This window comes from Polaribacter sp. KT25b (genome assembly GCF_900105145.1).
Lineage (GTDB): Bacteria > Bacteroidota > Bacteroidia > Flavobacteriales > Flavobacteriaceae > Polaribacter.
Genome location: NZ_LT629752.1, coordinates 2,783,701 through 2,841,371, shown reverse-complemented (window position 1 = coordinate 2,841,371; position 57,671 = coordinate 2,783,701). Strand labels below are relative to the sequence as shown.

The following is a 57,671-nucleotide window of genomic DNA, read 5'->3' as shown; positions in this document are numbered from 1 at the left end:
TGCTTACGAAAAAGGGAAAGCTGGTGTTGTTGCAGATATAGCTTTTGGACCAAGAGCAGATGATGCTAATATGGCAGGTGCTATTAATCAATTATATGCTTACTACAATGTAAGTGATAAATTAACGCTTACTGCAGGACAGTTTAATACATTTTTAGGATATGAAGTTATCAACCCTTCAGCTAACTTTAACTATACAGTTTCTTACTTATTTAATGCAGGGCCATTTTCTCATACTGGTATTAAGGCAGATTATGCTGTTTCTGATGATTTATCTTTTATGTTAGCTTTGACAAATGCACATGGTATTGCTAGTGATGATGGTAATTTTACTGATGATACTCAATTTGGAGCTCAAATAGGATATAAAGGTCAATATTTAAACTTTATTACAGGAGCTGTTAGTGCAGGTGGTGCAACAGATTGGATGTTTTTAGATTATACAGGTGGTTTTGATTTATCAGATACTTTCTTTTTAGGAATAAATGCTGCTTACGCAGATTCAAGTGATGAAGATGCTGGTTATTCTGGTGTAGCTTTATACTTACAAAACACTTTTTCTGATAAATTTGCTTTAGGATTAAGACCTGAATTGTTTACAAGTACTACAGCTGGTGTAGATAGTAGTGTAACTGCGTTTACTTTAACATCTAATATGAACTTAACAAGTAACTTAAAGCTTATAACAGATTTAAGATTTGATTCTTCTGACGATTATATTATTGAAGCTTTTCCTGCTGAAAAAAGTACTTCTACTTTAACTATTGCTGCAGTATATTCTTTCTAAGAAAAAGACTAACAAAACAATTACTAACTAAAATTTTATAAATATGAGTTTATTCTTAACACTATTACAAGACACTCCAACAGAAGAAGTAGCGAAAGCTGTTGAACAAATAAACGCAGATATGGGAATGCTTTGGATGCTAATTGCAGGTATCTTAGTATTCTTAATGCAAGCTGGTTTTACATTAGTAGAATCTGGTATGACAAGATCTAAAAATGCGGTAAACATCGCAATGAAAAACTTACTAGACATTTGTGTAGGATCATTAACATTTTGGTTAGTTGGTTACTCTTTAATGTATGGTGATACTTCTAACGGATGGTTCTTCTGGAGTGGTTTATTTCAAGGTGAGGGGGCAGATTTATTCTTCCAAACTATGTTTGCTGCAACAACTGCAACTATCGTATCTGGTGCAATTGCAGGTAGAACAAAATATTCAACATATATAATCTTCTCTATCGTAATGACTGCTGTAATTTATCCAATTTCTGGTGGGTGGCAATGGCAAGGTAGTGGTTGGTTAACAGAAATGGGCTTCATCGATTTTGCAGGTTCTTCAATTGTACACTCTGTTGGTGGATGGGCTGCTTTAGTTGCTGCTTTCATGGTAGGACCAAGAATTGGGAAATTTGTAGATGGAAAAGTATTACCTATTGCAGGTCATAATCAAATATTAGCAACTTTAGGTGTATTTATCTTATGGTTTGGTTGGTTTGGTTTTAATGGTGGATCTCAATTAGCTTGGGGTGGCGCTGATTCTACTGCAGCTTCAAATGTAGTATTAATTACAAACTTATCTGCTGCTGCAGGTGGTTTAGGAGCATTAATTACTACATGGATTTGGTACGGTAAACCAAACTTATCTCAAACATTAAACGGTTGTTTAGCTGGTTTAGTAAGTATTACTGCTGGTTGTGGAAACATGACTGCTGGAGGTGCTGTACTTGCAGGTTTAATTGGTGGTATTCTTGTAGTATTTGCAATTGAATTTATCGAAAAGAAATTAAAAATTGATGATGCTATTGGTGCAGCTTCAGTTCACGGTGTTGCTGGTGCTTGGGGTACTTTAGTTATCGGTCTTTGGGGGGTTGATGGCGATACAGCTATTGGATTATTCAATGGTGGTGGAGCTTCTCAATTAGGTGTACAAGCAACAGGAGTTTTAGCTTATGCTGCTTGGGCAGTTGGGTTATCTTTTATTGTTCTTGGAATCTTAAAAGCTACTATGGGATTACGTGTAACTAAAGAAGTTGAAATAGAAGGATTAGATATTTCAGAGCATGGTTCTATTGCTTATCCAGGTGTAAGACAAAGAGAGCTTGAAGACAAATAATAGTATTAAAGAAATAGTTTAGTTATTATTTATTTTAAATCACACAACTTTTAGTGAGTTGTGTGATTTTCTTGCGTAAAATAAATTTTTATTATTTTACAGAAATTTTAAAACTAACAAACAAATTTTTATCATGAAAAAAATTGAAGCAATTATCAGAAAATCAAAATTTAGAGCTGTAAAAGACGCTTTGCATAGTATAGGTGTTAACTTCTTTTCCTATTGGGATGTTACCGGTATTGGAAATGAAAAAGAAGGGCATGTTTATAGAGGTGTAAGTTACAGTACAAGCGATATTCAAAGAAGGCATCTTGCAATTGTTGTTAATGATGATTACGAAGAAATTACAGTAAAAACTATTATTGATGCAGCTTCTACAGGAGAAGTTGGTGATGGGAAAATCTTTGTAAGTGATGTAAATGAAGCTTATAGAATTAGGACTGGTGAAAAAGGTGGAGCAACTTTAAATTAAACGATTACAAAATTAAATTATGGAATTACTTACAATAAATAATGTATGGATGATGATCTGTACAGCTTTGGTTTTCTTTATGCATTTAGGTTTTGCATTTTTAGAGATAGGATTAACAAGGCAAAAAAACACATTAAACATATTATTTAAAAACATATTTATTATTACTATTGGTTTACTATTGTATTGTTTAGTAGGCTTTAATTTAATGTATCCTGGTTTTGGAGAAGGATCTTCAGGGTTTTTTGGATTTGCTGGTTTTGGGTTGTCTTCTCCGCTTACAGATACTGGTGCTTTAGATTTAGCATACAATGAAGGGTATACATATTGGACAGATTTCTTGTTTCAAGGGATGTTTGCTGCAACTGCTGCAACAATAGTTTCTGGTGCGGTTGCAGAAAGAATGAAAATTTTACCTTTTATGATTTTTGCAATTGTTTATGTTGGATTTGTGTATCCAATAGCAGGATCTTGGAAATGGGGTGGTGGTTTTTTAGATCAATTATCTACACCATTTTACGATTTTGCAGGTTCTACATTGGTGCATTCTGTTGGTGGATGGGCAGCTGTAGTAGCGGTTTGTTTGTTAGGTGCTCGTATTGGTAAATTTAAAGATGGCAAGCCGCAGGCAATTCCTGGTCATAATATTCCGTTAGCAACCGCAGGTGTTTTAATACTTTGGTTAGGTTGGTTTGGTTTTAATGGTGGATCTGTTTTATCTGCAGATCCAACGCTTACTTCTTTAACATTGGTTACTACTTGTTTAGCAGCAGCAGCAGGTGGGGTTTTGGCTGCATTGGTGTCAACAATAATGTATAAAAATCTAGATTTAACCATGTTCTTAAATGGTATACTTGGTGGATTGGTTGGTATTACAGCTGGAGCAGATCAAATGTCGCCAACGGATGCAATTTTAATTGGTGGTATTGCCGGAACTTTAATTGTTTTTGCAATTAGTTTGGTTGATAAATTAAAATTAGACGATCCTGTTGGTGCAATTGCTGTTCATTTAATTTGTGGAATTTGGGGAACTTTAGCAGTTGGTATTTTTGGAAATTTAGCAAGTGTAGATCAATTTATAAGTCAGTTAATTGGTGTTGGTTCTTATGCAATATTTTGTGTAACAACTTCTTTCATTATTATTTTTACTCTTAAGAAAACAATGGGGATAAGAGTTGATGAAAAAGAAGAGCTAGAAGGATTAGATGCTCATGAGCATGGAATGGATGCGTATCCAGACTTTAGATTAAACGAACATTAGTCGTTAAGTTACTATTTTAAACAAAATACACCTTTAAAGTTATTATTTTAAAGGTGTATTTCTTCTTTTTATGAATATCACAATTAAATCTCAATAAATTGTCATAAATAAGTTTTTAGTACAATAATTTTATTTTCATCGTAAAAGTTATATTAAAGAACTGTAAATATTGAATTATATTCAACAAAAAACATAGATTTGTAAATATAATTGAATATCATATGGAGAAACAAGGATTGTATTTACCAGAGTTCGAACACGAGAATTGTGGGGCAGGTTTTATTTGTAATTTGAATGGTGAAAAAACAAATCAAATTATACACGACGCACTAGAAATTTTAGTAAAACTAGAGCATAGAGGTGGTGTTAGTGCCGATGGAAAGACAGGAGATGGAGCTGGTATTTTAATAGATATTCCTCATGATTATTTTAAAAGAGTTTGTGATTTTCCTATTCCAGAACAAAGAGAATATGCGGTAGGAATGGTTTTTCTTCCAAAAGTTTCTAATCAATATGATTATTGTAAAAAAACTTTTGAAAATGAAATAAAAGAACAAGGACTTGCTGTTTTAGGATGGCGAGAAGTGCCTGTTGATTCGTATCAATTAGGTGAAATTGCTTTAGCTTCAGAACCAAATATAGAGCAGTTATTTATTGGTAAAACTTCAGAAATTAGTGAGGCTACTTTTAAAGCGAAACTTTATGCTGCAAGAAAAATAGCAGAACATACCATCAGAAAATCTAAGATTTCTGAATCTATGTATTTTTATGTTCCAAGTTTATCAATAACAACCATTATATATAAAGGTATTATTATGCCTGAAGATATTGGTCCTTATTATAAAGATTTACAAGAAATAGATTTAGTTACACGTTTGGCTTTAGTGCATCAACGTTTTTCTACCAATACAATGCCAACTTGGGAGTTAGCACAACCGTTTAGACACATGTGTCAGAATGGAGAAATTAACACATTAAGAGGTAATGTAAGTAGAATGCGTGTACGTGAAGAAATCATGAAAAGTGATGTTTTTGGTCCGCAAATAGATAAATTATTTCCAATTATTTTACCAGGAAAATCAGATTCAGCTTCCATGGACATGGTTGTTGAATTATTGACGCATACAGGTCGTTCATTACCAGAAATTATGATGATGATGATACCTGAAGCTTGGGAAAAACATAAAACGATGTCTGCATCTCGTAAAGCATTTTACGAATATAATGGTTGTATTATGGAGCCTTGGGATGGTCCTGCTTCTGTACCTTTTACAGATGGAGACTACATTGGTGCTTTATTAGATAGAAATGGTTTAAGACCATCAAGATATACTGTTACCAAGAGTGGGAAGTTAATCATGTCATCAGAAATTGGTGTTGTAGATATTGATCCTGCGGATATAAAAGAGCATGGAAGATTAGAGCCAGGAAAAATGTTCTTGGTTGATATGAATAAAGGAAGAATTATTGAGGATGAAGAAATAAAAAGTAAAATTGTTTCAGAAAGACCTTATCAAGAATGGTTAAGTAAATCTCGTTTACATTTAAAAGATGTTCCTTATACCGGCGAAACTTGTCCTATAGAAACGATTGATGTAAAAACACGTCAACGTTTATTTAATTATACTTTTGAAGATATTCAAGAGGTAATTACACCAATGGCAATAGTGGGTAAAGAAGCTTTAGGTTCTATGGGAATTGATACTCCTTTAGCAGTTTTATCAGACAGACCTCAATTAATCTCAAATTATTTTAAGCAATTATTTGCACAAGTTACCAACCCGCCTTTAGATGGAATTCGTGAAGAAATTGTAACTGACATCAGCTTAAATTTAGGAAAAGATAGAAATATTTTTAGCATTACAGATCGACAATGTAGAAAATTAAGGATTCAGAATCCTGTAATTTCTAATGCAGATTTAGAAAAAATTAGATCGATAGATATTGAAAGTTTTAAAGCAGAAACGATTCAAATTTTATATCCAAAAGCAAAAGGATTAAATGGTCTTGAAGATGCTTTAGACGCTATTGTTTTACAAGTAGAAAAAGCACTAGAACAAAAGAATAACATTATTATTCTTTCGGATAGAGGTGTAAACCAAGAGCTTGCCCCTATCCCTGCTTTACTTGCATGTTCTTTTGTAAATCATCAGTTAAATCGTTTACGTAAGCGTTCTCATTTCGATATTATTATAGAATCTGCAGAACCACGAGAACCACATCATTTTGCAACTTTATTTGGTTATGGCGCAAGTGCTGTTAATCCATATATGGTAAACGAAATTATCAGAATGCAAGTTAAAGAAGGCTTCATTACAGGTATGGATGAGCAAGGAGCGGTTGATAACTTTAACAAAGCAATTGGAAAAGGAATCTTAAAAGTAATGAATAAAATAGGAATCTCTACATTACACTCTTATAGGGGTTCACAAATATTCGAAATTGTTGGATTCAACTCACAATTTGTAGAAAAATATTTTCCATATACAGCTTCTAGAATTGAAGGTATTGGTTTGTATGAAATTGAAAAAGAAATCGATCAACGATACAAGCAAGCATATCCAGATAAACATATAGATCAAAATTTAGCATTAAATATTGGAGGAGATTATAGATGGAGAAGAAATGCAGAGCGTCATTTATTTAATCCAACTACGGTTGCAAAATTACAGCAAGCAGTAAGATTAAGCGATCAAGCTAGTTATGATGTGTATTCGAAAGCAATAAACGAACAGTCAGAAAGTTTAATGACCATTCGTGGGTTGTTTCAGTTTGATAATTTAGATCCAATTCCTATAGAAGAAGTAGAACCTTGGACGGATATTGTAAAACGTTTTAAAACAGGTGCAATGTCTTATGGGTCAATTTCTAGAGAAGCACATGAAAACTTAGCAATTGCCATGAACAGAATTGGTGGTAAATCTAATTCTGGAGAAGGTGGTGAAGATAGAAAACGTTTTCAAAAAGATATCAATGGAGATAGTAGAAACTCTGCTATTAAACAAGTAGCATCTGGTCGTTTTGGGGTAACTTCTCATTATTTAACAAATGCTCAAGAAATTCAAATAAAAATGGCACAAGGTGCTAAGCCTGGAGAAGGTGGTCAATTACCTGGTGCTAAAGTTTTACCTTGGATTGCTTCTGCAAGAAACTCAACGCCTTTTGTAGGATTGATTTCTCCGCCGCCTCATCATGATATTTATTCTATTGAAGATTTAGCACAATTAATTTTCGATTTAAAAAATGCTAACCGAGAAGCAAGAATTAATGTAAAATTAGTTTCAGAAGTTGGTGTAGGTACAATTGCAGCTGGTGTTGCCAAAGCAAAAGCAGATGTTGTTTTAATTGCGGGTTATGATGGTGGAACAGGAGCTTCTCCTTTAACATCATTAAAACATGCAGGTTTACCTTGGGAACTTGGTTTGGCAGAAGCGCAACAAACTTTGGTTTTAAATAACTTAAGAAGTAGAATTGTTGTAGAATGTGATGGTCAATTAAAAACGGGTAGAGATGTTGCAATAGCAGCTTTATTAGGTGCAGAAGAGTTTGGTTTTGCAACAGCTCCTTTAGTAGCTTCTGGTTGTATTATGATGCGTAAATGTCATTTAAATACGTGTCCGGTTGGTATTGCTACGCAAGATAAAGAGTTGCGTAAAAACTTTAAAGGAACACCAGAACATGTTATTAACTTTTTCTACTATATAGCAGAAGAATTAAGGCAGATTATGGCGCAACTAGGTTTTAGAACATTAGCAGAAATGGTGGGGCAAACGCATAAAATTAATGCAAATCATGCTATTAAACATTATAAAGCCAAAGGTTTAGATTTATCTAGTATTTTACATAGACCAACTGCTTATAAGAGCATGACTGTTAAAAATACTGAAAAACAAGATCATAATTTAGAAAACGTAATAGACTTTACTATATTAAAAGATTCACATAGAGCTTTATATAGAAAAGAGAAAATGAATTTAGTGTACCCTATAAAAAACACAAATAGAACTGTTGGTGCAATTGTTAGTAATGAAATTTCTAAGATTTACGGTCATTTAGGTTTACCAGAAGATACTTTAAATATCAACTTTACAGGTTCTGCAGGGCAAAGTTTTGGAGCTTTTGGTGCACATGGATTAACTTTTACGCTTGAAGGAAATACGAATGATTATTTAGGAAAAGGTTTATCAGGAGCAAAATTAATCATTAAAAAACCAGCTAAAGCAGACTTTTTAGCAGAAAATAATATCATTGTTGGTAATGTTTGTATGTTTGGAGCTGTAGCGGGGCAAGCTTATATAAACGGAATTGCAGGTGAACGTTTTGCGGTTCGTAATTCTGGTGCAACAGCAGTTGTAGAAGGTGTAGGAGATCATTGTTGCGAATATATGACAGGTGGTAAAGTTGTTGTTTTAGGAAAAACAGGAAGAAATTTTGCAGCTGGTATGAGTGGAGGAATTGCGTATGTATATGATCCAGATAACAAATTTGTAAATGGACTGTGTAATACAGAAACTATTGAATTTGAACCTATTTCTGATGAAGTTGCTGCCGAATTAAAATCAACAATACAAAAACACGTTTTATATACGGATAGTAAAAAAGGTGCTGCATTGTTGGCGGATTGGGACGCAAGTTTAAAAAACTTTGTAAAAGTGATGCCAACTGAATACAAAAAAGCACTAAAACGTTTAGAAACAGAAGAACCAATGTTTGAAGAATTAACAATAGCATAATGTCATGGGAAAAGTAACAGGATTTAAAGAATTTGAAAGACAAGATGAAACATACACTTCTGTAAAAGACCGTGTAAAAGATTATAAAGAATTTACAGTTCCTCTTTCAGAAAAAGAAATAACGAAACAGGGTTCTCGTTGCATGGATTGTGGAATTCCGTTTTGTCATAGTGGTTGCCCGTTAGGAAATCTAATTCCAGATTTCAATCACATGGTGCATCAAGGTGAATGGCAAAAGGCATCATGGTTATTGCATTCAACAAATAATTTTCCAGAATTTACAGGTCGTTTATGTCCTGCACCATGTGAAAAATCATGTGTATTAGGTATAATAGAAGACCCAGTTTCTATAGAAAACATCGAAAAAAATATTGTTGAACGTGCTTTTAAAGAAGGTTGGATTAAACCACAGCCTCCAAAAAATAGAACAGGAAAAACTATTGCCGTAGTTGGTTCTGGTCCGGCAGGTCTGGCAGCTGCTCAGCAATTAAATAGAGCAGGTCATACAGTAACGGTTTTTGAAAGAGATGATGAGGTTGGTGGTTTGTTGCGTTACGGAATTCCTAATTTTAAAATGGAAAAAGGAATTATTGACCGTAGAGTAGCAATATTAAAAGCAGAAGGAATTGTATTTAAGACCAATATTAACGTTGGTGTAAATTATGACGTTAAAGAGTTAAAAGCTTTTGATAGTATTGTTTTATGTGGTGGTGCAACAGAGAGACGTAGTTTGCCAACTCCTGGTATTGATGCTGATGGAGTAGTGCAGGCAATGGATTTCTTAACCCAGCAAACAAAAGTAGTATTTGGTAAAGAAGTTAAAGATCAAGTTTTAGCGACTGATAAAGATGTAATCGTAATTGGTGGTGGAGATACAGGTTCAGATTGTATTGGTACTTCAAACAGACACGGTGCAAAATCTGTGGTAAATTTTGAGATTATGCCAAAACCTCCAGGCCATCGTTCGCCAACAACTCCTTGGCCTTTTTGGCCGTTGCAATTAAAAACTTCATCATCTCATAAAGAAGGAGTAGAACGTAATTGGTTAATTAATACCAAAGAGTTTGTGAAAGATGAAAACGGAAAATTAACTGCTTTAAAAACCGTTAATGTAGAGTGGAAAATGGTTCCTGGTGAAAGACCACAATTAATAGAAATTGCGGGTACAGAAAAAACGTGGCCTTGTAATTTAGCTTTATTGGCTTTAGGTTTTACAGGTCCTGAAAGCAATTTAGCAGATAAATTAGGTATAAAAACAGATGCTCGTTCTAATTATAAAGCAGATTACGGCAAATATCAAACCAATGTAAAAAATATATTTACTGCTGGTGATATGCGCAGAGGACAATCTTTAATTGTTTGGGCAATTTCAGAAGGTAGAGAAGCGGCGCGTCAAGTAGATCTATACTTAATGGGTAAATCAGAATTACCAACCAAAGATGTTACAGGCGATTTAGTTGCTATGTAAACACATTTAAAACTATATATAAAACTCATCAATTTACATATTGATGAGTTTTTTGTTTTTAAATAATCGCTGAAATGTTTTTTGGGCGTGCCCATTTTTAAATAAGTACGTTTTCTAAAACAAACATTTAGAGTAAAAATGGTCAGGCTATCCATTGCAAGTCCTCGTTCGTACCTCACTGTGGGCTTTTCATTGCTATCCTTCACGTAAATAGCAGTCAACCTTATCACTCAATAGTAAAGAATACTCTCGTGGCTGACAAGAATAAAATAATCCATCAATATAACTGTCTTTGCGAGGAGCGAAGCAATCTTTTTATTTTTGGTATAAATAATGTTGTGAAATTACTATAATGAGATTGCTTCAATCGTGCCTCTTTCGCAAAGTAGCCTTAATCGTTCTTTGTTACCGTTATTCTATGTACGAAAACAAATAACGAAGAACGAGCAATGATGGACGAAAAACGAAAAACGATGGACAAGAAAGTGTAATGTATTGTTTAAAAAGTACCAACAATTTGAATTCCGGTGAATTCGGATGAGAATCGAGGTGTATAGTTAAAAGAAATTCTCCCTTGTTTAGATCTGTCTATAATACCTCTTGCTTTCCAGCTACTTCTTACAATAGAGCGACCAATTAATGTACCTAAAAGTCCGCCAACAACCATATCGCTTACCCAATGCTCATGAGATTTTATATCAGATAAAAAAGTAATTCCCATAATACTATAAGGAATCCAATAATTATCAAACTCCATTTGAATTACTTTGGCGATTGCAAAGTATCCTGTGGCGTGCATAGAAGGTAAGCTAGTTCCTCTTGCGCTACCATATAAGTATTCGTCTCTACCATTAAAAAAGTCCCAATTATTATTTGTAAAAGGTTTGTTTGCTGGTTCTGTACCTAAAGGTCTATTGGGTCTGTTTCTACCAAAAATCGTTTTTAAGGTAAATTGTGTTATAATGGTAGAATAGGCAATTGCTTTTAAGGAATTGATGGCCGCAAACTGTCCTTTTTCTTGGTTCGCAAATAAAGAGCCCACATAGATCCCTATGATTGGGTAAGTGAGGTAGGAGTTTTCGCCATTAATCCAGACATTTTTTGAACTTCTTAGAAAATTAGGAGTGATGGTTGGTAAGCTGTAATCTATATTAGGTTCAATATGCTTGTGATAGGCTTTTGTGGTAATTTTATCCGTGGCAAACAATCCTAAAATACCCGCGGCATAATAACCTGTTTTTTTCCAATCATCAGAAAATTCCTTTCCTAAAAAAGCAAAATCACTGGGAATGGTATTGAAACTTGTTTTAATCACATAGCCAGCAGTTTGAAAATGATTCTTTGTATTCTGTTGATTTTGAGAAAAAACAGCTACAGAGATACACAGTAAAATGGATATTAAAAACAGTTTCATTGTAAGTAGTTTATAAATTTAAGCCAAAAATACAATTAAAAATCAAAATGATGCACCTGTTAAAACTACTTGCAGAACTCTTGTAAAGTGTTAGTGTAGTAATGTTAAATTATTAACAAGGCAATTTAAAGCATTTTAAGACATTTCTTTTAAAAAAATGAAATACACATCAATAGTCTAAAGTTATTAACGCAATACACGTGTAAACTGTTGATAACTTCATATAAAATGCTTGTTTTAAATATAAAAGAAGGTTGTATCTTTGTAATAATAAAAAAAGCCTTAAAGTTGGTGCTTTAAGACCTTTTTATAAAACGGTAACACTTTAAGAAGTGTTTGTTTTGATTTCAGACTTCAAAATTACAATACTTCTTAAAACTTACCAAAAAAAAATGTATAATTTTTTATCGCAGTCCACCAAGACTGCCAAGGTAGGGTTATGACTTAATTTTATGTTTATGAGCTCCGTTAAGCACTTGTTGCTTACTGTTTAACTATTCGAAATCGTGAATGGCTGGGTGTTTTTGATACATAGAGCAATAAAAGCGTTGGTAGAGATGTTGTATAACCGTCTCATTAAACAAAGGTTATAATTTTTTTTTTTAAATTTTTAAAACACACCATTATGGTTAAAGTTAAAACAACTGAACGTCCAAATCCGCAGGACCGATTAGCGGATAATAAATTTTATGCACAAGCAATTGCAACAGGTACAACCGATTTAGAAAGATTGGCATATTTGGTTTCACATCAAAGTACGGTACGAGAGGCAGATTGTTATGCAGTTTTAATCTCGCTCATGCACAATGTTATAGACGAACTTGAGCAAGGCAAAATTGTAAAGTTAGATAAATTGGGAGCTTTTCAAATTGGCGTACGTTCGGAAGGGGTGGCAACTCCAGAAGAAGTTACTGTTAATTTGGTGAAAAAATCACATATTAACTTTAGGCCAGACAAGCTTTTGCGTAAGATGTTGCAGAATGTAGAGTTTACACATAGTTCGTTGTAAACAAGTATAATGGGGAGTTTAACAATAGTTAGACTCTCCATTTTTTTCTTTTTTTTAGCAAATTTTCTAAAAACTCGCCCTATTGAGTTTTTAAAAGTAACGATACTTTTCATGAAAAGTATCGTTACTTTTTATAAAAAGTATTTAGCGCGTTGCAAAAGACTTTTGATACTTTTAAAAAGGTGCTCCTTTCTTTTTTTTAACCCTTTTTTATTTTTTTTCATTACTTTTTAAAGCAAAAAAGTCCAAATTTGAGCTCTTTTTTTATCAAAAAAACCTGTTTTTCACCTAGTTTTTCATGTAATTATTGCTTTTTTTTGCTAAAAATCAACCAAAAACCTTCAAAAAATAGTTAATTTAGGCTCTTTTTTTAAGAAATATCAAGTAGATTTTCGTGTTTTTAATGAATACATCACAAGTATTTTTTCTATTGAAAAGAATGGATTTTATAGGAACATCATAATGAGATTGCTTCAATCAAGTTTGCTTCTTTTATCGCAACAAGCTTTCGCAATGATAATCAGATTTAATTTACAAACTAAAGCGTCATTCCCAAATGAGCTTTTTAGCGATTGCGGAATCTCATTATCATTAAAACTAAATTATTAGATTTTTCGTCGCTCATATCTTCACTTTGTCGAAATGACATCGGGAGTTGTTAACGTGTTAGCAGATCATTCCGAAATGAGCTTTTTAGGGATTGCCGAATCTCATTATCATTATAACTAAATTATTAGATTTCTCGTCGCTAGTGCCTCGCTCTGTCGAAATGACATTGGGACTTGTTAGCGTGTTAGTATGTTAGCGTGTCATTCCGAAATGAGCTTTTTAGCGATTGCGGAATCTCATTATCATTAAAACTAAATTATTAGATTTCTCGTCGCTCGTACCTTGCTCTTTCTCAATGACAATTGGGATTTAATTTAAAAATAAAAGTATGTTGGGGTTGAATTCTTGTTATTGAATTAAATCTACAAGTATTTGCGAGGAGTTGCGTGGAACGAAGCATAGCAATCTTTTTACTTTTGTTGTATTATAATGTTATGAAAATACAATAATGAGATTGCTTCAATCGTGCCTCTTTCGCAATGACGAGTAGCTTCAATCGTTGTTTGTTTTTGCTGTTACAGAAGTTTTTTAATCATTTATAAACAAACTTGTTTACCGTCTTTGCGAGGAGTTGCGAGGAACGAAGCAAAGCAATTTTTTTACTTTTATTATATTATAATGTTGTGAAAATACAGTAATGAGATTGCTTCAATCGTGCCTCTTTCGCAATGACGAGTAGTTTTAATTGTTGTTTGTTGTTAAGATGAGTGGATTCTAGTTTCTTGTCGTGATTCATTTTAAAAAATGAATTATTACACTTCATAAAAAACCTTTTTTGTAACTTCGCTCACTGTAAATATTTCGTATTCATGAGTACTGTAAAAATTGCGATTATCGGTCTTGGTTATGTGGGTTTGCCATTGGCGAGGCTTTTTGCAACCAAGTATGCTGTTGTTGGTTTTGATATCAATATCCATAGAGTTGCTGACTTAAAAAAAGGAATAGATGCTACACAGGAAGTAGCAAATGAGTTGCTACAAGAAGTGATTTCTGATACCTACAGCAAAGAAAAAGGACTGTTTATTACGGCGGATCCTACTTATTTAAAAGACTGTAATTATTATATTGTTACCGTGCCTACATCCGTAGATAAAAATAATCAACCAGTTTTAAAACCTTTATTAAGTGCTAGTAAAACCATTGCTACTTATTTAAAAAAAGAGGATATCGTTATTTACGAATCAACGGTGTATCCAGGAGCTACAGAAGAAGATTGTATTCCGGTTTTAGAAAAGGAGTCAGGACTTGTGTTTAACAAAGATTTTTTTGTGGGCTATTCTCCAGAAAGAATTAGTCCCGGAGATAAAATAAGAACTGTTGAAAATATTTTAAAAGTAACCTCTGGTTCTACGGATGAAACGGCAAAAAAAGTAGATGCATTGTATCAATCAGTGATTAAAGCCGGCACGCATTTAGCGCCTTCTATTAAAGTTGCTGAAGCCTCAAAAATCATCGAAAACTGTCAGAGAGATATCAATATTGCTTTTGTAAATGAATTGGCTAAGATTTTTAGTTTGATGAATATTAATACCAATGAAGTTTTAGAAGCAGCAGCTACAAAATGGAATTTCCTTCCTTTTAAACCTGGTTTAGTAGGTGGACATTGTATTGGTGTAGATCCTTTTTATTTGGCACAAAAAGCACAACAATTTGGCTATTATCCAGAAATTATTCTTTCGGGAAGGCGATTAAATGATAGTATGGGGGCGCATATTGCATCCGAAGTGGTAAAGCTGATGATTGATAAAGAGGTAAAAGTAAAAGGTGCCAATGTGTTAATTTTAGGCATCACTTTTAAAGAAAACTGTCCGGATATCAGAAATACAAAAGTGATTGATTTATATCGCTCTTTAAAAAGTTATGGAGTTCAAGTAGATATTTATGACTCTTGGGCTAAAAAGGAAGAGGTAAAAGCTGAGTATGAAATCGATTTAATCGAAGATATGTATGCTAAAAAATATGAAGCTGTTGTATTAGCCGTTGCGCACAAAGATTTTAAAGATATTGATGTAGTACGATTAAAGAAAGAGGCTGCTGTAGTATATGATATCAAGAATTTTTTAGCGATTAAGGATAAAAGTTTGTAGGCGATTTTCGTTTACCGTTTTTCGATTCTCGTCCAACGAGCAACGAGCCGCGAACAATGAAATTCGTTCATCGATTACCGTTCATCGTTTTTCGTCTATTGCGAATTAATTAATGGCCCTCGGACAATGAATAACGAGCAACAAACAACGAAAATCGACCATCGAATAACGAATATCGAATAAAACATGGAATGCAAACTTGAGGTATGGAAATTGGCGCATCAGTTAACTTTAGAGGTCTATGTGGTTTCTAAAAAGTTTCCATCTTCAGAACTATATGGTTTAACAAGTCAAGTAAGAAGAAGTTCAAGTAGTGTTCCGACAAATATAATTGAAGGACAAGGAAGACAATATAAAAAAGAATTTATTCAGTTTTTATATATTGCAAAAGGATCTTTAGAAGAAGCAAATTATCAATTGTTCTTAGCTAGAGATTTAAGCTATATTTCAAATGAAGAGTATAATGAATTGAATACTTTATGTACAAGAATTAAAATGATGTTGTATAAATTAATAAAATCGTTGAAGTAGGATTTTCGTTTGCCGATTTTCGTCCATCGATTATCGTTCAACGTTTTTCGTTCACCGAACAACGAATATCGGAAATCGAGTAACGAACAACGAAACACGAGCAATGACCAGCGACTATCGAATATCGGAAATCGATCAACGAAACACGAACAACGAAACACGAGAAACGACAATCGTCCACCGTTTATCGTTCATCGAACAACGACTATCGAATATCGGAAATCGAGTAACGAACAACGAAAAACGATCAACGATCATCGAATAACGAATAAAAAAAAACAAAGAATGAAAAATTTTGCTTTAATAGGAGCTGCAGGTTATATCGCTCCTAGACATTTAAAAGCCATCAAAGACACCAATAATACTTTAATTGCGGCACTTGATAAATTTGACAGTGTTGGGATTATGGATAGTTATTTTCCGAAAGCAGATTTCTTTGTAGAATTTGAGCGTTTTGATCGGCATATCGAAAAGTTACGACGCAACGGAACGCAGTTAGATTATGTAAGTATTTGTACGCCTAATTATTTGCATGATGCCCATATTAGAATGGCGCTAAGAAGTGGTGCAGATGCCATTTGCGAGAAACCATTGGTTTTGAATCCGTGGAACGTAGATGCCTTGATGGATATTGAAAAAGAATCCGGAAAAAAAATACATACTATATTGCAATTAAGATTGCATCCAAGTATTATTGCTTTAAAGAAAAAAATTGAAGCCGATACCTCTCATACAAAATATGATGTAGATTTAACGTATATAACTTCCCGAGGGAAATGGTATGATATTTCATGGAAAGGAGACCTTAGTAAATCTGGCGGAATTGCTACGAATATAGGGATTCATTTTTTTGATATGTTAGCATGGTTATTTGGTGATATACAAGAAAATAAGGTGCATTTAAGAGAAAAAGATAAGTCGGCTGGATATTTAGAATTTGAAAAAGCGCGTGTACGTTGGTTTTTATCTATTGATGAAAATTCTTTGCCTGTTAGGATTCAAGAACTAGGGCAAAGAACCTTTAGATCTATCACCATAAATGGCGAAGAATTGGAGTTTAGTACAGGGTTTACAGAATTACATACCAAGAGCTATTTACAAATCCTTAAAGGCGAGGGTTTTGGATTGGTCGATGCTAAGGAATCAATAAAAATAGCTCAAAATATTAGAAATAACACAATAATAACAAAAGGGGAAAAACATCCTTTTTGTAGTTAAATAATAAATTCTATATTTGTAAAAATAAAAATTGAATCCCCATTATGAAAAGAAAAGCGATTATTGTATCAGGATACTTCAATCCAATCCACAAAGGGCATTTAGAATACTTTAATAATGCCAAAGCATTAGCAGACGAATTATTTGTGATTGTGAATAACGATTTACAAAGAGGACTAAAAGGCTCTAAAGAATTCCAGAAAGAAGAAGAACGTTTGTTTATTGTACAGAATATTAAGGCTGTAGACAAGGCTATTATTTCTGTAGATAAAGATAGGACTGTACGCGAGTCTATTCGTACTATTTTTGAAACCTATGGAGAAGAATTCGACTTAGGTTTTGCAAACGGTGGTGATCAGGATAACAACTCAATTCCAGAAGCACCTATTTGTAAAGAATTAAACATTGAATTAATCGATGGTTTAGGAGATAAGATACAATCTTCTTCTTGGCTATTAAATAAACAATAAATTTTATGAAAGTAGGAATCACTTTTAGTGCCTTTGATTTGTTTCATGCAGGGCATGTAAAAATGTTAGAAGATGCGAAAGCAGAGTGCGATTATTTAATTTGCGGTTTACAAACAGACCCAACTTTAGATCGCCCAGAAAAAAATAGACCTATTCAATCGGTAGTAGAGCGATACATTCAACTAAAAGGGTGTAAGTATGTAGATGAGATTGTACCCTATGCAACAGAGCAAGATTTAGAAGATGTATTGCGTTCTTTTAAAATTGATGTTCGTATTGTTGGAGATGAATATGCACACAAACCTTTTACTGGTCGTGAATATTGTGAGCAATCGGGCATTGAGCTTTTTTACAATAAGAGAGAACATCGTTTTTCTAGTAGCGGTTTACGTAAAGAAGTACAAGAAAAAGAAAACGCAAATAGTAAAAAAAGCAAGTAGTACTTTTTATGGATACCAATACCAAAATTTATATAGCAGGTCACAGAGGTATGGTGGGGTCTGCCGTATGGAGAGTGTTAGAAAAAAAAGGATATACCAATTTAGTAGGTAAAACTAGTAAAGAGTTAGATTTAAAAGATCAAGTAGCAGTGGTTGCTTTTTTAGAAAAAGAAAAACCAGCAGTTGTTATTGATGCTGCGGCTAGAGTTGGCGGAATCTTAGCAAATAATGATTTTCCATATCAATTTTTGATGGAAAATATGCAAATCCAAAATAATTTAATTGATAGTTCTTTAAAAGCAGGGATTGAAAAATTTATCTTTCTTGGAAGTTCTTGCATCTATCCTAAGTTTGCACCACAACCTCTAAAAGAAGAATATTTATTAACAGATTCTTTAGAGCCTACCAATGAGTGGTATGCGCTTGCAAAAATAACGGGTGTAAAAGCATGCCAGGCCATTAGAAAACAATTTAATAAAGATTATGTAAGCTTAATGCCTACCAATTTGTATGGGCATTTTGATAATTTTGACTTACAAACTTCACATGTTTTACCGGCAATGATTCGCAAATTTCATGAAGCAAAAGAGAATAATAACTCGGATGTTGTTTTGTGGGGTAGCGGTACGCCAATGCGGGAGTTTCTGTTTGTAGACGACATGGCAGAAGCCGTAGTGTATGCGTTAGAAAACGAATTGCCAGAGTATTTATACAATGTAGGTTCTGGTAAAGATATTACCATTAAAGAATTGGCAGAAACCATCCAGAAAGTAACAGGCCATCAAGGACAAATTGTTTGGGATGCCGAAAAACCAGACGGAACTCCAAGAAAATTAATGGATGTTTCTAAAATGAAAGATATCGGTTGGCAGTATTCCACTGAATTAAAAGAAGGAATTGAGCAGACGTATGCTTGGTTTTTGGAGAATATAGAGAATTTTAAAGAAGTGAAGATGTAGGATGTGATGTGTTTAGGGTTTATGTGTTTAGAGGTTTAAGTGCTTAGGATTTAGGGGGTAGGAGTTTAGATGTTTTATTTTAACCAACTAACCAACTAACCGGTTAAACAATTAACCAACTAACCAATTAACCAGCTAACCAAGCAAGTAATCAATAAAAAAAATAAGTTTGAGCTATAAAATATATTCATTTGAGAAACTAGATGTATATCAAGCGGCACGCAAATTTAAAATAGACATAAAGAAAATGAGTTCATTATTTCCAAAAGAGGAACGTTTTGATTTAATAAGTCAAATGAATAGGGCATCTGCGAGTATTTCAGCTAATTTAGCTGAGGGCTCTGGTAGATCTTCAAATTTTGACCAAGCGCATTTTACAAATATCTCTTATGCTTCTGGTTTGGAAATTATAGATCATCTAAATACTGCATTAGACTTGCACTATATACAAAAAGATGAATATGAACAAACGAGAATCAAATTAGATGGTATTTTAAGTAAGTTAAATGCATTATATAAATACCAACTGAGAAATACAAATACATTAAAGAAGAAATTGAATTAATTAAAAGGTATCTGTTATGGGGTGCTACTAAGTTTTTTAACAATTAAACTTTTAACCACCTAAACAATTAACCGTTTAACAACGAACAACTATGAAAGTAGCATTAATTACAGGAATTACAGGACAAGACGGATCTTATTTAGCTGAATTGTTATTAGAAAAAGGGTATGAAGTACATGGTGTAAAAAGAAGATCATCATTGTTTAATACCAATAGAATCGATCATTTATACCAAGATCCTCACGATCCAAACCAACGATTAAAATTGCATTATGGAGACTTAACAGATTCAATGAATCTAACAAGAATTATCCAAGAATGTCAGCCTGATGAGATTTATAATTTAGGAGCAATGAGCCACGTGGCGGTTTCTTTTGATACACCTGAGTATGTAGGTAATGTAGATGGTTTAGGAACGTTACGTATCTTAGAAGCTGTTCGTATCTTAGGTTTAGAAAAGAAAACAAGAATTTACCAAGCTTCTACTTCAGAGTTATTTGGAGGGATGCCAGAAAATAAAAATGAAAGAGGTTTTTACGATGAGAATTCTCCATTGTACCCACGTTCTCCTTATGGGGTAGCAAAGATATACGGATTTTGGATTACCAAAAATTATCGTGAAGCTTATAATATGTTTGCATGTAATGGTTTGTTATTTAATCATGAATCACCAAGAAGAGGGGAGACTTTTGTAACCCGTAAAATTACACGTGCTGTAGCTAAAATTGCCTTAGGATTGCAAGAAAAAGTATTTTTAGGAAACCTAGAAGCAAAACGTGACTGGGGGCATGCTAAGGATTATGTACGTATGATGTGGATGATTTTACAAGCGGACGTTGCAGAAGATTGGGTAATTGCCACAGGAGTAACGACTACTGTAAGAGACTTTGTACGTATGGCTTTTAGTGAAGTAGGGATCGAAGTAGAGTTTAAAGGAGAGGGCGTTGATGAAAAAGCATACATTAAGAGTATCAATCACGAAATATACACGGCTGCTACGAACATCGATCAACGAACATCGAATATCGATTTAGTCATAGGAAAAGAAGTGTTGTCTGTAGATCCTACCTATTTCCGCCCAACAGAAGTAGATTTATTAATTGGAGACCCAACAAAAGCTAAAGAAAAATTAGGCTGGGTGCCAGAACATGATTTGGCTTCTTTGGTAAAAGATATGATGCAGGGTGATGTTGCGATTATGAAAAAAGATGTTGATTTGTTAAAAGCGGGTCATGAGATTTTGAAACAAGCAGAGTAAAAGATTGGTTAGTACAATACATTATTTTCAAATAAAAAGACAAAGATTATGAAAATTACAAATATTTGTTGCATAGGTGCAGGATATGTTGGTGGTCCAACCATGGCAGTGCTTGCTCAAAAATGCCCACATATAAAAGTAACCGTTGTTGATTTAAACAAACAACGAATTGCTGATTGGAATGATGCAGATTTAAATAAGTTGCCTATTTACGAACCAGGTTTAGCAGATGTCGTCGCAGAAGCTCGTAATAGAAATTTATTTTTTTCTACAGAGGTTGATACGGCTATAGATGAAGCACAAATGATTTTTATATCTGTGAATACACCTACAAAAACATTTGGTATTGGAAAAGGGATGGCAGCAGATTTAAAATATATTGAATTATGTGCGCGTCAAATTGCAAAAGTTTCTAAAGATGATAAAATCATCGTAGAGAAGTCAACATTACCTGTGAGAACAGCAGAAGCGCTTAAAACTATTTTGAATTTCACCGGAAACGGAGTGAAATTTCAGGTGTTATCGAATCCAGAGTTTTTGGCGGAAGGCACCGCGGTTACTGATTTACATGCACCAGATCGTGTGTTGATTGGTGGAGGTGAAGATGCTGAAGGGCAAGAAGCTATTGCTGCCTTGGTAGAGGTATATAACAACTGGGTGCCTTTAGAAAATATTTTAACGACCAGAGTCTGGTCTTCGGAATTGTCTAAATTAACAGCTAATGCTTTTTTAGCACAACGAGTATCTTCTATCAATGCCATATCTGCCTTATGTGAACAAACCGGTGCAGATGTAGATGAGGTAGCAAAAGCGATAGGAATGGATAGCCGAATAGGTTCTAAGTTTTTAAAAGCATCAGTAGGTTTTGGGGGGTCTTGTTTTCAGAAAGATATTTTAAATTTGGTCTATATTTGCCAGCATTATAATTTGCAAGAAGCTGCAGAATATTGGTTGCAGGTGGTTAAAATGAATGACTATCAAGAACATCGTTTTGCCAATAATATCATGAAAAGCTTATTTAATACCGTTTCAAGTAAGAAAATTGCTTTTTTAGGTTGGGCCTTTAAAAAAGATACGAACGATACCCGTGAGTCTGCAGCCATCTATGTAGCGGATGAACTGTTACAAGATAGAGCAGAAATTCATGTATACGATCCAAAAGTAAGTGCAGCACAGGTGTATGCAGATTTAGAATACTTGCAATCCAATAGAATTGGCGAATTTGTAGAAAAAGGTGCTTTTTTAAGCTCAGAAGAAATTAGAAAATTGGTGACGGTGCATACAGAGCCTTATGCAGCATTAGAAAACGCGCATGCCATTGCTGTTTTAACGGAATGGGATGAATTTAAAACCTACGACTGGCAAAAGATTTACGATGCCATGTTAAAACCTGCCTTTGTTTTTGATGGTCGAAACGTTTTAGATGTTTCAGAATTAGAAGCAATTGGTTTTCAAGTAAAAAGTATTGGGAAGGGGTAATTATCTATTTTGGATAGTTATTGCTTGAATTTTAATAATAAATAATTCATATACAGATTGATTTTAAACTAAAAAAAAGATGTTTTTTTAGTTGTATTTAGAAATTTAAAAACTAGATATATTGAACATAATAAAATTTAAAGGTAATTTTAGAATAAAAATGGAATTAGCGGATGCATTTATAAAACATATTTTTTTTAAAAAAAGTTTTCTTATAATTAATGCTGTAGGTTTATATTATCAATTCTAGGTAAATTTATGGAAACTTAACGATTACCAATTGGAAACAGTTAAAAGGGAGTTTTAGTGAGACATCTTTTTTTTAGATAGAAGTGGATTTATAGTTTGGAGGTCAATAAAAGTAGAATGAAAATTAGTTTTTAGCTTAAAAAGTTGGCATAATAAAATATGGTGGGTGGTGTGAAATTAATTATATAAAATATATGCTTTATTAAAATTGAGCTTAAAAATTTAAAGCTCTTTTAGTTTGTGTTAAAACGTATTAATTTTCGAAAATTAAGGTAGTTAATTTTAAACTTTCGTCTAATTAAATATTTTCTTATTAAAAAAAAAATCAATGAATTCTGTAAAAAGAGTAGTAAAAAACACTTTATTTTTGTATATCAAAATGTTGGTTACAATATGTATTGCCCTTTTTTCAACGAGATTAGTTCTGGAAGCTTTAGGAGTTGTAGATTATGGAGTATATAATTTAGTTGGTGGGGTTATAGCACTATTAGCATTCTTAAATTCAGCCATGACTGTGTCAACTCAGAGGTATTTGTCAGTAAATATAGGTACTGGAAATTCAAGTAAAATAAGTCAAGTTTTTAAAACTAGTATTAGGTTGCATTTAATTATTGGAATTTTTATAGTTATTTTGCTTGAATTAGTGGGACTTTTTATTTTTGATGGATTTTTGAATATACCTAGTGATAGGTTAGAGACTGCTAAGATAATTTATCACTTAATGGTTGTTAGTACTTTTTTTACTATTAACGCTGTTCCTTATGATGCTTCAATAAATGCCAATGAACATTTGGTTTTCGATTCAATCCTAGGTATTATTGAATCTTTTGTTAAATTAGTTATTGCTGTATATTTAATTACCTATGAAAAAGATAGGCTTCTTCTTTATGTTATACTTTTGACTTTATTAATTATTCTAGTGCGTGTAATTAAAAGTATATATTGTTTTATGAAATTCGAAGAATGCAGTTTTCGTGCTAGGGGAACCGGAGTTAGTCGGGTTCTTTTTAAGGAGATGTTTTCTTTTGCTAGATGGAATATGTTTGGATCTTTAGCTGCTATTGGAAGAAATCAAGGTATTGCTGTGATACTAAATATTTTCTTTGGTGCAGCAATTAATGCATCTTTTGCAATAGCAAATCAAGTTTCAGCTCAATTGAGTTCTTTTTCAGCTATGATGTTGAAAGCCGTAAACCCACAAATAATGAAAAAGGAAGGAGCTAATGCAAGAAGTTCCATGTTAAATTTAGCTATGACTTCAAGTAAAATAAGTTTTTTTCTACTTGCTTTTTTTGCTATTCCTTTATTGTTTTTGATGCCTGATGTTTTAAAATTATGGCTTAAGGATGTACCCGATGGTACTGTAATCTTTTGTAATTTAATATTAATTTCAACTATGATTAATCAATTGACTATTGGCCTTCAATCAGCTTTTCAAGCAGTTGGTAAAATTAAATTGTACCAATTTACTGTGGGCTCTTTGTTAATTTTAAATTTACCGATTAGTTATTTGTTATTAAACTATGGACTTCCTGCATATTCAGTTTTCTTTAGTTTTATTAGCATTGATATTTTGGCGGGTTGTTTTAGAGTGATTTTATCAATAAAAATATCTGGGTTATTAATTTCGGAATACCTACATAAAGTTCTAATACCTTCTTTAGTTTCTATTGTGCCAACAATTGCTTTAAGTTCGTTAGTTTTTTGTTTTATAGAAAAATCTTTTATTTTTTACATTTTAATATTTTTATCAATCATTATATTTATAGTTTCAATAATTATATTTGGATTAAATAAATATGAAAAATATAAAATAATTAGTTTATATAGTTCAATAATAAATAAAAAGTAGGAAATAGATGGAAGTTTGTAAAAGTGAAGTTAATGAACTTTTTGAAAAAGTTGTGGATAATGGGTTTTGTATTGGATGTGGTGCTTGTGCATTAGTAAATAATTCTCCTATTGAAATTAAGTTTGATGAGTTTTCAAAGCTTCAAGCAACTATAAAAGATGATGATAATTTAAATACAGAAAGTGCTGTACTTTCTGTCTGTCCTTTTTCTGATGAGAGTTCAAACGAAGATGAACTAGGAGAGAATTTATTTCGTAATGTCGAGAATATAAAGCATGATGAGAAAATAGGATACTATAAACAAAGTTATGCTGGGTATGCTTTAGATGAAGGTTTTAGAGAAAATGGTAGTTCAGGAGGGATGGGTACTTGGATTATCAGTGAGTTGTTTAAGAATAATATTGTTGATGGGGTAATTCATGTTCATGAAGTAGATTCTAATAAGACAAATGAAGATAATTCAAAGTTATTTAAATATAAAATATCTAGAACGATTAATGAAATTCAAAAAGGTTCAAAATCAAGATACTACCCTATTGAACTGTCTGAGGTATTAACCCTAGTTAAAGATACTCCAGGAAAATATGCTGTTGTAGGTCTGCCTTGTTTTATAAAGTCTATTCGCCTTTTAATGAAGCAAGACGAAATTTTAAAAAATAGGATAAAAATTTGCGTCGGTTTAGTCTGTGGTCATTTGAAGAGTGCTAATTTTGCTAAAATGTGGGGTTGGCAAGTAGGAATACATCCAGATAATTTAAAATCGGTTAATTTTCGACATAAATTAAATGGTGAAGGAGCAAACAATTATGCAATTTCTGCTACTCAAAATGTTAACGGCATTGACAAAGAATATATAAGTAAACCTCTAAAAGAAATGTATGGTAGTAATTGGGGATGGGGATTGTTTAAATATAAAGCATGTGACTTTTGTGATGATGTGGTTGCTGAGACCGCTGATGTAACAATTGGAGATGCTTGGTTGCCACAATATATTAATGATGACAAAGGTACAAATATTGTCATTGTAAGAAATGAATTGATTTATAAAATTATTGAGAATGGCATAAAAAATAATAATCTAAAATTAGATTTTTTAAGTTCTGGTGATGTAATAAAATCACAAAGTTCTGGCTTTAATCATAGACGAGAAGGATTATCTTATAGACTAGCTTTAGTTGATAAAACTAAACAATGGAGACCAATAAAAAGGAGTTTTACAAAGTTAAAATCGATAAGTAATAAGAGTAAAAAAATTCAAAAATTAAGAATAAAAATTTATGAAAAAAGTCATGTTTCTTTTGAAAAAGCAATAAGAAAAAATTCTTTTCTTTTTTTTAAAGATGAGTTAGATTTATTAATTACGAGGTATAATGAGCTTTATAAACCATCTTTTATTGAAAAACTCATCAAATTTGTTAAGATACCTTTTAGACCAATTATCAAGATAATAAAAAAAAATAGAATATGAAAATAGGGATATTAACTTTGCCAATCCATATTAATTATGGAGGAATATTACAAGCTTACGCTTTGATGCAGGTTTTAAAAAATATGGGTCATGACCCTATATTGATAGATGAGTATAAATCTTTCTATCTTCCAATTAAAAAGAGACCAAAAGAATACAGTAAAAGGTTTATTAAAAAATATTTATTGCAAAATAAAGATGTAAACGTTTTTCAAGAAAGGAATAGACGCCGCGAACTTTTAATTACTGGAAGGAACATTAAATATTTTAATGATATTTATTTACAACCCAAAATACCTGTTAAAAAGTTAAAAGAATTAAAAGATAAAGATTTTGATGCTTTTGTTGTTGGTAGCGATCAGATATGGAGATCAAAATATTATCCAAGAATAGAAGATGCTTTTTTTAATTTTGCAAAGAATTGGAATGTTAAGAGACTATCCTATGCACCATCTTTCGGAGCAGGTAGTTGGGAATATTCGGATGAACAGACCAAAAAATGTAAAAAATTATTAGGTAAATTTGATGCAATCTCTGTCAGAGAAGACATAGGTGTTGAACTTGTTAGTAAATTTTTAGATAATACTGCTACACATGTTTTAGATCCCACTATGCTGTTATCTAAATCAAACTATATTGAAATATTAAAACAAAGAAAATCTGAAGTTAAAGCAAAGGATATTTTTGTTTATGTTTTGGATCCTAATGAAATTACAGATAAAGTAATAGACAAACTGTCTGATAAATATGGGTATAAGCCTTTTTTTACAAGTACTGATAATCAAAAAGTTTCTATAGAAAATAGAAAAGCCTCTTCTGTTGAGGATTGGTTGAGAAGTTTTTATGAAGCTAAATATGTAGTTACAGATTCATTTCACGCAACAGCTTTTTCAATTATATTTAATAAACCATTTGTTTCTTATTGTAACAAAGAAAGGGGTGCTGCTCGCTTTAAATCTTTATTAAAAGAATTTAATTTGGAACATCGTATGGTTGTAGATAAAAAAGATTTAGACAATTCAGAATTACTTAATAAAGAGGTTGACTGGGATAGTGTAAATAATATTTTGGAGAAAAGGATATTTCAATGTAAAAAATTTATTGAAGAAGGTTTAAATGATGAATGATCCAATAATATCTGTAATAGTGCCTGTTTATAATGCTAAAAAGTATTTAGAATGTTGTTTGATTAGTATTATAAGACAAAGTATACATAATATTCAAATTATTATTATAAATGATGGTAGTACCGATGGTTCTGATGTTTTATGTGATAAATTTAAAAGTATAGATTCTCGCATAGAAGTAATTCATAAAAAAAATGAAGGAGTTGGTATTGCTCGAAAAATTGGGGTTGAGAATGCTACTGGTAAATATGTGGCTTTTGTCGATTCCGATGATTTTCTTGTAGACAATGCGTTTTCAATTCTTTTACAAAATAATAATAATTTCACAGATGTCATTATAGGAGATTATAATTTGATAGATGAAAAATTAAGTATAAAAAAAATTTCAAGATCTATTGATTCTAAAGAAGAATATATAAAAAAACTTTTAGAATGGGGTAGTATTGAAACGGTGCTTTGGGCTAAATTAATTAAAAGAGATTTGTTTGAAAAATCGACAATCAGCTTTAGTAATGGTTTAGATTTTGGTGAAGATTATGCTATAATGCCTAGGTTATTTTATTTTGCAGATAATATTGTTAAAATTGATAAAGCTGTTTATAATTATAGGAAAGGTGTGGAGGGTTCCTATACAAGTAGTTTAGATAATAAGAAAATTGAAGATTTGATTAAAGCAAACTTATTGGTGTCTAGTTTTTATGAGAAAGTTTCAAATTATAAATTTTATTATAAATCAATAGGTATTGGGAAATTAAACATAAGAAAGTATCTATGTTTAAGAGATAAAAAAAACTTTCAATTTAAAGGACTTCAAGAATTTTATCAATATTATCCTAAAGGTGATAGAGTATTCTTTAAATTGTTAGATTATGGTTTGATTAATCTCGCTGTTTTATATAAAAAAATTTATAGTAGAATTAAATAAAAAAATTAGAATGGTAACTTTATATAATTTGGCACGTTTATTAAAAAGATATAAGTTTAGCCTCCTTAGATTAAGTAAATTGAATAGAGTTAGATTTTTATATCCAAATGTAAATATAAGTTCTAATTGTATAATTTCGTTACAAGATTTAGATCAAATAAGCATCGGTAGTGGTTCATCAATTCACGATTATACTTATATTGTAGTTTGTAATGACCCCAATAATACGATTAGAAATTCAAAATTAGTTATAGGTGAAAATACTTATATTGGTGAGTTTAATAATATTAGGGCAGCTGGAGGAACCATTGAAATTGGTGATAATTGTAGTATTTCACAGCATATTACAATGGTAGCATCTAACCATGGGCATGATAAAGGAAAATTAATTAGAACACAAAAATGGATATTAAAAGAAAATTATATAATTATTGGTGATGACGTTTGGATTGGTGCTAATGTTGTTATATTACCAGGGGTAACTATTGGGGAGGGTGCAATTATAGCAGCATCTAGTGTCGTAACAAAAGATGTTAAAAAAAATTCTATTGTTGCAGGGAATCCAGCTAAGTTAATAAAATTCAGAAAATAGATGTTTTTAAAAAAAATACCTTTTTATCAATTTATAATTGCATTGAATAAATTTATATTTATGCGGTTTTATCTTTTGTTTAATTTATTTAAAATAAGAAGTTTTGGACCTTGTATGCGAGTCGGTAAACATCCTAGATTAAATAATAAATTATACCTAAGAATTGCTAGAAATAGTAGTGTGCAAATTGGTGATAATTTCGTTTTGTCTAGCGGTGATAATTTGAACCCTTTAAGTCGTAACTTAAGATCTTCTATTGCAACTTCTAATAATGCTAAAATTATTATAGGTAATAATGTGAAAGCTAGTTCTCCAAGTATTTGGAGTCACAAAGAAATAGTTATAGGGAATAATGTTCAATTAGGTGCTGATTGTATAATACTTGATAGTGATTGTCACTCTCTTGATTTTATGGATAGAAGGAATAGTTCAATTGATAATTTAAATAAATTATCAAAACCAATTATTATCATGGATGACGTTTTGATTGGAGCTAAAACAATCATTTTGAAAGGAGTAAAAATTGGTGCAAGATCTGTAATAGGTGCAGGTTCAGTTGTAGTTAAAGATATTCCTATGGATTGTATAGCCGCAGGAAATCCTTGTAAAGTAATTAAAAATATAAAAAAGGATTAATATAATGAATATAGTATTAGCTACCGACGATAATTTTGTGCAACATTGTTCTGTAACCATAGTTTCTGTTGCTAAAAATAATCCAAACGTTACATTTTATATTTTAACAGAAGGATTAAATTCAGAAAATCAAATTTTATTAAATAACCTTGGAGTAATTTTAAATATTATTAAAATAAATCGAAATGTTTTAAATAAATTTCCAATGCCTGATGATGATAAACTGAGTCATATTAGTTTAGCTACTTATTATAGATTGTTAATATCAAGTTTGTTGCCTATTGATGTCCATAAGATAATTTATTTAGATTGTGATATTGTTGTTAGAAAAAATATTTATGAATTATGGAATGAAGATATATCCAAATTTGCAATGGCTGCTGTTTTTCAAATTGCAAGAGAAAATATTGAATCAATTTCACGTTTGGGTTATTCGATAGAAAACGGTTACTTTAATGCAGGTGTTTTATTAATTAATTTAGACTATTGGAGGAATAATAATGTTGAAAGCCAATTGATTGATTTTATTTCAAATTATCATTCAAGGATTGTCTTTCATGATCAAGATACACTTAACGCTGTTTTACATTCAAAGGTAAAGGAGTTATCATGTAGGTGGAATATGTTATCTTCATATTTTAAACTTGATGTACATAAGATCATAAATATGAAAGTAAATGGAAATATGAAGAATATTTCATATAACTATTCAAAAGAAATATTATCAGAAATTTTAGATCCAACAATAATTCATTTTGTTTCTAGACCTAAGCCTTGGTCTAGAAAATGTTACCATCCATATATGTATGAATATTATGTGTATTTATCTAAAATTAAAAATAAATTATGTTTTCCAAATTCTTTTGATTATTTTATATCTCGTTTTATATATATCGCTATAAAATCTAGGGTATTTGTTTTATTGGTAAAAAAAAATAATGGATAAGAAATATCAAAACACAGTACTTTACCTGATTATTAATTTGCTTATAGCTTTGCCTATATTAAGTTTTACAGACTTAAATTATAATTATATTTCTGTAGTTTCAATTATTAATTTAATGTTATCTATTTTTTTTTAAGAATTTTAGATATAAAATATTTGTCTTTTGCTATAATTTTTATCGTTTTATCTACAGTTTTTCATTTTGGTGAGCCATTTATATACTTAATAGGTAAAGAAGATTTCATCAGTGTTAAAAACATAGAATTAGCTAGATATTCTATAGAAATTTATAACCAAGCCAATTTTTTCGCATTATTTATTCAGAGTTGTGTGGTTACTGGTTTTTTATTAAGTTCTAATAAAATAAGTTGTAGTTATAATGAATTCGTTCTATATGATCGTGAGAAAAAAGAGTTGAAATTTCTAATAGGTTTAGGGAAGATTTTATTAATATTAGGTCTATTTTCTTATTATTATTATTATTCAATTCAAATTCAATCCATTTTAAATGGTGGTGTTTATAGTGGGATTCGTGATCAAAATTATGGCCCAGAAATTGTTTTTAAACCTTTTTATCATCCAGGTCTTTTTATGTTGATAATAGGTTATAAGAAAAATTTAAGAATAGTCAAATCATTAATTGTATTCGGTATTGTAATAGAATTATTAACTATGTTGTCTGGTAATCGTTCAAGTCAGATTTTAACAATTATAGTATTGTTTTTTATTTATTACCGTATTATATCAAATCTCTCTAAGAAGAAAGTATTTATTTTTGCAGCGATATTGTTTGTTTTCTCTAATGTTCTTTATTTGATATCTTCAATTAGAAATTATGGAATTGTTAAAGAAAGTGAAAATATTTCCATTTCTACTTTATTAAATATCGATGGATTTATTTCTTTGCTTGCACAATTAGGTTCAAACTTAAATGTTGTTATACTATCAATTAGGGATGTGCCATTATACACTTCTTTTAATTATGGCTGGACCTATATTGTAAGTTTAGTGAGTTTTGTTCCAAATGTAGGTGGTATTTTAGGTGAAATGCCTAACCAATATGCTTTTTTAAATTATTTAAATACAGATTATCCTCTAGGGGGCTCTTATATAGCAGAGTTGTTTTTTAATTTTGGGTGGTTTTCTTTCCCTTTTGCAATATTAATTGGGTTCGTTTTAGGAAAATTTAACAATTTGATAGAGTATACAATCATAAATAGATTGTGGATATCTTTTTCATTATATATTTCAGTTTTATCTTCACTTCTTTGGTGGATTAGAGATTATTTTTCTAGTTGGATTCTGGTGTATGTATGGATATCTATTGCAATTTATTCATACAAAAAGTTAAAAGTAATTAATAAAAATATATAATGAATAAACCAGATATTTTAATTGTAACAGCAACTTTAGGTAATAGAAGTACTTTAAAGCGTACTATAAATTCAGTTTCTAATATTGGTAAAGATAGAACATACCATGTTATAATTGCGCCACCAGTGCATTGCTTTAGATTAAGAAATGAGTTTCCTAATGTAAATGTTATTGAAGAACCTGAAACATGCAAAGGGATATACTCTGCGTTAAATTATGGCTTAAAAAAATATGCTAAAGATTTCAAATATTTGACTTATATAAACGATGATGATTATTGGCTTGACAATTTTGTAAAACTTTTTGAAATAATGGATAGTAATCCTAATGTGGACGTTGCTTATGGGAAGACTTGTTATGTTGATGAAAATAATGAAGTAATTGGAGAGCAGACATCATCTTCCCGGTATAAAGCATTTAAACCATTACTTCTAAATAGAATAGTGCTTTTTACACAGCAAGCTACAATAATGAAAAGTGATTTATTTCTTAGAATAGGTGGGTATGATGAAAGTTATAAACTAATTGCAGACACTAATTTTTGGATAAAATCAATAGAGTCTAAAGCTGTTTTTTATTATGTAAATTCGATATGTGCTGCATACACTATACAGAGTGGACAACTTTCATCAGATGGAACTCTTCAAAATGAAGAACATGTTCGCCTGGGTTTAGCTTATAATTATAGATATTCTCTAATTCCTTTTTTCGAGAAATTAATTTTTAGAATAACAAACTTTAGAATATACGTTAGGCGTATTTTAAAATATAAAAAAATTTCAAGGATGGGAGGTTTTTTTCACAATAGCTAGAAGAGTTATAAAATTTGTATTAAGAATAAAAGTATATAAATTAGTAATTATGGATAACAAAAAAATAAAGAAAGTTTTACATATTGTTGGTTCATTAGATGAAAGTGCTGGTGGTCCTTCCAGAAGTGTACCGCAAACTTGTGAACAGGTCTCTAAATTAGGTTTGAAAATAGAACTAATTTCAAGACCAAGCGATAAACCTGTAAAAATAAATACATCAAAACTTTTTCAAGTAAACTTTTATTCTACTATAAATATTTTTGCATATTGCATGAAACTTTCAAAAAAAGAAATTTCACTAATTCATTTACAACATGTTTGGGATCCATATATTCATATAGTCGCTTTTTTTGCTCGATTAAAAGGGATTCCATATATAATTACACCTCGAGGCATGTTAGAACCATGGATTATGAAACAGCGTTCATGGAAAAAGAAGTTGGGCCTATTTTTATATCAAAAAAAGGATTTAAAAAAAGCAGCTGTCATACATGCTACTTGTAAATTAGAAGAAACAAATGTTAGAAATTTAGGCTTTACAAATCCAATTACCATTATTCCCAATGGGGTTGATATTTCTAAATTTCCAACAGAAGAACCGATTAAAACTGATCAACCAAGAAAAATTTTGTTTTTATCACGAATTCACCCTAAAAAAGGGATTGAGCTGTTAATAGAGGCTTGGTCACAATTAACATCAGATATTAGAAAAGATTGGGTACTTGAAATTGTAGGAAATGGGGATGCTAATTATATTAAAAGTTTACAAGAAAAAATAGCGAAACAACAATTAGAGCAGCAATTATTTATAAAAGAACCTGTTTTTGGAGAAAAAAAAATGACGTTGTTTAGAGAGTCTACCTTATTTGTATTGCCAACCTATAGTGAAAATTTTGGTATTGTAGTTGCCGAAGCATTGGCTAGCTTTACTCCAGTAATTACAACTACAGGTACGCCTTGGGAGGAGTTAAATACCCATAAATGTGGATGGTGGATAGATTTAAGTGTAGAAAACTTAAGAGTAACATTACAAGCAGCTATGCAAAAAAGTCCAGAAGAAATGCTATTAATGGGATTAAATGGAAGAAAGTTAGTTGAAGAAAATTACGATGTAAAGGTTGTTGCACAGAATATGTTAAAATTGTATCATAACATACTTGATAAATAAAGAAGAAATGTCTAAAAAAGTAGATTTATCGCAGTACAACCATAGCTTTAGTGTAAAAAATAAAATAGGCAGGTTACTTTGGAGTATTTGTTATATATTTTTATTTAAACCTTTTATTTCCCGTTTTTTTAGGTCTTGGAGAAATTTTGTTTTGAGAGTTTTTGGAGCCAAATTGCATAACAAAGCGAATATCTATGCTAGTGTAAAAATTTGGGCACCTTGGAATTTAGAAATGGGAGCTTATGCTACTTTAGGTCCTAACGTAGATTGTTACAACCAAGGAATGATTACTATTGGAGCCAATACAACTATTTCTCAAAAAGCCTATTTATGTGCCTCAACCCATGATTTTACAGATGTTAATAATAATTTGGTTTTAAAACCCATTGTTGTTGAAGAAGAATCATGGGTGGCTGCTGGTGCTTTTGTTGGGCCTGGTGTAACCATAAAACAAGGTGCTGTAGTTGGCGCAAGAGCTGGTGTTTTTAAAGATGTAGATGCATGGACAGTTGTTGGAGGTAATCCTGCCAAATTTATAAAGAAAAGAAATTTACAATAATGAAGTCATCAAATACCATATCAGCCATAATACTTACTTACAATGAAGAGCAGCACATTTCGCGTTGTATTGCTTCTTTAAAAAATACCGTTGATGAAATTTTTATCATAGATTCTTATAGTAAAGACAATACGGTTGCAATTGCTGAGAATTTAGGAGCAAAGGTTTATCAAAATGCTTGGGTTAATTATGCAACCCAATTTAATTGGGCATTAGAGCATTGTGATATCCAATCAGAATGGGTATGGCGAATAGATGCAGATGAATATTATGAGTCTAAAAAAAAGATCTATTTAAAAGAATCCTTAGCTAATTTAGAAAATGATGTTACAGGAGTCTATATAAAAAGAAAAATTATTTTTATGGGTAAGGAGTTGCTATATGGTGGTTGGTACCCTGTATGGCATTTAAAAATTTGGAGAAATGGTAAAGGCTTTTGTGAAAATAGATGGATGGATGAGCATATTAAGCTAACAGAGGGTACAACAAAACAGATTGACCTTGTTCAAGTTGATGAAAATTTAAATGATTTATCTTGGTGGACTGATAAACATAATGGATATGCTTCTAGAGAAATGGTAGATTTGTTAGATACACAATATCAAATATTTTCTACCAGTTCTGTAACGCCAAAATTATTTGGAACCGGAGAACAACGTAAAAGGTACTTAAAATTAAAATATTTAAAATTGCCTTTGTTTGTGAGGCCTTTTATGTATTTTTTCTATGTCTATGTCATAAAATTAGGTTTTTTAGATGGTAAGTCAGGTTTTGTTTGGTATATATTGCAAGCCTTTTGGTATCGCTTTTTAGTAGATGCTAAGATTTATGAATTAAAAAAGGAGTTTAATAATGATGAGAAGAAAATAATTGCGCATATAAAGGAAAAATATCAAACTAAATAACTATGAAGGTTTCAATTATAACGATAGTATATAATAATGCAGCATTTATCGAGAGTTGTATCAAATCAGTACTAAGCCAGTCGTATACAAACATAGAACATATCGTCATAGATGGCGGGTCTACTGATGGAACTCTTGATATTATAAAGCCTTTTATTCCTCAATTAGGCTATTTTCTTTCCGAAAAAGACAAGGGTTTGTACAATGCCTTGAATAAAGGGATTAAAGCAGCCACGGGTGATGTGATTGGTATTTTACATTCTGATGATTTATTTTATGAAACCACTACCGTTGAAAAAATAGCCAATTCTTTTAAAACCTCAAATACCGATTTGTTGTATGCCAACGGAATGTATGTAGAACGAGAAAATATCAAAAAAGTCAAAAGAATATATAAGTCAAAACCTTTTAAAAAAAAGTATTTAAATTTTGGTTGGATACCTTTGCACACCACTATTTATGTGAAAAAAGAAGTTTTCTCCACCTACGGTTTGTATGATGAATCCTACCATATTGCCAGTGACTATGAAATTTCTTTGCGATGGTTTCAAGAGGAAAGCATTAAAAAATACTTTTTAAAGGATTGGCTCGTAAAAATGCGCTTAGGAGGAAAAAGTACCACCCTGAAATTGCAAAAGAAAAAATCCTCGGAAGATTTGGATATTATTAAAAAAAAGCAGCTGTTAGGGGTGTTTACGCTCTTTTTTAAGATTTTACGAAAAGTAAAACAATATTTAATTACGAAAATAAAGAATTATTAAGGGCTTGTGAATTTAACTTCCAGTTTATGAGCATGAAGCATCGCAAATTTTGTGGATGTGAAAGTTCTCACTAGGCGTACAAGATAAAAAAATCTATTTATAAATTGCTAAAAAAAAAATATGATAAAAGTAAAGTCTAAATTTATACCCGTATTATTTTCCTTTGTGGATGTTTTACTACTATTCGGCTCTTTTTTGCTGGCAAAGTATATGGTGTTTCATGGTGAAATTCCGAATGTTCTTTTTTACAATAGCTTGGTTCTAGGATGGTCGGTTCTATGGGTAGCCATTTGTTTAAAATTTGATTTGTATGAAATTCCGAGAATTTTGTTTACCTATAAAATTTTAGCAAAAAATGTCTATGCCATTTTCACTTTTATTTTTTTAAGTGCAGGTTTTATTTTTTTTGTAACAGACTATAAGTTTTCAAGGCTTTTTTTTGGGTATTCCATGCTCTTTTTCAGTTTGTTTCTGTTGCTTTGGCGGTTTATTTCATTTTCTAAGGTAAAATCTTTTCGAAAAAAAGGCTACAATTCAAGGAGTATACTTTTAGTAGGGATGAATAAAAATATAATCTCCTTGCTGCATCAAATCTATTTAAACCCCAAGTATGGTTTTAAAATAGTAGGTTTATATACAGATGCCGAGGTAAGTACAGAGATTAAAAATTATTACAAAGGAAAATTGTCTGAAATCAATTCTTTTTTAGAAGCGAATACGGTGGATGAAATTATTATCTCGTTGCCTTATCACCAAAGTAAACTCATCAATGATTTATTTAGATATGCAGATAACCATATGATGCGTGTACGTGTGATTCCTGAATTTTCTGAGTATTTATCACAAACCTTCTCTATTGATTATATTCAAAATATCCCCATTATGAAATTGCGTAGTGAACCTTTAAATAGTTTTACGAATCGGATTTTAAAAAGAATGTTTGATGTCGTCTTTTCAAGTGTTATCGTTATTGTATTATTTTCTTGGTTATTTCCAATTATTGCACTCATTATTAAATTAACGAGCAAGGGACCTGTGTTTTTTGTGCAAGAAAGAACGGGTAAAGACGGTAAAGCCTTCAATTGCTTTAAATTTAGAAGTATGACGGTAAATGCGACTTCCGATGTGCAACAAGCTACAAAAAATGATACCAGAGTAACATCCTTTGGGGCTTTTATGCGGAAAACAAGCATTGATGAGCTACCCCAGATTTTTAACGTGCTTTTAAATAATATGTCGCTGGTAGGCCCAAGACCACACATGTTGAAACATACAGAAGAGTACCGGGTATTGGTAGATAAATTTATGGTGCGACACTTTGCCAAACCAGGAGTTACAGGGTGGGCGCAAATCAATGGCTTTCGAGGAGAAACCAAATACATTCGGGATATGGAAAATAGAGCTATTGCAGATATCTGGTATATTGAAAACTGGAGTTTCTTTTTGGATATAAAAATTGTGGTGAATACCGCTTGGTCGATGTTTTTTAAGAAAGATGAAAATGCCTTTTAGTTGTTTTGAAAGTAGTATTGTCACATCGAGTAGAGTTTTTTTTCGAAAGCTAAAGGTTTTTTGTCAAGATGTTATGGTGATTTTTAACTAATAATGGTTCTCGATACAAATTTCACTCATTATCATTCGTTAAATTCACTCGAACGGACAGCTTGGGTTGTTGTCACATCGAGTGAATTTATGACGTAGGAATAAATTTGTATCGAGATGATTGGTTACTTTACAGTCAAAAAATGTTCTCGATACAATTTTGATAAAAAATCAAAATTAATCGAACTGAGATTCGATATACTAACGCTTAAAGTAGATAAAATTAGCAAGTATTTTAAAATTTATGTTATTTTAGCAAAAAAAATAAGTATGAGTAAAAAAAGTAATAATATCCTTTTTGTTTTTGCCATTGTTTTGATTTCGTCATGTGTGTCTAAAAAAGACATTGTCTATTTTCAAAATGATGCAATAGATCAATCTAAAGTGTCTAACAGTTATAAAACCATCATCAAACCCGATGATGTATTGCAGATTACCATTACTGCCTTAGATACAGAAGCCGTAAGGCCTTTTAATTTGGCAGCGGTCAATTATGCTACAACTTCAAATACAGCAACTGGTACCCCTCAACTGCAGACCTATTTGGTAGATACCAAAGGAGAGATTGATTTTCCGGTGTTGGGGAAGTTAAAAATAGGAGGCTTAACCAGAGATGAGCTTATTGCATTTTTAAAACATAAATTAGCCCCAGATTATATTTTAAATCCAAATATCAATGTTCGGATTACCAATTACAAAGTGACGGTGTTAGGAGCTGTTCGTAATCCAGGTAGTTATACCATACCCAATGAACGGATCACCATCTTAGAAGCGCTTGGTTTGGCAGGCGATTTAAACATCTCTGCTTTACGAAATAACATTTTAGTGCAACGAGAAGAAAATGGTAAAAAAACACAATATCGAGTAGATTTGTTGTCTAAAAACATATTTACTTCACCAGTATACTATTTACAACAAAATGATGTGGTCTATGTAGAACAAAATTATGCCTCTATTCAATCGGCATCCTCCAATTCAAACACGAGCTTAATTATTTCTGTCACAAGTCTGCTTATTGGAATCATAACGCTAATCATAAGATAACAATGCAAGAAAATAACGAAAAAGAGTTTTCCAACCGATTAGAAACTTCTGAGACCTTAAATATTAGAGAAGAATTAGAAAAATATCTCACCCATTGGAAATGGTTTCTAATTGGAAGTATTTTGGCACTATCATTGGCTTTTATATATTTACGGTATACTACTCCTCAGTACAATGCTACTACTTCTATTATGATAAAGGATAATAATAAGTCAGGAGTTTCTGCAGAATTGGCTGCTTTTGAAGATCTAGGGATTATTGGTGGGGGGTCTGCTAACAATACGGACAATGAAATTGAAATTTTAAAATCGCGTAAAATTATCGGAAATGTAGTTGATTCTTTAAAATTAACAATTTCATATTTTAAAGAGGGTAGAGTGAAATTAAGTGAACTTTATGATCAAACACCTATTGAGATAAATATTATAAAAAAAAATAAAGATTTTAGAGATAAAGACACTATTTTTAAGCTTATTTTCAAAGATTCCAAAGATATAGAATTACAAGATTTAGAAGGTAATTTGATTTTAACAACGAAACTTGATGAATTGATAAATTCTGAAATTGGTCAGTTTAAATTGATGCCGTCGGAGTTATTTGATAAATACTCAAAAGAAGATTTAAGAGAATTAAACTTATTAATTAAACTTTCTAATAGAAACAATGTTATTGATACTTATAGAGGTAAAATAAGTATTAGCAGTGTGGATAAGAATTCTAGCGTTTTAATTATGAGTTTACAAGGAGCTTTAAAACCTAAGATTGAAGATATACTTGATGAATTAGTGATACAATATAATATAGATGCCATTAAAGATAAAAATATTGTTTCTACCAAAACCAAAGTGTTTATTGAAGATCGTTTATTAAGTGTAGGGAATGATTTGGCATTGATACAGGATAATGTAAAATCCTATAAAACAAAGTTTGGTATTACTGGGTTGTCTGCAGAAGGAGAACTTGCATTAGAGGCGGTTTCCATGAACAATCAACAAATAGTTACGCTTAAAAGTGAATTGAGTTTGGCGGATTGGATTCAAAAGAAATTAATCAAGCAATCTGAAGAGTATGATGTCTTACCTACCAATTTGGGCTTTACGGATGCTAGTATTTCTACAGCTATCATGAGTTATAATGAATTGGTGATGCAAAGAAATAAATTATTGGTCACTGCAGGAGAAAAGAACCCCCAATTGATTGAAATTCAAAGTCAAATTTCAACCCTCAATAAAAACTTATTAGCCAGTTTAGACAATTTAAAAAAGTCCTTAGAAATTCAGTTGCAGCAGTTAAATACAGAAGCATCAAAGGTTGGTGCAAAAACAGCAAGTATCCCTTTGATAGAGCGAGGAATGATTGATATTGAAAGACAGAAACAAATTTATGCAGAGTTGTATTCGTATTTGTTAAAGAAAAAAGAAGAAACCGCCATTTCATTGGCAGTTACCGTGCCTAATGCGAAAATTATAGATTATGCCTACAGTAATGGGGTGCCTGTTTCACCAAAAAAGAAAATAGTGTATTTAGCCGCATTAGTTATTGGCTTGCTAATTCCTTTTCTTTTTGTGTATGTAAAAAATGTTTTAGACACGAAGATTCATTCAAGAAAAGATATCGAGCAATTGACCAGCATCCCTTTTATTGGTGATGTGCCGCACTCTGAAACGGATGCTAAGGTAGTGATCGGTAATGATTCAAGGACGAGTACAGCAGAATCCTTTCGTTTAATTCGTACCAATCTTGATTTTATGTTGTCATCGAAAACGGATGGTTTAGGGCAAACTGTTTTTGTAACTTCTACCACCAGTGGAGAAGGGAAATCTTTTATTTCTATCAATTTAGCTGCCGCTTTGTCTTTATCTAATAAAAAGGTACTGTTAGTAGGATTAGATTTAAGAGCTCCTAAGGTTACCGAATATTTGGGTATCGCAGAAAGAAAAGGTATTACCAATTATATCACCAATGATAAGATATCTATAGATGAGATTAAGTTTTCCATTCCAGAAATTAAAGGCTTAGATATTTTATCATCTGGTGTGATTCCACCGAATCCGGCGGAGTTATTGTTAAGTGATAGAGTGAAAGATTTATTTGAGCAGGTTAAAAAAGATTATGATTATATCATTATCGATACAGCTCCTGTTAATTTAGTAACAGATACGCTATTGGTGGCGAAATATGCAGATATGTTTTTATATGTTACAAGAGCCAATTATTTAGATAAGCGTATGTTAAACATAGCGCAAACTCTATACAGAGAGCAGAAATTGCCAAACATGGCCATTGTGCTAAACGATACCGATATGACAAGAGGTTATGGTTATGGTTATGGTTATGGTTATGGTTATGGTTATGGTAACGCGTATGTAGAACGGGTTAAAAAACCGTGGTATAAAAGGATTTTAAGTTAAAATTATAGGAAAGGGAGCAAATTGCTTCCTTTTTTTATTTTAGAGATGTTTGTTAGAGTGATGTTGAGAATTTATTAATAGGAGATTCGGAAATTGCTGATAAAACTCATTTCGGAATGACATGCTAGACCTAAAAGTCATTTCGACAGAGCGAGGCACGAGCGACGAGAAATCTCATGATTTAGATTTACTTATAGTAAGTAGAGTTGCTAACAGTAAAGATTCCTCAATCGCTAAAAAAAAAGCTCATTTCGGAATGACATGCGTGATCTAATTGTCATTTCGACAGAGGGAGGAGCGAGTGATGAGAAATCTTATGAATTGTAGTTGTTTGTAAGAAGTATTGTAGTTAACAAAGAAGATTCCTCAATCGCTGAAAAGCTCATTTCGGAATGACATGCGTGATCTAATTGTCATTTCGACAGAGGGAGGAACGAGTGATGAGAAATCTCATAATTTTGAGTCGCTATTAATGGGATTCCTCAATCGCTTAAAAAAGCTCATTTCGGAATGACAGACTAACTTTATTTTATAAACCCAAATGTCATTTCGACAGAGGGAAGAATGATCGCCGAGAAATCTTATGAATTAGAGTTATTTATAAAAAGTATTGTAGTTAACAAAGAAGATTCCTCAATCGCCTTAAAAGGCTCATTTCGGAATGCTGTTTTACTTTATAATTAATTCTAAAGGTCATTCGATAAAATGAAGTAAAAGGGACAATAAACCATAAATATTTAAACTAAAATTATTATTTTTAATAATGTTTAAAAAATATATTGTCTATATAATTACAAATAAAAACAAAACGGTACTTTACGTTGGAGTAACAAATGACATTCAAAGAAGACTTTCTCAACATTATTTCGATAGTAGAAATGCTAAAAAATCATTCGCAGGCAAGTACAATTGTTACTATTTATTATATTATGAAGTATTTGAAGACGTTAATGCTGCTATTTTAAGGGAAAAAGAATTAAAAGGCTGGAGAAGAGAGAAGAAAAGAATACTAATCACGAATTTTAATCCAGATTGGGAGTTTCTGAATCATGATGTTTTTTGAGGTATGCACCTATTATTATTTAATAACGAATGTCATTTCGACAGAGCGAGGTACGAACGACGAGAAATCTCATAAATTAGAGTTGTTTGTAAGAAGTATTGTAGTTAACAAAGAAGATTCCTCATTCGCTGAAAAAGCTCATTTCGGAATGACATGTGAGACTCAATTGTCATTTCGACAGAGCGAGGTACGAACGACGAGAAATCTTATAAATTAGAGTTGTTTGTAAGAAGTATTGTAGTTAACAAAGAAGATTCCTCAATCGCTGAAAAAGCTCATTTCGGAATGACATGTGAGACTTAATTGTCATTTCGACAGAGCGAGGAACGAGTGATGAGAAATCTTATGAATTGTAGTTGCTTGTAAGAAGTATTGTAGTTAACAAAGAAGATTCCTCAATCGCTGAAAAGCTCATTTCGGAATGACAGGCGTTACCCAAAAGTCATTTCGACAGAGCGAGGTACGAACGACGAGAAATCTCATAAATTAGAGTTGTTTGTAAGAAGTATTGTAGTTAACAAAGAAGATTCCTCAATCGCTGAAAAAGCTCATTTCGGAATGACATGTGTTACTTATAATGAGATTCGGGAATCTCTTAAAAAAAAAATCATTTTGGAATGATAGTGGGAACTTTCAGAAGTAAACAAGTGTTTATTTGCTTACATATGTTGCCAGAAATAAGACGTTGGTTAGCACTAAATTGTCGATTTGAAGCCTAACAGTTTTTTGTAAAAATTGATTTTAGCTAATTCTTTGAGTACAAAATTCTTGTATTCAGGATCATAAAATGCCATTTTTAGGATGAACATCTTTTCTCTATATTTTATTAGATAGTCGATAATATCAGATTTGATTTTTACTTTTTTTGAGTTGCCTAATCGTGATATATAGTTTCTTTTATAATTTTCCAAACCTTTTGTTTTCTCTATTTTTATAGTTTCAGAACAATTTAAAACCATTTGGATACATCCTAAGACACTATTAAATTTTTTAAATATAGCTTTATTTTTTATATCAATTTGTGATTCTTCAATTTTAGAAATTAAAAAAACATCGTACATTGTTCTTAATGAAATATTTTGAGAATAATATAAATGATCATTTATGATTTTTGGGAGTATTGCATTTAATAGTTTATTTTTAGTAGATAAAAAGTGGGTTTCCTGCTTTTTAATTAGATCCTTTTTCAGGATGTTATTATCTAAAAGATAATCATAAGGCTTTTTAAGAATTTTATTGTGCACTTCAACGGCTCCAATTTTTTCAGGATTTACCAAAGCAGGGTAATGCCAATGGAAGGTTCTGTAATTGTCACTCTCTTTTATGATTTTGTAATTATTTTTATCTAATGTAGAGATTGTTTTTAGGTATTCATCCCTTGAAACAATAAAGTCAATATCACCCACCATGCGTTCTCCAATATCTTCATACAAGCCTTCTAGTAAATTACCTGTACCTTTTAGAAAAATAGGGGTGATGTTGTTGGCTAAGAGCAGCTCGTTAATTTCTTTGGCTTGGTCTATGATTTTTTGGTTACGAGCTCTGTTTAAGTCCGTAATATGCACCATATAATTGACCAAATCTTCGGGGAGATAGTGTAAAAAGTGGGCGCGTTTTAAATTACAATATAAAGCAGGAAATACAAAATGACCAGTACTTACTTTGACAATAGCATCCCAATCAACCGGGTTTTCTTTCAATTGTTTTTCAATAGCATCTTTATTTTCTTTGCTATGATTAATAGTTAGACTTTGGCCTATAAAAAATAGCGTTTCTTTATATGTCATCTTTATGTTCTTTATTTTGTCTGCTTTCCAAATCGCTGAACGGTGCTTTTCATGATGTGCGCTAGTTGTTTCAAATTCTTGGGAGTCCCAATTTTCCGCAATAATTCTAAATGCATTTGATGATGTGTATCTGTGCCCACAAAATCATATAGGTTTTCTTTTAATAGCTTTTCAGCCGTTTTTTGAACTCCTTTTCCATATTGCTCAGTTAATGACAATAAGTTCAATTGAAACAAGCATCCTGCAGTTTTTAATTTTTGATAAACTTTAAAGTCGTTATGATAGGATATATATCGTTCTGGATGCGCTAAAACAGGCTTGTACCCTTTTAATTGCAATTGAAATAATATATCAAATAAGTTTAAAGGCGGACTAAAATAAGACATTTCTACCAAAACTAAATTATCTTTTAATGTGAGGATTTCATCCTTTTCTAATAGTATAGAAAACTGCTCATCCATCATGTATTCTGCTGCAGCATCAATGGTGATATCGGTAATATTTCTTTTTACGAGTTCTTCTCTAACTTCTTGAAGCTTTCCCTTTATGATTTCAGGTGTATTTGGATACATTTCACCTAAAATATGCGGAGTGGTAATGAAATTTTTAATCCCGTATGAAGCCATTTTCTGAATTAACGCAATAGAATCTTCTAAGTCTTTTGCACCATCGTCAATGCCAGGGAGTAAATGAGAATGAATATCTACGAATCCGTTAGGAAAAAAATCACTTAACGGAATTTCTTTTTTCTTAAAAAAAAACATTTCTAATAATTTGATGCTAATTTACAATATTCCCATTGATAATAAGTATTGAGGTAGTGAGTTTTTGAATTATGCTGTTTTTAGAGTTTACAGTTTAAAAGTGATTGCGAAAGCTTGTTGCGATAAAAGAAGCAAACTCGATTGAAGCAATCTATTCATTTGGAAGTCCTAAATATTTAGATTCCTCAATCGCCAAAAAAAGACTCATTTCGGAATGATATTGTAACAAGTTAAAGACCTTGCTGTCATTTCGACAAAGCGAAGATATGAGCGCCGAGAAATCTCATCATTTGTATTAACTAATTATGAGATTTCTCACACCATATAAATTTCCTTCCTATTTTACCTTTTCTTTTCCATTGCTGAAAAGAAACAAAAATCTAGACTTATTTTATTTTTCTCGAATTCTACAAGATATTCCACTATCGTGTCCAGACCGTTCCACTCTTTGGACACTTAGCCTTTCCATATCTTTTGAATTACTACGAAAAATAAAAGTATGTCGGTTTAAGATTGTGATTTTTAAATGTAATCCGTCATTGCGAAAGAGGTACGATTAAAGCAATTTGTTATATACCTTGCTGTCATTTCGACAAAGCGAAGATATGAGCGCCGAGAAATCTCATAGTTTAGAAGTACCTAACATTAAGATTCCTTCATCGCTAAAAAAGCTCATTTCGGAATGATAAATTAAGGAGCGTTACTATAATCAGAACCTGTATTCAGACGAATTAAATAAAAGTATTTTATTTATTAAAAAGTTCGTGTATTTTAGTGAGATTGCTTCGTGCCTGGCAATGACGTGTTCTGAAGCTAAGAACGCCGAGAAATCTCATGATGCTTTTCGACCTTAGAAGACTTTTTTGACGAAATTATCTTTAAGAATATGTATACTTAACCATAAAATTGCTTCGTACCTCGCAAGGACGTTAATTTTGGATGTTTTTTGTAAAACCACTTTTCATTCTACCGATAATGATCTGCGGTTATTTGCGAAATCAGCTGGAAAATAATCATACCGGTATGTGTTATTTTTAAAACGAAAACGATTGAAGTTTCTTAAACTATTGTATAAGACTTTAACTTGTAATATATTTGAGTAAAATAAGAGAATTATGATTTTAATTGCAGACGGTGGCTCTACAAAAGCAGATTGGATAGCTATCAATAAAGATAAAAATGAAGCATTTAGGGTAAGAACATTGGGTTTAAATCCTGAAGTAATTTCAGAGGTTGAGTTGAAAAACAGGATTATAAACATGTTTCAATTGATTAAAATAAAAAAAGAAGTTACAGAAATCTTTTTTTATGGCGCTGGATGTGGAACTCCTGTAGCAACAAAAATTTTAAAAGATGTTTTAGAATCTATTTTTATCAATGCTAAAGTGGTAGTTGCAGAAGATATGCTCGCAGCCGTTTATGCCGTTGCTGGTAATAAACCGGCAATAGTTTGTATTTTAGGTACGGGCTCTAATAGTTGTTATTTTGACGGAGAAAATATTCATATGAAAACGCCTTCTTTAGGATATGTTATTATGGATGAAGCAAGTGGTAATTATTTTGGAAAAAGATTGTTAAGAGCTTATTATTATGACAGAATGCCTAAAAAAATTGCAGAAAAATTTGAGAGTCAATTTAATATGGAGGCAGATTTTGTGAAGAAAAACTTGTACAGAGAACAAAATCCGAATATGTATTTAGCAAACTTTGCGCAATTTATGTTTGAATTTAAAGAAGATAAATACATTAAAAAAATTATTAAGAAAGGTTTTCAGGAATTCTTTAAATATAGAGTTTTACCTTTTGAAAAAGGAGACGAAACACCTTTGTACTTTATAGGTTCAATCGCTTTCTATTTTAGAGATATTTTAGAAGAAGTTGCCGAAAAATATGATTTAAAAATTACAGATGTAATTCAAAGACCTATTGATAATTTATTAGAATATCATAAAAATTTGATTGAATAGGAATCGAAATTCGTTGTTCGTTTATCGGTTTTCGAAAATCGAAGGACGAAAGTCGGTCAACCAACAACGGCCAACGAAAGACGATTACAGTAAATCTAAAATTCTTTCTAAACGCATTCCTCTAGAGCCTTTAATTAAAATTGATTGGTTTTCTAGAGGATTTTTTTTGATGAAAGCTTCTAAATCTTGATATGTTTTAAATTGAGTCTTATCTGTTTTTGTTTGATAGAAATTCTCTCCAACAAAATAAGTTTCTTTAAAATTAAGCGAAGTTACCAAATTAACAATTGCTTGATGTTCTTGTAAGCTTTCTTTTCCCAATTCAAACATATCACCTAAAATAATAGCTTTTGATGTTGTTTTTATTGCTTCAAAATTTTCAATTGCAACTTTCATGCTTGATGGATTTGCATTATAAGCATCTAAAATAATAGTGTTTGTTTTTGATTTTATTATTTGAGAGCGATTATTTGTTGGAGTATAATATGCTATTGCCTCTTTAATAGCATTCTCTGAAACTTTAAAATAATCGCCAATTGTAATTGCTGCAGCAATATTTGTGTAATTATATTTCCCGATTAAATTACTTTGAATTTGTATACTTTTATACCTAAGTTTTACAAACGGATTTACTTCTAAAAACTGAAGTTCATCAGTATTTATTAAAACGGCTTTAATTTCCTTTGTTTTTTCAACTTGAATAGCGTCTTCTGTATTTACAAAGGCAGTTTTATTATTTTTTTGTAAGTACGTATATAGTTCACTTTTTCCATTAATAACACCTTCTAAGCTTCCAAAACCTTCTAAATGTGCTTTTCCGAAATTGGTGATATAACCAAAATCTGGTTCGCAAATAGTGCATAGAAATTCAATTTCTTTTTGATGATTTGCACCCATTTCTACAATTCCTAGTTCTGTTTTATCAGTCATAGAAAGTAGTGTGAGCGGTACACCAATATGATTATTTAAGTTTCCTTTAGTGGCTGTAACATTAAGTTTTTTACTTAAAACAACGTTTATCAATTCTTTGGTTGTCGTTTTACCATTGCTACCTGTTAAACCAATAACAGGAATGTGTAATTGTTTTCTATGAAAATTAGCTAGTTCTTGTAGCGTCTTTAAAACATCCGTAACCAAAATGATATTTTCGCATGTTTTATAAGCAGGTTCATCTACAACGGCATAACTTGCGCCAAGTTTTAAAGCTTGTTCGGCAAATGTGTTTCCATTAAAATTCTCGCCCTTTAACGCAAAGAAAATGGTGTTTTTTCTGATGTTTCTAGTGTCTGTATCTACCAGAAAATGTTGACGATATATATTGTATAGATTGGCTATTTTCATTTTTTAAATATACTTAAAAGCGCTAATTCTTGTAAGAATTTTGTAAATTTATTTTTTGCCTTGTTAGGGCAATAATTTTAAAAACGTAGTAAAGTTAAAGTTGTAAAATTTAGCATAACGAAAAGGTGTTAGAAATACTAAAAATTATTTAATCAATAGCCAAGGGTTTAATTCGCCAAGGCTTGCCTTGAAATCTAAGATGTTTGTTACGGAAGCATACCTCTTACCCGTGAGGCGAGGTCGTTGATTTACTTGTTTTTTAGCGTATAAAAAAACCTCATTATCTTTCAAATAATGAGGTATTTTTTTTATTGTTAATGTCTTATCTGCTAGGGTTTCTAGCTTTTCTTTTTCCTGTAGACATTGGTCCAACTTTATCAGATACACATCTAAAACCAATAAAGCTTGTTGCCATGTATTCTGGTAAATATCTTCTTTGCGCAGGATCTAACCAATATTCTCTATCAGACCAAGCACCACCTTTATACACTCTACTATTATCACTAATTAACGTAGTTCTCATTTTGTCATCATTTGTAAAAGTTGTTTTTCCATTGGCATCTGTTACAATTGTTGGACTTTTAGGTGAGTTGTACATATTTGGTTTCGATTTAAATTCATCTTCATCATCTTCGTAAAAACGTGAAGAGTTTAAATCGCCATCATCAATATTTGCATTGTTAGAAACAGAAAAGTTTCTTCTTAATGTAGCATCGTCTTTAGTAATTGGAATGTATTTAATAGTTCCTGGTAATTGCTTAGGAATAATTTTACCATTTGGCAATGTGTCGAATTCTACTTCAGCGCTTTCATCATTAGCAGCAATAACAACATTACCATTTTCATCAATCATTTTTTTGGTAAATATATTTCCTCTAAAATAATTAAAGTCGTTAGCTTCATTGTCAATTATAGGTCTATACACATCTGCAACCCATTCTGCTACATTTCCAGACATATCATACAATCCAAATCCGTTTGGAGGATATGATTTTATTTTGTTAGGAATATCAGCTCCATCAGAACTCCAACCTGGTAAACCACTATATTGTCCGTTACCTTGTTTAAAGTTTGCTAATTGATCTCCTCTATCTCTTTTTCCTTTTTCTCTAGTATATTTACCATTCCAAGCATATTTTTTTCTACCTCTAATATTGTTATATTCTCGGTTTTCTATATTTGCTTTCGCTGCAAATTCCCATTCAGCTTCTGTTGGTAATCTAAAACGTTGTGTTAAAATACCATCTGCTTGGGTAATTTTTCTACCTTGAAAAGAACCTCTCGTACGTTTTGGGTCTCCTTTTTTTCTTAAAGTTCTACCTACCCCTTTTTTATAAACGGTAGAATCACCATTAAATAATTGAGTAGCATCTGTTAAGAAAACATCTGTATCAAAAAAGTTGCTAATAGAATCTTGTTCAAAAATATTTTTAATATGACCTTTATCTATTAAGTTTTTTAGGTTTACAGCATTTGTACGCCATTTACAATATTCGTTTGCTTGCAACCAGCTAACACCAACCACAGGATAATCTGAATACGCAGGATGGCGAAAATAGTTTTCAGATAAAATATCTGTATTTCCTAAACTTTTTCTCCAAACTAACGTGTCTGGTAAAATAGCATTATAAATATGTTTGTAATTTTCTTCGGATGGAGGAAAAACATTCTTCATATATTGTACATATAAAAAATATTCAGAGTTGGTGACTTCTGCTTCATCCATATAAAAAGAACGTACATGTAGTTTTCTTGGTGTTGTATTCCAATCGAACATTACATCGTCTTGTACTTGCCCCATAGTAAAAGTACCGCCTTCTACTGCAACCATACCTAATGGTGGTTTTTGGCCAGCATCTTCGTTACCTTTAATAAAGTTACCGTTTTTTGGATCGTTAAAAGATAAACCAGTTAACCTAGATTTATTAGCATTCGATCTATTACAGTTAGTTAACAGTACTGTTGTTAGAACAACTAATGTTATTTTAAAAATGTTTTTCATTTCCTAATTTAATATTAATAGGGTGTTTTATAGTGATGCAATTTACAATAAATATAATTTCTAACAAGTAAAATGTAAAAATTAACGAATCATTTTTATGCTTATTCTTAATAAACGATTGCTTTTTTACTTTAGTATAATTTATATTTGTCATCAATAAAATATCTAAAAATTATTTGCGTTATTTGAATACTTATATGAAAAAACAGTTATTTCTTATTTTTTGCCTCTTTTTAGTACAGTTTAGTGTAGCTCAGCGTTCAAATTCCGTTTTGTCTTCTGGAGATTGGTATAAGTTTTCGGTAGATACAACGGGTGTATTTAAGATTGATCGAAATTTATTGCAAAGAATAGGTGTTTCTACCAGCGGATTAAATCCGAAGAAAATACATATTTATGGTAATGGAGGTCAACTTTTACCCGAATTAAATAGTGATTTTAGATATGATGGCCTACAAGAAAACGCTATTTATATAGAAGGAGAAAGCGATGGTTCTTTTGATAATTCTGATTATATCCTTTTTTATGCAAAAGGTCCTCATGATTGGGAAGTAAATGTGAGTGCAAACTCTATAAAACACAGACAAAATATTTATTCTGATAAAGCGTATTATTTTATTACAGTAAATGATACGGACGGAAAAAGAATAACTCCCAAAACACCAATTACAACAAGTGCTACTTCTCAAATAAGTGTTTTTGATGATTTTAATTTTTATGAAAAAGAAGAAAAAAGTCTTTTTGCAGTGGGTACACAATGGTTTTTTACAGAAGATTTTAATATTGTAAATACACAGAGTTTTAAAATTCCGTTTAAAAATGCTGCCCCAAATACAGATTTAAATGTAAGAGTAAGAGGTGTTTCTAACTCGGTAGCTTCCTCTACTATGGATGTAAAAGTGAACGCCAAAGATGTTTTTACTATTAGTTACCCTATGGTAAATGCAAGTTCATTAACAAAAGCATACGATGTAGAAAGAAATGGAACCATAACAAACAGTGCCGAAAGTATTGAAGTTGCAATTACGTTTAATAATAATGGAAACCCGTCTGCAAATGCATTTTTAGATTATATAGAAATTGTTGGAAAAAAGAAATTGTCTTTTTCTGATTATCAATTTTCATTTAGAAGTTTAGCGCAAGCAAATGCAACTGGAGTTGTTGAATATCAAATAACAAACGGAAGTAATGCTTTTCAAGTTTGGGATGTAACAACAGCAATTAATCCGCAGCTAATAATAAATGAAAGTATTACAAATGATTTTACGTTTAAAGACAATGCAGCAAGTTTAAAAGAATATATTATTTTAGACGACAGCGATTATTATTTACCAGAAACAGTTGATAATTCTAAAGTTATAAATCAGAATTTACATGCTTTAAATGACATTAATTATATTGTAATAACAAATTCAGAACTTTCTGCACAAGCACAAAGATTAGCAGATTATCATCAAAATAATTCCAATTTAACAACCAAAGTCGTTTTGTTAGATGAAATATATAATGAGTATTCTTCTGGTTCTAAAGATATTACAGGAATTAGAGATTTTATAAAACATGTATACGATACAAATTCATCCGAAGATAAAAAATTAAAATATGTCTGCTTTTTTGGAGATGCTTCATATGATTATAAAGACAGAATACAAGCTAATAATAATATTGTACCTGTAAAACTGTCTACAATTAGTTTTAATTTAGCGAGTTCTTGGGTTACAGACGATTTTTATGTAATGATGGATGATAATGAAGGCACGATGTCTAGCAGTCATACGGTAGATATCGCATCTAGTAGAATTCCTGTTTCTACAATTTCTGAAGCAACAATTGTTGTTGATAAAATTTTAAATTATTACAATAAAAATACCATTGGAGATTGGCGAAATACAATCACTTTGGTTGCCGATGATATTGATGCCACTGGCGAAGAAGTTTTAGAACAAGGTGTAGAATCTATTGCAGACGAAATTAAAGCAAATCAACCAATTTTTAATATCAATAAAATTTATTCAGATGCGTATGTGCAAGAAAATTCATCTGGAGGAGAACGCTATCCAGATGTAAACTTAGCAATTACAAATGCCATCGAAAAAGGAACTTTGGTTTTTGATTATTTTGGTCATGGAGGAGAAGATGGTTTTGCTACAGAAAGAATTTTAGATGTTCCACAAATTCAAGGTTTTAATAACCCAAATACATTGCCGCTTTTAATTACAGTTACTTGCGATTTTTCTAGATTCGATAACCCAAGTAGAATTACTGCGGGCGAGCTCACGCTAAAAAATGAAACAGGAGGAGCTGCAAGTATGATAACAACTACAAGAGAGGTTTATATTACTGTTGGCCAAAATTTTAACGAAGCTTTGATTCGTGTTTTACTCGCATTTAATGATGAGGATTTTACAATAGCAGAAGCCTTAATGACCACGAAAAATAATTTTTCTAGCACGCAAAAATTCTTTATTTATTCTTTTGGCGATCCTGCCATGAAATTAGCAATTCCGAAACCAAACATTCGCATTACTAAAATGAATGATGTGGATATAACAACGTCTTTAGATACTATAAGAGCTTTATCAAAAGTGAAATTTGAAGGTGTTGTAACCGATAATTTAAATGCAGTTTTAACCGATTTTAATGGGACACTTTCTACTACTGTTTTCGACAAATTAATTGATAAAACGACGTTAGATAATGATGGTTATGGCATTAAAATGACTTTTGATACACAAGATAGTAAGTTGTTTAGAGGAAAATCTACGGTAGAAAATGGTGCTTTTAGTTTTGATTTTATTGTGCCAAAAGATATTAAAATTGCTTACGGGAAAGGAAAATTAAGTTTTTATGCAGAAAATGGAGAAATAGATAAAGCAGGTTATAATTTTGATGTTGTGGTTGGTGGAATCGATGAAAATGCGCCTGATGATGCACTTGGACCAGAAATAAAATTATTTATGAATGATGAGTCTTTTATTGATGGAGGCAATACCAATGCTTCTCCTAATTTAATAGCAGTTTTATTTGATGCTAGCGGAATTAATACTTCTATAACTGCGGTAGATCATGATATTGTGGGTATTTTAGATGGCGATACTACAAACCCAATTATTTTAAATGATTTTTATCAAACAGAACTTAACGATTTTTCTAAAGGAAAAGTAACCTATACTTTAAGTGATTTAGAAGTTGGGCCGCATACTTTAAAATTAAAAGCATGGGATACTTACAATAACTCATCAGAAACAACGTTAAATTTTGTGGTAGTAAGTGATGCGATTTTAAATTTAGAAAACGTATTAAATTATCCAAATCCGTTTGTAAATTATACAGAGTTTTGGTTTAATCATAACAAACCAAATGAACCTTTAGAGGTTCAGGTTCAAATTTTTACTGTGTCTGGTAAATTGGTAAAAACCATTAATCAGAATGTACAAACAACAGGTAATTTATCTAGAAGTATTACTTGGAATGGTTTAGACGATTTTGGAAATAAAATAGGAAAAGGAGTATATATTTATAAATTAAGAGTAAAATCTACAACGAATAATTTGGTTTCAGAGAAGTATGAAAAATTAGTAATACTGCAATAAAAATTAGATATTTGTAAAACAAACGAGAAAAACAGAAAATGAAGAAAATTGGATTTTGTATAGCACTTTGTGCTCTAGTAAGTTTAAAAACAAGCGCACAAACAACAATAAATACAGATGATATTGGAGGAATTACTACAGCAGTTCCTTTTTTATTGATAGTACCAGATGCTAGAGCAGCAGGAATGGGAGATATGGGGGTTGCTACAACAGCAGATGCTTTTTCTTTATTTCACAATCCAGCAAAAATTGTTTTTAGTGATCGACAAATAAAAACGGGATTAACGTATTCGCCTTGGTTGCGTAATTTAACCGATGATATTTTTGTAGGAAGTGGTTCTTATATTAATAGGTTTAGCGAAAACTCTGCTTGGGGAGCAGATTTTAAATATTTTTCTTTAGGAGAAATAAATTTAACAAATAATGATGGTAGCGATAATGGTTCTATTAACCCAAATGAATTGGTAGCAACAGGTTCTTATGCTTTAAAATTAAGTGAAACTTTCTCTATGGGAGTTTCTTTAAAATATATTCGTTCTAATTTAACTTTTAATGGAACCAATAGTAACTTACAACCCATTAATTCTTTTGGTGTAGATGTTTCTGGATATTATCAATCTTTTGAAGAAAACTATGGTAATTTTAATGGACGTTATAGAATTGGTTTCAATATTGCCAATATAGGACCTAAAGTTTCTTACACTCCGGGAGAAGAAGATTTTATTCCTACAAATTTAAAATTAGGTGGAGGTTTCGATTTTATTTTAGACGATTACAATATTATTTCTACAACAGTAGAGTTTACTAAATTATTAGTGCCTTATTCTGGAGATGATACAGCAGATGAAGATCAAGGTTGGATTGAAGGTATGTTTAGCTCTTTTGGAGATGCTCCAGGAGGATTTAGCGAAGAAATGAAAGAATTTACCTATGCTTTAGGAGCAGAATATTTATACAACAATGCTTTTGCTTTACGTGCTGGATATTTTCATGAAAGTGAAGACAAAGGGAATAGACAATATTTTACGTTAGGTGCTGGTTTTAAGACCAATGCATTAAATGTTGATTTGTCTTATTTAATAAATGGTTCTGATGTAAATAACCCATTAGAAAACTCATTACGCTTTTCTTTATCGTTTGATTTAGGAGAAATTTATGACAATTATTAATTGTAATAAATTTTTAGTAAGTTTACAAGAATAAAAGCAGTCAAAAAAGGCTGCTTTTTTTGACGCCATTATTTATGAGAAAAATTGAAATAGCAACATCAGCAGTCCTTTTTAAGGATGTATCAGAACTTTCTTCAGAAGATAAAATGTTGATGGATAAAGCTGTAGAAGCAAGAAAAAAAGCATACGCTCCCTATTCTAAATTTAATGTAGGAGCAGCTTTATTGTTAGAAAATAATGAAATTGTTTTAGGTAATAATCAAGAAAATGCAGCATATCCATCAGGAATGTGTGCAGAAAGAGTTGCCATTTGGAAGGCTGGATCAGAATTTCCAGGTGTAAAAATTTTAAAATTAGCAATTACCGCAAGTTCAACAATTAAAGAAGTTAGCAAACCTGTAGGCCCTTGTGGCGCTTGTAGACAATCTTTATCAGAATATGAAATTAAACAAAAACAATCTTTCGAGGTTTTGTTTATGGGAGAAGTTGGAGAAATTGTAAAAACAGATTCATTACTTTCTTTACTACCTTTTTCTTTTGATAGTTCTTATTTATAAGATTAGAAAAAACTAATTATTCAAATACAATATGTTTCTGTAAAGTTTTAATTTTAGAGAGGTATAAAAAGCAAATTTCGTTTTATTATATTTGTGTAAGTTACAATCTGTTTATTATGGAATTAAGGGATAAAATAATTAATCAATTTCAACTTTTTATTGAAGATGACACAAAACTAGATGTTTTAAATGGTGTTTTTGATTCCATGTCGGCTGTTAATTCAGTTTCTATAGTATCAGAAGAGCATTATAAAATTATAGAAGAACGTCGTCAAAAAAGATTAAAAGGAAAAACTGTAGGAAAAAGTTGGGAAGAAGTAAAGCTAAATCTGCGACAGAAATATGGTTTTTAAACCTATTTTAACGATTGATCCTGCTGCGCAAATTGAAATAGATAAAGCTATTGAATGGTATGAAAAAGTAAGAAAAGGTTTAGGATTGGAATTTTATAATTATTTAGATGGTTATTTTAAAACACTTCAACAAGGTAAAGTTAATTTTCAAATAAAAAGAAAACCAGTATTTAGAGAGTTAGCACTTAAAAGATTTCCATATATCATTATTTATGAATTTACAAATGAGGAAATTTATATTTATTCAGTATTCAACACATATCAAGATCCTATTAAAAAAAAGAAATAATTTGGAGTTTTAATCAGCTGTATTTTTAATTCTTGGTAAAAACAATAGATACTTTAAATGAAACCAGATATATCGTCAAGAAAAGACATAAAACTTATTATTACAAAGTTTTATGATAAGTTATTAGTTGATGAAAAAATGATTCCTTTTTTTACGGATATCGTTGCAAAAAACCAACTAGAACATCATTTAGAAATAATTACAGATTTTTGGAATGATATTATTTTTGACACTACTACCTATAGCAATAATGTAATGAAAAAACACCTTGATATAAACGTTTTCGTAACTTTTAAGAAGGAGCATTTTGCACTTTGGGTATCGTATTTTTTTAACACTATTGATACCTATTTTTTAGGTGATAATTCCGAAAGAATGAAGGCTAGAGCCCAATCTATTGCTACAGTGATGCAATTAAAGTTAAACCTTTATACAACATAATAAGTTTCTTTTTCTATTTTGGATTTCGTATTTTTTAGGTTATTTAACATTCTATCCATAAAAAAAGCCCGTAATTTTACGTAAAATGATAATTAGCAAAGAATGATTTCATCAAAAATTACAGGTACAGGAACTTTTATACCTACTTTAAAAAAAGAAAATACAGATTTTTTAAAAGATAAATTTTTAGATACTGATGGTACTCTTTTAGCGTCTGAAAATGAAGTTATTATCGAAAAATTTAAAGCAATTACTGGTATTGAAGAAAGGCGGTATGCACGAAAAGAATACACAAGCTCTGATTTGGCATTTTTTGCAGCTCAAAAAGCTATTGAAGATGCCGATATAGATAAAGAAGAATTAGATTATATTATTTTTGCACATAATTTTGGTGATGTAAAAGTAGGTTCGATTCAAAGTGATATGTTACCAACTTTAGCAACAAGAGTAAAAAATAAATTAAAAATTAAAAACCCTAATTGTGTAGCCTACGATCTTTTATTTGGTTGCCCTGGTTGGATTCAGGGTGTTATTCAAGCACAAGCTTATATAAAAGCAGGAATCGCAAATAAATGTTTGGTAATTGGTTCTGAAACTTTGTCGAGAGTTATTGATAAATACGATAGAGATTCTATGATTTATAGTGATGGAGCAGGAGCTTGTATTGTTGAAAAAACGACAGAACCAGATGCTGGAATTTTAAGTCATGCTACGCAAACTTTTGCCAATGAAGAGGCTTTTTATCTACATTATGGTAGTTCTTACAATAAAAACGAAGATAAAAATGTACGTTATATAAAAATGTTTGGACGTAAAATTTACGAATTTGCGATTACAAATGTTCCTGCAGCAATGAAATTTGCTTTAGATAAAAGCGGAGTAGAAATTGATGATGTGAAGAAAATATTTATACATCAAGCTAATGAAAAAATGGATGAAGCGATTATAAAACGTTTTTATAGGTTATTTAAAAAACCAGTCCCAGAAGGGATTATGCCTATGAGCATTCATAAATTAGGAAACAGTTCTGTTGCCACAGTACCTACTTTGTTAGATTTGGTTTTAAAAGGAAAAATAGAAAATCAATCTGTACAGAAAGGCGATGTTTTTATTTTGGCTTCTGTTGGAGCCGGAATGAATATTAATACAATTGTTTATAGATATTAAGATTTAAAATTCAAAGTTTGTGGTTTTAAGTTGCTTTGAATAAAAAATAACAACGTTTTCTAGGTTTTTAAAAGGCTATTTGTTTTTCTAAAAATTTAGAAAACGCTTTGTTTAATGCTATTTTTCTACGAATTCTCACAGATTTTAACGAATAATAATTAACTAAAAAAATCTAACTTCTTATATCGTAAATTTAATATCAAAATATTATTTTTGCGCATGGAACAAGACCAAGTACTTATTTTAGATTTTGGATCGCAATACACTCAGTTAATTGCAAGAAGAGTTAGAGAGTTAAACATTTATTGTGAAATTCATCCTTTTAACCATCCACCAAAAGAATTAGAAAATTTTAAAGCTGTTATCTTATCAGGAAGCCCAAATTCTGTAAGAGGAGAAAATGTTTTACATCCAGAGCTATCAGAAATTAAAGGTAAAAAACCTTTGTTGGCAGTTTGTTATGGAGCGCAATATTTAGCCCATTTTTCAGGTGGAAAAGTAGCAGAATCAAACACTAGAGAATACGGAAGAGCAAATTTATCATATATAAAAAATGATGAAATTTTCTTTCAAAATATTTCTGATGGAAGCCAAGTATGGATGAGTCATTCTGATACAATTAAAGAATTACCAACCGGTGGAATTCTATTGGCA

The 57,671-nt window shown here is 31.2% G+C and carries 47 protein-coding genes (2 of these 47 only partly in view); 42 read left to right on the top strand and 5 right to left on the bottom strand.

Annotated elements, in window-relative coordinates; genetic code table 11:
• From BLT70_RS12190 to BLT70_RS12165, 6 genes are all read left to right on the top strand, one after another.
• On the top strand, positions 1-787 hold the 3' portion of the coding sequence (locus BLT70_RS12190) for an outer membrane beta-barrel protein (protein WP_091894793.1). 209 nt of this gene lie to the left of the window's left edge; 787 of the gene's 996 nt are visible here — the last part of the coding sequence; its start codon lies off the left edge, out of view; its stop codon occupies positions 785-787.
• 43 nt (positions 788-830) lie between these two features.
• Positions 831-2,120: an ammonium transporter gene (locus tag BLT70_RS12185; RefSeq protein ID WP_091894791.1), complete on the top strand. Its 1,290-nt coding sequence runs from the start codon at positions 831-833 to the stop codon at positions 2,118-2,120.
• 133 nt (positions 2,121-2,253) lie between these two features.
• Positions 2,254-2,592 (top strand): P-II family nitrogen regulator, encoded by a 339-nt coding sequence (locus BLT70_RS12180; RefSeq protein ID WP_091894790.1) that lies wholly within the window; start codon positions 2,254-2,256, stop codon positions 2,590-2,592.
• Positions 2,593-2,611: 19 nt separating this feature from the next.
• Positions 2,612-3,853 (top strand): ammonium transporter, encoded by a 1,242-nt coding sequence (locus tag BLT70_RS12175; protein WP_091894788.1) that lies wholly within the window; start codon positions 2,612-2,614, stop codon positions 3,851-3,853.
• Between the two features lie 221 nt (positions 3,854-4,074).
• The gene (gene gltB, locus BLT70_RS12170; protein ID WP_091894786.1) at positions 4,075-8,586 is read left to right on the top strand and encodes a glutamate synthase large subunit; all 4,512 of its coding nucleotides are present in this window, start codon (positions 4,075-4,077) and stop codon (positions 8,584-8,586) included.
• Positions 8,587-8,590: 4 nt separating this feature from the next.
• Positions 8,591-10,054 (top strand): glutamate synthase subunit beta, encoded by a 1,464-nt coding sequence (locus tag BLT70_RS12165; RefSeq protein WP_091894784.1) that lies wholly within the window; start codon positions 8,591-8,593, stop codon positions 10,052-10,054.
• A 499-nt stretch (positions 10,055-10,553) separates the two neighbouring features.
• Here the strand turns inward: BLT70_RS12165 and BLT70_RS12160 are convergent, their stop codons facing one another.
• Positions 10,554-11,468: a phosphatase PAP2 family protein gene (locus BLT70_RS12160; RefSeq protein WP_091894782.1), complete on the bottom strand. Its 915-nt coding sequence runs from the start codon at positions 11,466-11,468 to the stop codon at positions 10,554-10,556.
• Between the two features lie 625 nt (positions 11,469-12,093).
• On the opposite strand from BLT70_RS12160, the gene BLT70_RS12155 reads away from it, so the two are divergent.
• The 27 genes from BLT70_RS12155 (at position 12,094) to BLT70_RS12025 (ending at position 41,587) form a co-directional block, all read left to right on the top strand.
• Positions 12,094-12,477 carry an HU family DNA-binding protein gene (locus tag BLT70_RS12155; RefSeq protein WP_091894780.1) on the top strand — a complete coding sequence of 128 codons (384 nt, stop codon included), beginning with the start codon at positions 12,094-12,096 and terminating at the stop codon, positions 12,475-12,477.
• A 1,418-nt stretch (positions 12,478-13,895) separates the two neighbouring features.
• Positions 13,896-15,173: a nucleotide sugar dehydrogenase gene (locus BLT70_RS12150; RefSeq protein ID WP_091894778.1), complete on the top strand. Its 1,278-nt coding sequence runs from the start codon at positions 13,896-13,898 to the stop codon at positions 15,171-15,173.
• A 186-nt stretch (positions 15,174-15,359) separates the two neighbouring features.
• The gene (locus tag BLT70_RS12145) at positions 15,360-15,704 is read left to right on the top strand and encodes a four helix bundle protein (protein WP_091894776.1); all 345 of its coding nucleotides are present in this window, start codon (positions 15,360-15,362) and stop codon (positions 15,702-15,704) included.
• Between the two features lie 285 nt (positions 15,705-15,989).
• The gene (locus tag BLT70_RS12140) at positions 15,990-16,922 is read left to right on the top strand and encodes a Gfo/Idh/MocA family protein (RefSeq protein WP_091894774.1); all 933 of its coding nucleotides are present in this window, start codon (positions 15,990-15,992) and stop codon (positions 16,920-16,922) included.
• A 44-nt stretch (positions 16,923-16,966) separates the two neighbouring features.
• The gene (locus BLT70_RS12135; RefSeq protein ID WP_091894772.1) at positions 16,967-17,392 is read left to right on the top strand and encodes an adenylyltransferase/cytidyltransferase family protein; all 426 of its coding nucleotides are present in this window, start codon (positions 16,967-16,969) and stop codon (positions 17,390-17,392) included.
• 5 nt (positions 17,393-17,397) lie between these two features.
• Positions 17,398-17,832, top strand: coding sequence for an adenylyltransferase/cytidyltransferase family protein (locus BLT70_RS12130; RefSeq protein WP_091894770.1), 435 nt, complete (start codon positions 17,398-17,400; stop codon positions 17,830-17,832).
• Positions 17,833-17,840: 8 nt separating this feature from the next.
• A complete protein-coding gene (locus tag BLT70_RS12125) occupies positions 17,841-18,791 on the top strand; it encodes a GDP-L-fucose synthase (protein ID WP_091894768.1) in 951 nt (316 codons plus the stop codon).
• Positions 18,792-18,960: 169 nt separating this feature from the next.
• A complete protein-coding gene (locus BLT70_RS12120; protein ID WP_197678364.1) occupies positions 18,961-19,356 on the top strand; it encodes a four helix bundle protein in 396 nt (131 codons plus the stop codon).
• Positions 19,357-19,447: 91 nt separating this feature from the next.
• Positions 19,448-20,614 (top strand): GDP-mannose 4,6-dehydratase, encoded by a 1,167-nt coding sequence (gmd, locus tag BLT70_RS12115; RefSeq protein WP_091894764.1) that lies wholly within the window; start codon positions 19,448-19,450, stop codon positions 20,612-20,614.
• Between the two features lie 48 nt (positions 20,615-20,662).
• Positions 20,663-22,093, top strand: coding sequence for a UDP-glucose 6-dehydrogenase (locus BLT70_RS12110; protein WP_091894762.1), 1,431 nt, complete (start codon positions 20,663-20,665; stop codon positions 22,091-22,093).
• Positions 22,094-22,670: 577 nt separating this feature from the next.
• Positions 22,671-24,194, top strand: coding sequence for a lipopolysaccharide biosynthesis protein (locus BLT70_RS12105; RefSeq protein WP_091894760.1), 1,524 nt, complete (start codon positions 22,671-22,673; stop codon positions 24,192-24,194).
• Positions 24,195-24,201: 7 nt separating this feature from the next.
• A complete protein-coding gene (locus tag BLT70_RS12100) occupies positions 24,202-25,662 on the top strand; it encodes a Coenzyme F420 hydrogenase/dehydrogenase, beta subunit C-terminal domain (protein ID WP_091894759.1) in 1,461 nt (486 codons plus the stop codon).
• A complete protein-coding gene (locus BLT70_RS12095) occupies positions 25,659-26,789 on the top strand; it encodes a polysaccharide pyruvyl transferase family protein (protein WP_091894757.1) in 1,131 nt (376 codons plus the stop codon). Before BLT70_RS12100 ends, BLT70_RS12095 begins: the two co-directional genes overlap by 4 nt.
• Positions 26,782-27,714, top strand: coding sequence for a glycosyltransferase (locus tag BLT70_RS12090; RefSeq protein WP_157691903.1), 933 nt, complete (start codon positions 26,782-26,784; stop codon positions 27,712-27,714). The genes BLT70_RS12095 and BLT70_RS12090 overlap by 8 nt, the downstream gene beginning before the upstream one ends.
• Before the next feature lie 79 nt (positions 27,715-27,793).
• Positions 27,794-28,306: a DapH/DapD/GlmU-related protein gene (locus BLT70_RS17425; RefSeq protein ID WP_231962700.1), complete on the top strand. Its 513-nt coding sequence runs from the start codon at positions 27,794-27,796 to the stop codon at positions 28,304-28,306.
• Complete coding sequence (locus BLT70_RS12080) at positions 28,307-28,942, top strand: DapH/DapD/GlmU-related protein (protein WP_091894753.1); 636 nt, start codon at positions 28,307-28,309, stop codon at positions 28,940-28,942.
• A gap of 4 nt (positions 28,943-28,946) precedes the next feature.
• On the top strand, positions 28,947-29,888 hold the full coding sequence (locus BLT70_RS12075; RefSeq protein WP_091894752.1) for a glycosyltransferase family 8 protein: 942 nt from the start codon (positions 28,947-28,949) through the stop codon (positions 29,886-29,888).
• 120 nt (positions 29,889-30,008) lie between these two features.
• Positions 30,009-31,262: an O-antigen polymerase gene (locus BLT70_RS12070; protein WP_091894750.1), complete on the top strand. Its 1,254-nt coding sequence runs from the start codon at positions 30,009-30,011 to the stop codon at positions 31,260-31,262.
• Positions 31,262-32,074 (top strand): glycosyltransferase, encoded by an 813-nt coding sequence (locus BLT70_RS12065; RefSeq protein ID WP_091894748.1) that lies wholly within the window; start codon positions 31,262-31,264, stop codon positions 32,072-32,074. Before BLT70_RS12070 ends, BLT70_RS12065 begins: the two co-directional genes overlap by 1 nt.
• Positions 32,075-32,123: 49 nt before the next feature.
• The gene (locus BLT70_RS12060) at positions 32,124-33,242 is read left to right on the top strand and encodes a glycosyltransferase (RefSeq protein ID WP_091894747.1); all 1,119 of its coding nucleotides are present in this window, start codon (positions 32,124-32,126) and stop codon (positions 33,240-33,242) included.
• 172 nt (positions 33,243-33,414) lie between these two features.
• The gene (locus tag BLT70_RS12055; RefSeq protein ID WP_231962697.1) at positions 33,415-33,801 is read left to right on the top strand and encodes a putative colanic acid biosynthesis acetyltransferase; all 387 of its coding nucleotides are present in this window, start codon (positions 33,415-33,417) and stop codon (positions 33,799-33,801) included.
• On the top strand, positions 33,801-34,706 hold the full coding sequence (locus BLT70_RS12050; RefSeq protein WP_091894745.1) for a glycosyltransferase family 2 protein: 906 nt from the start codon (positions 33,801-33,803) through the stop codon (positions 34,704-34,706). Before BLT70_RS12055 ends, BLT70_RS12050 begins: the two co-directional genes overlap by 1 nt.
• A gap of 2 nt (positions 34,707-34,708) precedes the next feature.
• Positions 34,709-35,467: a glycosyltransferase family 2 protein gene (locus BLT70_RS12045; RefSeq protein WP_091894743.1), complete on the top strand. Its 759-nt coding sequence runs from the start codon at positions 34,709-34,711 to the stop codon at positions 35,465-35,467.
• 120 nt (positions 35,468-35,587) lie between these two features.
• Positions 35,588-36,979: an undecaprenyl-phosphate glucose phosphotransferase gene (locus BLT70_RS12040; RefSeq protein ID WP_091894741.1), complete on the top strand. Its 1,392-nt coding sequence runs from the start codon at positions 35,588-35,590 to the stop codon at positions 36,977-36,979.
• Positions 36,980-37,186: 207 nt separating this feature from the next.
• Positions 37,187-38,113, top strand: coding sequence for a polysaccharide biosynthesis/export family protein (locus tag BLT70_RS12035; protein ID WP_231962694.1), 927 nt, complete (start codon positions 37,187-37,189; stop codon positions 38,111-38,113).
• A 2-nt stretch (positions 38,114-38,115) separates the two neighbouring features.
• Positions 38,116-40,524, top strand: a complete 2,409-nt coding sequence (locus tag BLT70_RS12030; protein WP_091894739.1) for a polysaccharide biosynthesis tyrosine autokinase — start codon at positions 38,116-38,118, stop codon at positions 40,522-40,524.
• Positions 40,525-41,287: 763 nt separating this feature from the next.
• Positions 41,288-41,587 (top strand): GIY-YIG nuclease family protein, encoded by a 300-nt coding sequence (locus BLT70_RS12025; protein WP_091894737.1) that lies wholly within the window; start codon positions 41,288-41,290, stop codon positions 41,585-41,587.
• Positions 41,588-42,282: 695 nt separating this feature from the next.
• On the opposite strand, the gene BLT70_RS12015 is transcribed toward BLT70_RS12025, so the two are convergent.
• Positions 42,283-43,374, bottom strand: coding sequence for a nucleotidyltransferase family protein (locus tag BLT70_RS12015; protein WP_091894733.1), 1,092 nt, complete (start codon positions 43,372-43,374; stop codon positions 42,283-42,285).
• 11 nt (positions 43,375-43,385) lie between these two features.
• Positions 43,386-44,138 (bottom strand): tyrosine-protein phosphatase, encoded by a 753-nt coding sequence (locus BLT70_RS12010; RefSeq protein WP_091894731.1) that lies wholly within the window; start codon positions 44,136-44,138, stop codon positions 43,386-43,388.
• Positions 44,139-45,253: 1,115 nt separating this feature from the next.
• Between BLT70_RS12010 and BLT70_RS12005 the strand changes: the two genes are divergently transcribed.
• Complete coding sequence (locus BLT70_RS12005; protein ID WP_091894729.1) at positions 45,254-46,105, top strand: N-acetylglucosamine kinase; 852 nt, start codon at positions 45,254-45,256, stop codon at positions 46,103-46,105.
• An 84-nt stretch (positions 46,106-46,189) separates the two neighbouring features.
• On the opposite strand, the gene murF is transcribed toward BLT70_RS12005, so the two are convergent.
• Together murF and gldJ are read right to left on the bottom strand one after the other, a co-directional pair.
• Positions 46,190-47,446, bottom strand: a complete 1,257-nt coding sequence (murF, locus tag BLT70_RS12000; protein WP_091894728.1) for a UDP-N-acetylmuramoyl-tripeptide--D-alanyl-D-alanine ligase — start codon at positions 47,444-47,446, stop codon at positions 46,190-46,192.
• 322 nt (positions 47,447-47,768) lie between these two features.
• On the bottom strand, positions 47,769-49,448 hold the full coding sequence (gene gldJ, locus BLT70_RS11995) for a gliding motility lipoprotein GldJ (protein WP_091894726.1): 1,680 nt from the start codon (positions 49,446-49,448) through the stop codon (positions 47,769-47,771).
• Between the two features lie 197 nt (positions 49,449-49,645).
• Here gldJ and porU point away from each other — a divergent pair, with 197 nt between their 5' ends.
• The 8 genes from porU to guaA all read left to right on the top strand — a co-directional run.
• Positions 49,646-53,041: a type IX secretion system sortase PorU gene (porU, locus tag BLT70_RS11990; protein WP_091894724.1), complete on the top strand. Its 3,396-nt coding sequence runs from the start codon at positions 49,646-49,648 to the stop codon at positions 53,039-53,041.
• A 38-nt stretch (positions 53,042-53,079) separates the two neighbouring features.
• Entirely contained in the window at positions 53,080-54,210 is a 1,131-nt protein-coding gene (gene porV, locus BLT70_RS11985) for a type IX secretion system outer membrane channel protein PorV (RefSeq protein ID WP_091894722.1), read from the top strand.
• 74 nt (positions 54,211-54,284) lie between these two features.
• Complete coding sequence (gene cdd / locus BLT70_RS11980) at positions 54,285-54,767, top strand: cytidine deaminase (RefSeq protein WP_091894720.1); 483 nt, start codon at positions 54,285-54,287, stop codon at positions 54,765-54,767.
• A 116-nt stretch (positions 54,768-54,883) separates the two neighbouring features.
• Positions 54,884-55,120 (top strand): hypothetical protein, encoded by a 237-nt coding sequence (locus BLT70_RS11975; RefSeq protein WP_091894718.1) that lies wholly within the window; start codon positions 54,884-54,886, stop codon positions 55,118-55,120.
• On the top strand, positions 55,110-55,409 hold the full coding sequence (locus BLT70_RS11970; RefSeq protein WP_091894716.1) for a hypothetical protein: 300 nt from the start codon (positions 55,110-55,112) through the stop codon (positions 55,407-55,409). Before BLT70_RS11975 ends, BLT70_RS11970 begins: the two co-directional genes overlap by 11 nt.
• A gap of 57 nt (positions 55,410-55,466) precedes the next feature.
• A complete protein-coding gene (locus tag BLT70_RS11965) occupies positions 55,467-55,850 on the top strand; it encodes a group III truncated hemoglobin (RefSeq protein ID WP_091894714.1) in 384 nt (127 codons plus the stop codon).
• A 102-nt stretch (positions 55,851-55,952) separates the two neighbouring features.
• Positions 55,953-57,017 carry a 3-oxoacyl-ACP synthase III family protein gene (locus BLT70_RS11960; protein WP_091894713.1) on the top strand — a complete coding sequence of 355 codons (1,065 nt, stop codon included), beginning with the start codon at positions 55,953-55,955 and terminating at the stop codon, positions 57,015-57,017.
• Positions 57,018-57,236: 219 nt separating this feature from the next.
• Positions 57,237-57,671, top strand: the start of a protein-coding gene (guaA, locus tag BLT70_RS11955) for a glutamine-hydrolyzing GMP synthase (protein ID WP_091894711.1). Its footprint extends 1,101 nt past the window's final position; only the first 435 of its 1,536 coding nucleotides appear in the window; it begins with the start codon at positions 57,237-57,239; the stop codon falls past the right edge of the window.

Bases quoted from the DNA above. Each gene is read 5' to 3' on its own strand.
- BLT70_RS12155 (WP_091894780.1), top strand. From the start codon at position 12,094: ATGGTTAAAGTTAAAACAACTGAACGTCCAAATCCGCAGGACCGATTA.
- gltB (WP_091894786.1), top strand. From the start codon at position 4,075: ATGGAGAAACAAGGATTGTATTTACCAGAGTTCGAACACGAGAATTGT.
- BLT70_RS12065 (WP_091894748.1), top strand. From the start codon at position 31,262: ATGAATAAACCAGATATTTTAATTGTAACAGCAACTTTAGGTAATAGA.
- BLT70_RS12160 (WP_091894782.1), bottom strand. From the start codon at position 11,468: ATGAAACTGTTTTTAATATCCATTTTACTGTGTATCTCTGTAGCTGTT.
- BLT70_RS12105 (WP_091894760.1), top strand. From the start codon at position 22,671: ATGAATTCTGTAAAAAGAGTAGTAAAAAACACTTTATTTTTGTATATC.
- BLT70_RS12125 (WP_091894768.1), top strand. From the start codon at position 17,841: ATGGATACCAATACCAAAATTTATATAGCAGGTCACAGAGGTATGGTG.
- BLT70_RS12060 (WP_091894747.1), top strand. From the start codon at position 32,124: ATGGATAACAAAAAAATAAAGAAAGTTTTACATATTGTTGGTTCATTA.
- BLT70_RS12005 (WP_091894729.1), top strand. From the start codon at position 45,254: ATGATTTTAATTGCAGACGGTGGCTCTACAAAAGCAGATTGGATAGCT.
- BLT70_RS12035 (WP_231962694.1), top strand. From the start codon at position 37,187: ATGATTGGTTACTTTACAGTCAAAAAATGTTCTCGATACAATTTTGAT.
- BLT70_RS11970 (WP_091894716.1), top strand. From the start codon at position 55,110: ATGGTTTTTAAACCTATTTTAACGATTGATCCTGCTGCGCAAATTGAA.
- cdd (WP_091894720.1), top strand. From the start codon at position 54,285: ATGAGAAAAATTGAAATAGCAACATCAGCAGTCCTTTTTAAGGATGTA.
- BLT70_RS12180 (WP_091894790.1), top strand. From the start codon at position 2,254: ATGAAAAAAATTGAAGCAATTATCAGAAAATCAAAATTTAGAGCTGTA.
- BLT70_RS12045 (WP_091894743.1), top strand. From the start codon at position 34,709: ATGAAGGTTTCAATTATAACGATAGTATATAATAATGCAGCATTTATC.
- BLT70_RS12185 (WP_091894791.1), top strand. From the start codon at position 831: ATGAGTTTATTCTTAACACTATTACAAGACACTCCAACAGAAGAAGTA.
- BLT70_RS12030 (WP_091894739.1), top strand. From the start codon at position 38,116: ATGCAAGAAAATAACGAAAAAGAGTTTTCCAACCGATTAGAAACTTCT.
- BLT70_RS12165 (WP_091894784.1), top strand. From the start codon at position 8,591: ATGGGAAAAGTAACAGGATTTAAAGAATTTGAAAGACAAGATGAAACA.
- BLT70_RS12100 (WP_091894759.1), top strand. From the start codon at position 24,202: ATGGAAGTTTGTAAAAGTGAAGTTAATGAACTTTTTGAAAAAGTTGTG.
- BLT70_RS12135 (WP_091894772.1), top strand. From the start codon at position 16,967: ATGAAAAGAAAAGCGATTATTGTATCAGGATACTTCAATCCAATCCAC.
- BLT70_RS12145 (WP_091894776.1), top strand. From the start codon at position 15,360: ATGGAATGCAAACTTGAGGTATGGAAATTGGCGCATCAGTTAACTTTA.
- porV (WP_091894722.1), top strand. From the start codon at position 53,080: ATGAAGAAAATTGGATTTTGTATAGCACTTTGTGCTCTAGTAAGTTTA.
- BLT70_RS11960 (WP_091894713.1), top strand. From the start codon at position 55,953: ATGATTTCATCAAAAATTACAGGTACAGGAACTTTTATACCTACTTTA.
- gldJ (WP_091894726.1), bottom strand. From the start codon at position 49,448: ATGAAAAACATTTTTAAAATAACATTAGTTGTTCTAACAACAGTACTG.
- BLT70_RS12130 (WP_091894770.1), top strand. From the start codon at position 17,398: ATGAAAGTAGGAATCACTTTTAGTGCCTTTGATTTGTTTCATGCAGGG.
- BLT70_RS12080 (WP_091894753.1), top strand. From the start codon at position 28,307: ATGTTTTTAAAAAAAATACCTTTTTATCAATTTATAATTGCATTGAAT.
- BLT70_RS12015 (WP_091894733.1), bottom strand. From the start codon at position 43,374: ATGACATATAAAGAAACGCTATTTTTTATAGGCCAAAGTCTAACTATT.
- BLT70_RS12075 (WP_091894752.1), top strand. From the start codon at position 28,947: ATGAATATAGTATTAGCTACCGACGATAATTTTGTGCAACATTGTTCT.
- murF (WP_091894728.1), bottom strand. From the start codon at position 47,446: ATGAAAATAGCCAATCTATACAATATATATCGTCAACATTTTCTGGTA.
- BLT70_RS12150 (WP_091894778.1), top strand. From the start codon at position 13,896: ATGAGTACTGTAAAAATTGCGATTATCGGTCTTGGTTATGTGGGTTTG.
- BLT70_RS11975 (WP_091894718.1), top strand. From the start codon at position 54,884: ATGGAATTAAGGGATAAAATAATTAATCAATTTCAACTTTTTATTGAA.
- BLT70_RS12025 (WP_091894737.1), top strand. From the start codon at position 41,288: ATGTTTAAAAAATATATTGTCTATATAATTACAAATAAAAACAAAACG.
- BLT70_RS12040 (WP_091894741.1), top strand. From the start codon at position 35,588: ATGATAAAAGTAAAGTCTAAATTTATACCCGTATTATTTTCCTTTGTG.
- porU (WP_091894724.1), top strand. From the start codon at position 49,646: ATGAAAAAACAGTTATTTCTTATTTTTTGCCTCTTTTTAGTACAGTTT.
- BLT70_RS12175 (WP_091894788.1), top strand. From the start codon at position 2,612: ATGGAATTACTTACAATAAATAATGTATGGATGATGATCTGTACAGCT.
- gmd (WP_091894764.1), top strand. From the start codon at position 19,448: ATGAAAGTAGCATTAATTACAGGAATTACAGGACAAGACGGATCTTAT.
- BLT70_RS12090 (WP_157691903.1), top strand. From the start codon at position 26,782: ATGAATGATCCAATAATATCTGTAATAGTGCCTGTTTATAATGCTAAA.
- BLT70_RS12010 (WP_091894731.1), bottom strand. From the start codon at position 44,138: ATGTTTTTTTTTAAGAAAAAAGAAATTCCGTTAAGTGATTTTTTTCCT.
- BLT70_RS12140 (WP_091894774.1), top strand. From the start codon at position 15,990: ATGAAAAATTTTGCTTTAATAGGAGCTGCAGGTTATATCGCTCCTAGA.
- BLT70_RS12095 (WP_091894757.1), top strand. From the start codon at position 25,659: ATGAAAATAGGGATATTAACTTTGCCAATCCATATTAATTATGGAGGA.
- BLT70_RS11965 (WP_091894714.1), top strand. From the start codon at position 55,467: ATGAAACCAGATATATCGTCAAGAAAAGACATAAAACTTATTATTACA.
- BLT70_RS12050 (WP_091894745.1), top strand. From the start codon at position 33,801: ATGAAGTCATCAAATACCATATCAGCCATAATACTTACTTACAATGAA.
- BLT70_RS12110 (WP_091894762.1), top strand. From the start codon at position 20,663: ATGAAAATTACAAATATTTGTTGCATAGGTGCAGGATATGTTGGTGGT.